This window comes from Rhodococcus ruber NBRC 15591, assembly GCF_001894945.1.
Taxonomy (GTDB): domain Bacteria; phylum Actinomycetota; class Actinomycetes; order Mycobacteriales; family Mycobacteriaceae; genus Rhodococcus; species Rhodococcus ruber.
In genome coordinates, this window is record NZ_BCXE01000025.1 from 113823 (window position 1) to 171493 (window position 57671).

Consider the following 57671-nt stretch of genomic DNA (forward strand, 5'->3'; position numbering starts at 1 on the left):
CTCGCCGCGGTGATCGGAGGGGCCTCCAACTTCTGGGTCCAGGGTTTCGTCACGACCTGGTTGCCCCAGTACCTCGGCACCGTGGTCGGCCTGTCGCTTCCTCAGGTAGGCACCGTCACCACCATTCCCTGGATCCTCGGAGCCGGCGTGCTGCTGCTGCTCGGCTTCCTCGGCCACCGGTTGATGAAGCACGGCCACAACGCGCATCGCGCGATCGCGGTCCCGTTCGGTATCGCAGCGCTGGTGGCCGGAATCTGCTTCATCCTGGTCCAGACGACGTCGGGTGTGCCGGCCGTCGCCCTGCTGTGCCTCGCCGCCGGCTGCAGCCTCGCGTACCCGATGACCGCCTCTGCGATCGCTTATGCGGTCGGCGCCAAGCAGCGACCGATTCTCATGGCCACGCTCGGCGGCGTGGCCTCGATCGGTGCCATCGTCTCCCCGACGCTCGTGGGCTGGCTGATGGCCCGCGCCGGTTATGTCTCGCCCCCTGCCGGCAGCACACTGGCTCCCGAAATGGCGACGAACATGGCGGTCGGTGTGCACCAGGCATTCACCATCACCGGCATCATCCTCCTCGTCGGCGGCGTGCTCTGCATCCTCTTCCTCCGGCCCGAGAGCCTCGGCCGGAAACTGCAGTCCGAGTACGTCAAGCATTGAACCGGCATCTCGATGCACGCCGGAGTCATCCCGTCCCCGAGATCAGGAGGACCGCAATGACGGATATCGCGACCCCGGTCGACCGAGGGCTCTTCCGGGAGGTGATGGGGCACTACCCGACCGGAGTGGCCGTCGTGACCGGCCGTGCGGACAACGGCGAACTGCTGGCGCTGGTGGTCGGGACCTTCGGGTCGGTGTCTCTCGATCCGCCCCTCGTCTCCTTCATGCCGATGAAGACGTCGAAGACGTTCGCCAAGCTGCGGGAGTGCGCGTCGCTGTGCATCAACATCGTGGGCGGTGAGCAGGAGGAACTGGTCTCCACCCTCGCCCGGCGCTGGGAGAACAAGTTCGACGGAATCGACTGGTTCCCGTCCCCGTCGGGGGATCCGGTGCTGGCGGACTCGGTGGCATGGATCGACACCCGCATCACCGACACGGTGGAGGCGGGCGATCACTGGATCGTCCTGTGCGCTGTGGCGGACATGGCCGTCACCAACCCGGTGGCCCCGCTGATCTTCTTCCAGGGCGGTTACGGGAGTTTCGTCGGGACCTCCTTGATGGCTCGGATGGAGCACCGGCTGCTGTCGGCGATTCGGGAGGCGGACTGCGCACGGACGGCCGTCGAGGACCTCGCACACGACATCGGTTGCGAGGTCACGGTCTACACCGCGGTCGGTCGGGACGAGATGGCAACGGTACTCTCGGCGTCGGCTCCCGGAGTCGATCCGGAGAACGGCCTGGCGCAGCGAGTTCCGATCGTGCCCCCGATCGGTGACTCGCTCGTGTTCGATCTCCCGCCGGAGGATCAGGAGCGGTGGCTCGCCAAGGCCCGCGGCGTCGAGGAGCCCGGGAGGCAGCTCTACCGGGACCGTCTCGACTTCGTCCGCGCACACGGGTTCCTGCTGTCGTTCCTTCCTCGGGAAGGCGGAGCCGCATACGAAGGGATGCGCGACGCCACCCATCGGTATGCGACCGGAAGACTGACTCCGGCGCAGGAGCGGAACATCCGGGAGTGCGTGACCGAATCGGCGGTCGACTATACGTTGCGCGACCTCGAGGGCGGGAAGACGTACGACATCGGTTCCGTCGTACTGCCGGTTCGCGACCGAGCGGGCAGCTACACGCGCACGCTGCGTTTGGCGCAGCTTCCCCGCCGGGTTTCCGGGACGCGAGTACGGGAGTGGATCGCCCGGGCCGAGGAGGTTGTCGACATCCTCGAACTCGGGGGCGGTTCCGACAGGTAATCCGTTCCCGCGGAATTGTCTTCACCACGGGAGTCGGTGCTCGTGGACGAGTACCGGTCAGCCCGTGACCATGATCTGCGCGGCGCTCTCCTTGAGTTTCGCGTTGGCCCAGCGCAACTGACGCAGGGTCTGCGGGTGGCAGCGTTCGGCCGTGGCGAGCAGTTCCCGGTCCTGCATGGCCTGCGCGGTCTGGGCCAGGATCTCCCAGTCCAGTGAGACCCCGGCTGCCATCCGGTGGATCTCGCGCAGGTCGTGCAGGAGCAGCAGGCCGGGCTCGTGGCGCCGGCCGAGCAGTTCGCTGCCCTTCTGCCGCAGGCGGGCCAGGATCGTGTGGTCGTCCTCCGGTTCGGCGTCGAGGTCGAGGTCGTAGTCGCGCCCGACCCGGGCGAGTTCGCGCACGTGTTCCTGGGACCAGCGTGCGAGATCCCGTCCGAGGTAGAAGATCTCGTGGTCGGCCTTCTGCCGGTCCGAGATCTGCAGCAATTCCCCCGCCAGGTCGTTCTCGGCGCGGTGCAGTTCGCGGATTGCCAGACCTACCTTGTTCACGATGCGCCTCCGCTCGTGTCGACGACGGTCTCGGTCGCGGTGCCGGAAGGACCGCCCACGGTGTCGGGAACGTCGGTGCCCACCGGTCGTGAGGCGGTGGTCGTCGGCGCGGCGGACGGTGTGCCGTCCCCGGCCAGGAGACGCTCGGCCCGGGCGGCGCCGGTCTTGAACAGTGGCTGTTTCGACGCCGGATCCCAGTCGGTGACGGTCAGTTCGTTGGCGGCGCGGCCCTCGGAGTCGCCCGGCTCGTGCCCGCCGGGGGTGTCCCAGTAGCCGTAGTGGAACGGCAGGAACAGCACGCCGGGGCGGATGCCGCTGATCCGCAGCCGTGCCTCCACCCGGCCACGCGGGGTGGTGATGAGCAGCAGGTCGCCCTCCCCCCAGCCGTGCCGCTGGGCGTCGGAGGCGGACATCTCCACCCACACCTCGGGGGCGGCGTTCTGCAGCTGCGGTGCCCGCCCGGTCTTGGTGCGGGTGTGGAAGTGATAGAGGGTCCGCCCGGTGGTCAGCAGGTAGGGGAACTCCTCGGAGACCACCTCGTGCGGGGGCAGGTACTCCCCTGCCTTGATCACGGCCTTGCCGAGGGGGTTCATCGCCTTGTACTCGGTCGGTTCGAGCGGGGCGCCGGTGACCATGTCGCGACCGTAGCTCTCGCAGTAGTCCGGTGCGCTCCAGAACTTCCCGTCGGCGTAGAGGCGCTCGGTGCCGTCGGGGTGCTCGTCGTTGCAGGGCCATTGGATGCCGCTGCCGCCGCGGAGCCTGTCGTACGAGAGGCCGGTGTAGTCGCACGGCCGTCCCGCGGTGCACTGCTTCCAGGCCTCGAACGCCTCTTCCGGCGTGGACCACTTGACCAGGGGCTGCCCGTCCTTGTCCTGCAGTCCCAGCCGGCGGGCGTAGTCGAGGAAGATGTCCAGATCGGGCCGGGCCTGCCCGGGCGGGTCGACGGCCTTCTCCGACAGGTGCACGGTGCGGTCGACATTGGTGAACGTGCCGGTCTTCTCCCCCCACGTGGCGGCCGGCAGCACGACGTCCGCGAGTTGCGCGGTCTCGGACAGGAAGATGTCCTGCACGACGAGGAAAAGCCTTTTCTGGGACAGGATTTCGCGGATGCGGCCGAGTTCCGGCAACGACACCGCCGGGTTGGTGCCGTTGACGTACAGGAACCGGATCGAACCGTCCTCGACGTACCGCATCATCTGCATCAGGTGGGTGGGCGCGGTGTAGTGCGGGATCCGCATCGGGTCGATGTTCCACACCCGCCCCAGCTCCTGGATGTGTTCGTCGTTGGCCCAGTTCCGGAACGCCGGCAGGTCGCCGTCGGCCCCGCACTCGCGGGTGTTCTGCGCCGTGGGCTGGCCGTTCATCTGCAGCACCCCGCACCCCGGCTTGCCGAGCATGCCGCGGATCAGGTGCACGTTGTTCACCTGGACGGCAGCGGCGGTGGCCTGATGGGACTGGTAGAAACCCTGCAGCACGGTGGACAGCAACCGTTCGGCGGTGCCCAGGAGCCGGGCGGCCGCCCGCAGGTCGGCGAGCGGGACGTCGCACACCTGCGCGACCTTCTCCGCCGGGTAGCCCTCGAGTTGCTTCTCCAGCTCGTCGAAGCCGACGGTGTGGGCGTCGACGTAGTCGCGGTCGATCCAGCCGTGCCGCACGATCTCGTGCAGCAGCCCGTTCATCAGCATCACATTGGTGCCGGGCCGGGGTGCGAGGTGCACGGTGGCCGCGCGCGCCACCGGCGTCTCCCGCGGGTCGACGCAGACGATCGCCGGGGGGTTCGGGCCGGCGAGCCGGTCGAGCACCCGGGTCCACAGCACACTCTGGGTCTCGGCCATGTTGTGCCCGTACAGGGCGATCACGTCGGCGTGGTCGATGTCGGTGTACGACCCCGGTTGACCGTCGCACGCGAAGGACTCCTTCAGCGCCGCGGCCGCCGTCGCCGTGCACAGCCGGGTGTTGCCGTCCATGTGGTTGGTGCCGATGCCGCCGTGTCCGATCAGCGCCAGCGTGTAGTACTCCTCGAGGAAGAGCTGACCGGTGGTGTAGAAGCCGATCGAACTCGGACCGCGTTCGGCCAGCAACTCCTTCGTGCGCCCGGCGACGGCGTCCATCGCCGTGTCCCAGTCCGTCTCCACGAGCGCACCGTCGCGCCGGATCAGCGGTGTGGTCAACCGATCCGGCGAATGGTTCGCCTGCCAGCCGAACAGGTCCTTCGGACCGAGCCGGCCGTGATTGACCCGGTCGACCGCCCGGCCCCGCACGCCCACGATGCGCCCGTTCTCGACGGCGATGTCCAGCCCGTCCCCGTTCGAGTGCAGGATCGTCGCCGACTGCACCCAGGTGTCGACGTCGTCCTCGTCCACCCCCTCGGCGAGATACATGTCCACCCTGGTCGGCCACGTCTCACCGGGACCGTAGGGAGTGCGAGCACCCCACGGGTCCCGGATCCGGTCCGTACGCGTCATACCGGAGGCGCTACCCCCTGCGCAACGAACCAAACCTGCCGCCGACGGAACTCAGTGGGAACGAGGAAGGCGCACGATGTGGAGGAAGAAGTTGTCGATCCGCCGGATCACCTCCGCGAACTGCGGGAAGTCGACCGGCTTGGTGATGTAGGCGTTGGCGTGCAGCCGGTAGCTGCGCAGCAGGTCCTCCTCGGCGGCGGACGCGGTGAGCACCACCACCGGGATGTGCCGCAGTTCCGGGTCGGCCTTGATCTGTGCGAGGACCTCCCGGCCGTCGTAGCGGGGCAGGTTCAGGTCGAGGAGGATCAGATCGGGCCGCGGCGCGTCGGCGTAGGGGTCGCGCCGGAAGAGGAAGCTCAACGCCTGCTCACCGTCGCGTACGACGTGCAGTGCGTTGGTCAGTTTGTGGTCCTCCAGGGCCTCGCGGGTCATCAATTCGTCGCCGGCGTCGTCCTCGACCAGCAGAACGACGATGGGTTCGGCGGGCTCGGTCATGTGGTGGGCTCCTGAACCAGGGGTGCACGGAACGTTCTCCGACCGTACGCGGTACGGCAGCGACTGCGGTTCGGCCCCCACGACCGGCCGCCGCGCCGGCAGTCGGAGAGCACGGCGTGTCCGATGTTGTGCCAGACTCCGGAACATGGCTGTCGATCCACGTGGTGCCGACCTGAAGCGCTTTCTCGCCGAGGACCCGGGCGGGCCGGTGGTGATGCTGAACCTGCTGCGGTTCGGCACCGGTGGTCGCGAGATCTACGCCCGCTACGCCGACGCCCTCCACGAGACGTTCCTGCCGCGCTACGGCGGCGAGGTGCTCTACGCGGGCGACGGGTCGACCGCGCTCGTGGCGGAGACCGGGCAGGACTGGGACGCGGTCCTGCTCGTGCGCTACCCGACGCGGCGTGCCTTCTCCGAGATGGTCGCCGACCCCGAGTACCAGCGGGTCACGGCGTGGCGCACCGACGCGCTGCAGGAGGCTGTCCTGCAGGCGACGGTGCCGTGGCCGGTGCAGTCCTGACACCGGCCGTCAGTAGCGCAGCAGGGCGCCGATGCCGTCCGCCGGCGTGAGGCGCTCGTCCATGCGGAGCACGGCGGCGCCGGTGGCCACGGCCGCGAACGGCAGGGCTTCGTCGGCGCGGCAGACGCGCTCGCTGCCCGAACCCATCTCGGACAGCGCTCCTGCGTCGGCGGCCACGAGCGACGGGTCGTCGCCCACGAGCACCGTGGTGTCGTCGAGGTCCCCCAGGATCAGCGTGTCGACCCGCCGTTCGCGCAGCGCCGCCGTCACCTCGGTCACCCCTTCGACGGCCAGGCCGGTTCCGGCGCCGGCCCGATAGCGCTCGGCCACGTCGTCCATCTCGGCGAGGCGACGCTGCGCCAGTTCCTCCTGGATGACATCCCGGATCCGCTCGCGGTCGGAGCCGTCGGCGCGAGAACCGGTCTGCACCTGCACCAGGACGTCGCCGGTGCGCTGGGGCAGGGCCTCCGCCAGGTCCGTGCGGGAGCGGACCTCGCCGATCACGAACACCGGCTCGGCGTGGTGCTCGTCGGCCAGTTCGGTGATGCGGTCGGCGGCGGCGGCGATGTTGCGGCGCCGCTGCTCCTCGACGTTGGGTTCGGGATCCCCGTAACCGGGCGACTGGGCGCCGGCCGCCTTGTGGATCGGGTAGCCCTCCCCGGCGACCGTCTCCTCGTGGAGCACGCCGCCGTGCCGGTCGTAGACGGTCAGGTCGCCGCCCGCGTGGTCGACGGCGGCCACGAGGTAGGGCCGGCCGCTCGTGCCGTGTTCCACCAGCGGGAGCAGGTAAGGCATGTCGGACAGTCGCACCTCGGTGCGCAGCGGCGGGCGCACGAGCCGCTCGTGCACGAGTACCCCGTCCGGGTTCGCGACGATCGCGCGGCCACCGCTGCCGACCGCCGCCGGCGCCTCGGTCACCGCGCGCTCGACGTGGCCGAGCACGGCCCGCGGAGTCCCGAGTTGTTCCAGTTGCTCCGCGATGGAACGCCAGGTCAGTTCCGCAACCTTTGCCGCATCCTCGGTCGCGTGCGAATCCTCGTAGTACACCGAGGCGAACGGGCCGGTCGCGGTGGTGAAGTCTGCGAATCGATCGGCGTGCACAGCTACTCCTTCGTCGGTGCCTCACGGTCTCTCGATTCGTGTGCCCCCGACCCGCGCGAGTAAACGTGCCCGCACCGATCCGGCGGCAATTTCCGTCCGCGCGGTTTACCTGCCGCAGAATCGGCAACCCTGCACCCATGGCGTCCTCGGTGAACGTGCCGTCGTGGCACGTCCACGGCTCGTCGATGCCCCCGCACGTGATGCCCCCGCACGTTCGGAGTCCGGACCTGCACCACGACCGGCGGTGGGTCCGCGGGTCGTACGCGCGGTCGGGCGGCGCGACGAGGCTGTCAGGCGAGGCGCTGTCAGGCGAGGCGACGGGCACGACGATCCGCAGAAGGGAAGGGCCATGAAGATCGCGATGGTGTCCGAGCACGCAAGCCCCTTCACGGTCCCCGGCGACGTCGATGCGGACGGCCGGAAGGTGCACGTCGCCGAGCTGTCGGCGGCGCTGGTGCGCGCAGGACACGACGTGACCGTCTACACCCGTCGCGACGACCCCGACATACCCGAGCGAGTCCCGACCGACGACGGGTACGAGGTGGTCCACGTCCCCGCCGGTCCGCCGGCTCCGCTGCCGGCGGACGAGCTGCTCCCACGGATGGGTGAGCTCGGTACCTTCCTCGAACGGGAATGGACGAGGGATCGGCCCGACGTCGCCCACGCCCACTGCTGGATGCCGGGGATCGCGACGCAGCTCGCCGCCCGCACCGTCACGGTGCCCACGGTGCAGACCTTCCACACCCTGGGTGTGGTGGAGAGCCGGCACCGGGGCGGGGCGCAGACCGGGTCGCCGAACCGGATCCGTATCGAGCGGCTCCTGGCGCGCGGCGCGAGCCGGGTCGCCGCCACCTGCACGGACGAGGTGTTCGAGCTCGCCGCGCTGGGCCTGCCCCGCACCCGCACGTCCGTCGTGCCCTGCGGGGTGAACCTCGCGCAGTTCGCGCCCACCGGCCCCGAGGCTCCGGCGCGCGGGCCGGGGCGCCGCATCGTCGCTGTCGGGCCGCTCGTGCCGCGGATGGGCTTCGACGTGGCGATCCGGGCGCTGGCCCTGCTCCCCGGCACGGAACTGGTGATCGCCGGCGGACCGGCGGACGACGGCGCCCCCGACGAGGCCGCACGTCTGCGCGCCGTCGCCGGGGACCACGGCGTGCTCGACCGGGTGCACATGACCGGGCACGTGTCCCGGACGGACATGCCGGCGCTGTTGCGGTCGGCGGACGTCGTCGTATGCACGCCCTGGTACGAACCGCTCGGCCTGGTGCCGCTCGCAGCCATGGCGTGCGGGCGGCCGGTGGTGGCCACCGCGGTCGGCGGCCTGCTCGACACGGTCGTCGACGGGGTCACGGGCACGCTGGTGCCCCCGCACGCGGCCGACGCGGTCGCGGCGGCGGTACACACCCTGCTCACCGACGACGTCCAGCGCACCGCCTTCGGTCTCGCCGGCCACGACCGGGCGAGCACCCGCTATTCGTGGGACCGTTCCGCGGCCGACGCCGTGCGCACCTACGAGAGGTGCGTCCCGGCGGATCCGCGGTCGGTGCGGTCCGTACGCTCCGGAGCCCGCTGAGATGCTCGGGCCACGGCCGCGACGGGACTTCCGGGATCTTCACGGAATCTTCACGGATTCGGCCTACGGGCACGCCGCGGAGACGTTACTCTTGCAAACAAGGTTGAGAAGCAGCCGGTTTCGTCTCGTAGAGGCGACTGCTGCGCTCCCTGCCCGGACGGGCGTTGCTCCAGCAGTCGGAAGTGTCGACGGAGGAACAGCCATGGTCCATCTGCTCGCCATCCTGACCACACCCCGCGGGTGCGGTCTCCGAAGCGCGGCACGGCAGGTGCAGCCGTGACCGCCAATGTCGTCCTGCTGCTGTTCGTGCTGGCAGCAGGTATCGGCGGCACCGCAGCGTTGCAGGGGGCGCTGCGGCGTCGCCGCTGATTCCACAGCGGCATCACCGCCGATACGACAGCGGCGTCGCCGCCGATGTCACAGCGGCGTCGCCGCTGATTCCACAGCGGCGTCGCCGCCGAGTGCTCGGCGCGTTGGTAGTGTCTGCGTCAGCTGCCCCGGTCGCCCAGACCCCCGGGAACGGAGAAGCGCGATGCACGACGAACACGTCGACGTCCTGATCGTCGGCGCCGGACTCTCCGGTATCGGCGCGGCCTGTCACCTGCAGGACGAATGCCCGGACAAGACCTTCACCGTCCTCGAGGCACGCGACGTCATCGGCGGCACCTGGGACCTCTTCCGCTACCCGGGCATCCGGTCCGACTCGGACATGTTCACCCTGGGGTACTCGTTCGAGCCGTGGGCCGAGCCCGAGACCTTCGCCGACGGCCCGTCCATCCGCGACTACGTCCGCCGCACCGCACGGGATCGCGGCATCGACGAGAAGGTCCGGTTCCGGCATCGCGTGGTCCGCGCCGAATGGTCCACGCCGGCCGCCCGCTGGACCGTGACGGCCGAGCGCACCGACACCGGGGAACGAGTTCGCTTCACGTGCGGCTTCCTGTTCGTCAATTCGGGCTACTACCGCTACGACGAGGGCTACACCCCCGAGTTTCCCGGCGTGGAACGGTTCACCGGCACCCTCGTACACCCACAGCACTGGCCCGAGGACCTGGACTGCACCGGCAAGCGCGTCGTCGTCGTCGGCAGCGGCGCCACCGCCGTGACTCTCGTCCCGGCACTGGCGAGGACGGCCGCACACGTGACGATGCTGCAGCGCTCTCCGAGCTACGTCATGTCGCGTCCCTCGATCGATCCGGTCGCCGGCGCGTTGCTCGGCCGGATACCGCTGAAGCTGGCCTACCCTGTCGTCCGCTGGGCGAACGTGCTGGGCAGTATGGCCTTCTTCCAGTTGAGCCGGCGCCGGCCCGATCTGGTCAAGCGGCTGCTACGCAAGGGCGTGCAGAGCCACCTGCCCGCGGACTACGAGGTGGACGTGCACTTCCGGCCGCAATACGACCCGTGGGACCAGCGCGTCTGTTTCGTGCCCGACGGCGACCTGTTCCGGGCGCTGCGGGAGGGCCGGGCGACGGTCGTCACCGACACGATCGACACCTTCACCGAACACGGGATCCGCCTGGAATCCGGGCAGGAACTCGCCGCCGACGTGATCGTCACCGCGACGGGACTGAACCTGCTTCTGCTCGGCGGGATGGCCGTGAGCGTCGACGGCCGCGACGTCGAGATGGGAAAGACGCTGGCGTACAAGGGGATGATGCTCTCCGGGGTGCCCAATCTCGCATTCACCGTCGGATACACCAATGCGTCGTGGACGTTGAAGGCCGATCTCGTCGCCGGATACGTGTGCCGCCTGCTGCGCCACATGGACGCCCGCGGATACGCCTACTGCACCCCGACGGCCCCCGCGACCACGACCGCGACATCCCCGTTGGTCGATCTCGCGTCCGGGTACGTCCTGCGCAGCATCGATTCGATGCCCAGGCAGGGCCCCGCGGCGCCGTGGCGGCTGTTCCAGAACTACGTCCGGGACCTGGTGATGATGCGCCGCGGACGACTCGAGGACGGCGCCGTGCGCTTCTCCCGGGCAGCGCTTCCGGCAACGACGCAGCCGGTGGTCTGAGGTCGCGGGCGAAAGAACCAGCGTAGGAGCGGGGTTCGAGGCCGAGCGCGACACTTTGCACGTCCGCCGCATAGACTTCCGGTGGAGGAGGCGGTCGATCCTTCCGGTGCACGGATCCGCAGCCACAGCTACTTCCAGGGGCGGAGAGTGACAGATGCAAGTTGGTGCCCTGTTCGGCAGGTATCGCCTGGACCGTCCACTGTCGGTGGACGCGACGGGCGAGGTATGGGCCGCGTTCGACACCACCACCGGCCGGAACGTCGCGGTGCGGGCGCTGCCACCCGAGGTGACCGAGGACGACGAGTACCGCGCTCGTTTCGAACGCGAAGCCGAGATCGCCGCCCGGATCCGGAACCCTCGTGTGCTCCCGATCCACGACTTCGGGCAGATCGGCACCCGGCTCTTCCTCGCAACGCCCGTCGTCGAGGGCACCGATCTGCAGACGATGCTCCGGTCCACCGGCGCGATGGACGTCCCGCGGGCAGTCGGTGTCGTCGAGCAATTGGCGTCGGCGCTCGAGGCCGTGCACGCGGCCGGGCTGGTCGAACAGGAAGTGACGTCGGCGAACGTCCTGGTGCAGGGCGACGGAAATGTTCTCCTCACCGACGTCGGGTTCCCCCCGCATCCCGGCGCGGCGACGGGCGTCTACGGCCTGGCGACGGTGCTGTACGAATGCCTCACCGGCAGACTCTTCCAGTCCTCGGGTGGACGAGCGGGGGCCCCGCAGTCGTCGTCGGCGGTCTCGGATCTTCCGGCCGGCATGGTCGAGGTCGTCGCACGCGGAACGGCACCCGAACCCGCGCGGCGCTACGGATCGGTGAGCGAGCTGGCCGCGGCGGCACGCGCCGCGGCCGCGCCGTCACATCCCACCGGCAGGTCCGTTCCCGCGGTCGCTCCGCTCACCCGGAACCGGCGCGTCATGATCCCGGTTCTCGCGGCGATCGTCGCCGTCCTCGTCGTCGGCGGCGTGGCCCTCGGGGCCGTGTCGTCCGACGACGCCGACCCGACGCCCGTCCCCATCGCGGTGCAGCCGGCCTCTCCGACGTCCACGCCCTCGGCCGCACCGACCACCTCGACAGCCGCGGAACAGGAGCCGACGCCACCTCGGACGGAGTCCCAGGCTGCCGAGGTTCCAGCCCAGGACGGCGAAGTTCCACCCCAGGACGCCGCCCCCGCGAGGCCGGCGCCTCGATCGGCACCGCCTGCTCCTGCCCCCGTCCCGGCTCCGGCACCGGCACCTGCGCCCGCAGGACCACAGGTTCTGCCGTGCTACCCCGGCTACGAGCACACCCCGCCGCCCGACGGACCGTGCCTTCCCGCCGGGTCGGCTCCCGCGCCCGCCCCGGCACCTGCACCCGCACCTGCAGAACCACAGGTACTGCCGTGCTACCCCGGCTACGAGCACACCCCGCCGCCCGACGGACCGTGCCTTCCCGCCGGGTCGGCTCCCGCGCCCGCCCCGGCACCTGCACCGGCACCCGCAGCACCACAGGTACTGCCCTGCTACCCCGGCTACGAACACACCCCGCCGCCCGACGGACCGTGCCTTCCCGCCGGGTAGGCGCCGGCCGCCGCGGAGCGGTAGCGCTCGACCGTCCGCTCCATCCGGACGGCGCGGTCACCGTGCGTTCCGGCTCGTGCTCGTCACTACGCGTGCGCGCCGGCGAGTCGCACCTGGACCGACTTGGCCATCGGACACCGTTCGACGGCCCGCAACGCGAGGGTTTCCCGGGCATCGCGATCCTCGACACGAGGCAGCCGCACGTCGACCTCGGCGGAGAGATCGAACTCCTGGTTGCCCCGTGAAGTGAGTTCGACGCGGGCGTCCACGGCGCACTCCCCCAGGTCGTGATCGCCGGCCGACGCCGTCGCGATGAGGGTCTGGTACACGCACGCCGCCAATGCCGCCGCATACAGTTGCTCGGGCGTCACCGCGTCGAACCCGGCGGCGTTGTCCGGCGTCGTCACGCGCAGGTCCGGTGAATGCCCGTCGATGCGCACCGAGGTGTCCTCGGCCGTTGCGGTGTATCGATACGAATTCGGCTCTGTCATCAGGTGTTCCTCCGGTCCGCACTTCGCTCTGAGCGCCGGCGCCGCTCGCTACGGCACCGATGCGATCACCCGGGTGCCCGAACCGAGCCCGGGGAAACCCGCGGCCGGGGATTGACACCCACCGGACCGGGTAACCGCACCCATGACCACCCTTCGTGCCCTCGCCCTGAACTGCACACTCAAACCGTCCCCGGCGGAGTCCAGCACCGACCTGATGGTGTCGCATGTCCTGTCCGCGCTCGCCGGGCACGGCGTGACCACCGAATCGGTGCGCGTCGTCGACCACGACGTCCGTCCCGGTGTGGAGGCGGACATGGGTGACGGCGACGAGTGGCCGGGCCTGCTCGAACGCGTCGCCGCCGCCGACATCCTGATCGTCGCCACGCCGACCTGGGTGGGCCACATGTCCAGCGTCGCCCAGCGCGTGCTCGAACGCCTCGACGCGGAACTGTCGAGCACCGACGACGAGAACCGGCCACGCATGGTCGGGAAGGTCGCCGTCGCCGCGGTCGTGGGCAACGAGGACGGTGCGCACAAGATCGTCGCCGACCTGTTCCAGGGTCTCAACGACATCGGGTTCAGCATCCCGGCCCAGGGCTGCACCTACTGGAACGGGGAAGCGATGTCCGGCACGGATTTCAAGGACCTGTCCGAGGTTCCGGAACAGGTATCCACGACCACGCAGGCACTGGCACGGAACGCCGTCCATCTGAGCACCGTGCTGCGCGAACGGCAGTACCCGCCGTATCCGGGCTGAGCCCGCCCGCCGCATGCCGCCGGTTCGCCCGCATGCCGCCGGTTCGACCGAATGTCACACGCGTTCGATCGAATCGAACGTATGTGACATTCGGTCGCCGACACCGAGGCGAGCACCGGTCGTCGCGGAGAAGAAGTAGACCTCCCCCGGCTGCGGGAGCAGGTGCACCTGCTCCCCCGGACCGATCGCAACTCGTCGATCCACCCGTACGACGACCTTGCCCGTCGCGCTCGACCAGTCGGCCGGCCCGGTCGCCGTCGCATGGACGAAGGCCTCCGCGCCGAGCTGCTCGACCAGGTCCACCGTCAGGGACAGCGTCCCGGACCGCCACGCGCCCACGGGGGTCCATGCCTCGGGCCGCACCCCGACGACGATCCGGTCGGCGCCGACGTCGGCCGGAACCGGCACTCGTAGGGCGCCGAGCACGGCCGCGCCGTCGCGGACGGGTGCGTCGAGCAGGTTCATGCCGGGCGAACCGACGAACCCGGCGACGAAGGTGTTGACGGGGTTGTCGTACAGGACGCGGGGTGCGGCGACCTGCTGCAGGCGACCGCCGTCGAGGACGGCCACCCGGTCCCCCATCGTCATGGCCTCCACCTGGTCGTGGGTGACGTACACGGTCGTCGTGCCGAGTCGCCGCTGCAGTCCGGCGATCTGCGAACGCGTGCTGACGCGCAGCTTCGCGTCGAGGTTGCTCAGCGGTTCGTCCATGCAGAACACCGCGGGCCGTCGCACGATCGCGCGGCCCATGGCCACGCGCTGTCGCTGCCCGCCCGAGAGCTTGCCCGGTTTGCGGTCGAGCAGCGGCTCGAGTTCGAGCATCCGCGCGACGTCGAGCACCCGCGTCGTCCGTTCCACCCTGCCGACGCCGGCGTTGCGCAACGCGAAACCCATGTTCTCGGCCACGGTCATGTTCGGGTACAGCGCGTAGTTCTGGAACACCATCGCCACGTCGCGGGCCTTGGGCGGCAGTCCCGTCACGTCGGCGCCGCCGATGTCGATGCGACCGTCGTCGACCGCCTCGAGGCCCGCGAGCATGCGCAGGCTCGTGGTCTTCCCGCAGCCCGACGGACCGACCAGGACCAGGAACTCCCCGTCCGCGACATCGAGGTCGAGGCGGTCCACCGACGGCCGATCGGCACCGGGGTAGCGGTGGGTGACGGACCGGAAACGTATGCTTGCCAAGGCTTTCCCTACAGATTCGGGGTGATCTGACGGTCGATGATCTGCTGCAGCTGCCGCGCGACGTCGCCGAACGCCGTCGGCACGTCGGCCCCCTGCAGCGCGATCTGTTCGAGGCCGGTGCCGATGATCTGGTCGCCGCCGGGCACGAAGACGCGCGCGTAGTCCTGCGACCGGGTGCGCGCGAGCTGATCGACAGCGGTGCGGGCGTTGGGGTTCTGCTCGAGGAATGCTCTCATCCCGGGATCCTCGGTGGCGGACTTGCGCACCGGCATGTAGCCGATCTTCTGCGAGAAGTAGGCGGTGTTCTCCCCGTTGGTGACGAAGTCGACGAACTTCAGCGCGTTGCGCTTCCGCTCGTCGGAGATGTTCGCCGGAATCGCCAGTCCCGCACCGCCGGTGGGGCATCCCGGCGTCCCGTCGGGGGCGGGCAGGAACGCGGTGCCGAAATCGAACGCGGCGTTCGCGGTGATGCCGGACAGATCGCCGGTCGAGGCGATGGTGGACGCGATGATCCCGGCGGAGAAGTCGTTGGCGATGTCCGTGGACACGCCCGCGTACCTCCCGGTGTGGATCATGTCCTTCAGGAACTGACCCGCGGCGATCGTCTCCGCGTCGCCGAAACGCAGCCGCCAGCCGTCGGAGTAGGCTCCGCCGAACGTCCAGATCGGTCCTTCGAACGTCCAGCCGAGGTAGTCCTTGGCGTTACCCCAGCCGTGTGCCAGCTTGCCGGACCCGACCACCCGCTGCAGTTCGGGACCCCACTCGGCGAACTCCTGCCAGGTGGCGGGTCCGCGGTCGGGAAGACCGGCCTGCCGCCAGACGTCCCGATTGTAGTAGAACAGCGGCGTCGAGCGGGCGTAGGGCAGCGCGAAGTGACGGCCCTCGAAGAGGTAGTCGGCCAGTAGGGAATCGACGTAGTCCCCGGTGTCCACGCCGACCTCGGCGAAGAGGTCGTCGAGCGGGGTGATCGCGCCGGTCAGCGCGTAGTTGAACCACCACACGTCCGACAGGACGACGACGTCGGGCAGGTCGCCTCCGGACAGGGCCGCGTTGAACTTCTGCGACACCTCTTCGTAGTTCTTGCCGCCGTCGATCAGGTCGACCGTCAGGTCCGGGTACTTCGCCTCGAACCGGGCGATGAGCTCGCGCTCCACGTCCTGGGACTTGCCCGGGTGGTTGGACCAGAACTTGATGGTGTTCGCCGCGGATGCGGATTCCGAGGACCCGGACGACCCGGTGCCGGCGCACGCCGCCAGCGCGGCGCTCGCGGCGACGAGCCCGGTCAGTCCCAGAAATCCACGCCTGTCGATGTTCACGAAGTTGCTCCTGGAGAGTTCAGCCCTTGACCGCACCGGAGGTGAGGCCCTTGATCATGTGACGTTGCAGCGCGAGGAAGATCACGAGGATCGGCAGCATGGCCAGCACCGTGCCGGCCATCACCGGCCCCCAGTTGGTGACGCCGTCGTTGTTCTGCAGCTGGGTCAGCCCGATCGGCAGCGGCGCCACGGACGCGTCGTCGGCCATGAGAAACGGCCACAGGTATTCGTTCCACTCGTTGACCACGGTGATGAGCGCGAACGCGACCAGGGTCGGTCCGGACACGGGTAGCACGACCCGCCACAGCAGGCGGACGTGCCCGGCCCCGTCCATCCGCGCCGCCTCGATGATCTCGGCGGGAATGGACAGAAAATGGTTGCGCAGCAGAAACGTTCCGAATGCCACACCTGCCAGCGGCACGATGATCCCCTGGAAGGTGTTGCGCCACCCCCATTCCGCCACCAACGCGTAGTTGGAGATGACAGTGATCTGGTTCGGCACCATCAGCGCGGCGACGATACCGAGGAACACGAGGTTCTTGCCGGGGAAGCGCAGGAACACCAGACCGTAGGCGCTCAGGATGCCGAGGACGAACTTCACGCTCGACAGCACCGTGGTGATGATCAACGAGTTCCGCAGGAACGTGCCGAACGGCACCGAGGTGACTGCCTCCGTGTAGTTCCGGGGATGGAACACGGAGGGCCACCAGGTGACCGGCAGCGTGTAGATGTCGGGTCGCTGCTTGAACGAGGTCACCACGATCCAGTACAGCGGCAGCGCCACGACGAGCAGTGCCACGACCATCGCGGCGTAGGCGAGTACCCGGATCGTGCGCTCGCGACGCCGATACGGCTGCGCCGCTGCCGGTTCCGTGGTCGTGACCGGGCGCTCCAGGAGCGTCGTCATTCCGCACCCCCCGTCCGCTGGACCGACCGAATGTCACATGGCTTCGATGTGATCGAACGCGTGTCACATTCGGTCGCACGCCCACGCCCACGCCTACCCCCACGCGCGCGCCGGGGACGGCGGGCGGGGCGCGCAGTGTCGTCGCGGTCCATCAGGCGCACCTGGTAGACCGTGACGGCCAGCAGCACGAGGAACATGATCGTCGCGACGGTGGCACCGTAGCCGGCCCGGAAGTTCCGGAAGGACTCGTTGTAGACCTGGTAGACCATCGTGGTGGTGCCGGTACCGAGCGGCCCGCCCCGGGTCATCACGTTGATGATGTCGAAGACCTGGAAGGAGTTGAGCAGCACGGTGATCGACAGGAAGTACGTGGTGGGACGGAGCTGCGGCAGCAGGACGCGCCGAAAGGCCGTCCACGACGAGGCGCCGTCGATCGCGGCGGCCTCGGACAGTTCGGGACGCAGGCCCTGCAGGGCCGCCAGATAGATGACGAACGTGTAGCCGAGGTTCTTCCACAGGTAGGTGAGGGTGACCATCACCAGCGCCCAGGCCGGATCCTGGTAGAAGTCCGGGGTGTTGAGCCCCAGCCTGCCCAGCAGATCCTGGACGAGGCCGAAGTTGGGATCGAACACGAACTGGAACGCCACCCCCACCGCGGCACCGGAGATGACGAACGGCGCGAAGAGTGCGGACCGGACGAGGTTGCGGCCCAGCAGTTTCCGATCCAGCAGCAGCGCCAGCGCCAGTCCGAGCAGCATGGAGCCCGCGACGGTCGCGACGGTGAAGACGACGGTGTTGCCGACGATCTGCCACGTGTCGGCACGGCCGAACCACTCGCGGTAGTTGCCCAGTCCGACGAACGTCGCGGTGGGGCTCGAGATGTTCCACTCGAAGAACGACAGTCGGATGTTGTCGACGAGCGGCCGGTACGTGAACAGGACCAGCAGCGCGAGATTCGGTCCGATCAGCGCGGCGAACAGCGCGTAGTCGCCCCACGGGCGTCCCCACGGACCCCGGTCGGTTCGGGGCAGTACTCTTTCCGGACTCGAGCGCACTGCGGCAGTGTGTCTGCCGCGGACGAACCGGAGGTTACGCCGGTCTGGCGCCGACGAGTACTCTCGTCACCGTCGAGGTACGAAGTGCTCGCCGGCGCCGGCCGTTGTCCGGCTAGAGGTTCCAGTCACCGAGGCCGTCCCAGCCGTTGAGGATGCCGCCCCCGGTGTTCTGCACGATCACCGGGTCACCCTTCCGGGCGTTCTCGAAGAACCAGCGGCCGTCCTCGGTGCTCACGTTCAGGCAACCGTGGCTGACGTTCGTGTTGCCCTGCGCCCACTCGGACCACGGCGCCGCGTGCACGAAGATGCCGCTGTTGGAGATGCGGGTCGCGTACTCGACGTAGGTGCGGTACCCCTCGGGCGAGTCCACCGGCACGCCGTACGTGGACGAGTCCATGTACATGTCACGGAACTTCTCGCCGACGATGTAGGTGCCGTTGGGCGTCTCGTAGCCCGGCTTGCCGAACGACGTCGGCATGGTCTTGACGACCTCACCGTTGCGGGTGACGGTGATGGTCTTGGTGGCGTCGTCCGCGACGGTGATCAGCGCGTCGCCGACGGTGTACGACGACTGCGTGCCCCCGGCGTTCACGGTGACCTGGGTGTGGGCGGGCCAGAACTCGTAGGGCCGCCAGCGCACCTGCCGGTCCGACGCCCAGTAGAAGTGCCCGTCGACGGGCGGGTCGGCCTGGACCTCGATGTGCCGCTCGGCGGCGGCGCGGTCGGTGATCGGCTCGTCGAAGCGGATGATGATCGGCTGCGCGACGCCCACCGTCTCACCGTTCGACGGGTTGATCGACGGTGCGGAGAACGGGGCGGGTTCCGGCGCCTGGCCGGGCAGCCGTTCGACGAGTTCCTGCACGCTCGGCAGTTCGGGTCCGCCGGGCCACAGGGGTACCGCGGCGGCGGGTCCGGTCATGGTGAGCGTGGCGGCGCCGACGCCCACCAGCGCGGTGACGACACGGCCGGACCAGCGTCCGGCGCGGCCGCGACTGTTCGGCCGACCCTTCTTCTCGAACATTCGACAACCCATCGTTCGTTCGTGCCGTCGCACCCACGTCCGCCCCGACAGCGACGACTTGGCGCACCCATTAGACACAGCACACCTGCGGGCGGGCAATTCGACCGCGCCCGTCCGGGTGGCCCGTCGGGAGCTCGACGCCAGGTCAGGACTCGATTCGGGAGGCAGCGAGGAGATCGTCGACAGCGACGAACTTCACGCGGGAGCGGCCCACAGCACCGCCCCGGGCGCGTTCCTGCTTGTCGATCTGCTGCCAGCCCCGGTAGTCCACGTAGTCCGGCCGGCGCTCGGAGATCAGCGCCGCGAGCTTCTCCCGGTCGGCGACGGGGGCGACGAGGCGGCCGGCCACGAAGTCCTGGACCAGATGCTCGACGGTCTGCGCGGAGCACTGCTTGTTGGTGCCGATGACGCCGGTGGGCCCGCGCTTGATCCAGCCTGCGGTGTACACCCCGGGCAGGGGCTCGTTCGTTTCCGGGTCCACGACCCGGCCTTCCTCGTTGGGGAGGATGCCGCGCGTCTCGTCGAACGGCAGATCGGCGACGGGACGCCCCCGGTAGCCGACCGACCGCAGGACCAGGCCCGTGGGCAGGGTCTCGGTCTGCCCGGTGCGGTGCGCCTCGAGGCGGCCGTTGGTCTCGGCCAGTTCGGTGCGTTCGAGGGTGATCGAGTCGACCCGGCCGTCCCCGTTCAGCGCGACGGGTGCGGCGAGGAAGCGCAGCACGATCCGCTTGTTGTCCTCGGTCGGGGTCCGGCGGGCGAAGCCCTGGACCTGTTCGACCTTCAGTGCGATCCGTGGTTCGACGGCGGGGTCGTCGACGAGGGCCCGGCTGGCCGGGTCGAGTTCGGCGTCGGCCGGGTCGACGACGATGTCGACGCCCCGGAGCTGACCGAGGGCCAGCAGTTCCGGATTGGTGTAGGCGGCCTGGGCGGGTCCGCGCCGTCCCACGACGACGACCTCGCGGATGTTCGACGCGCGCAGGGCGGCGACGGCGTGATCGGCCATGTCGGTCTTCGCCAGCTCGTCCGGGTCGGCGACCAGTGCCCGCGCGACGTCGAGGGCGACGTTGCCGTTGCCGATGATCACCGCGCGTTCGCCGGACAGGTCGAAGGTGCGGTCGGCGTAGTCGGGGTGCCCGTTGTACCAGGCGACGAACTCGGTGGCGGCGTGCGAGCCGGGCAGGTCCTCGCCGGGCACGTCCAGGTGCCGGTCGGCGGCGGCACCGACGGCGTAGATCACGGCGTGGTGGTGCGCGAGCAGTTCCTCGTGGCTGATGTGGGTGCCCACCTCGACGTTGAACCAGCACTGGCTCTTCTTGTGGCCGAGGGCGCTGCGGAACAGCTCACCGACGGACTTGGTGCTCTGGTGGTCCGGGGCGACACCGGCGCGGACGAGTCCGTACGGGGTGGGCAGACGGTCGAAGATGTCGACCTCGACGCGGGACCGGCTGGTCAGCTCCAGCGCGGCGTAGCAGGCGGCCGGGCCCGAACCGACGATCGCGACCCGCAGGGAGCCGAGTTCGGCGGGGATCTTGGTGCGGTCGCGTTCCTCGGGCCAGTCCGGTCCGATCGGGTAGCGCCGGTAGTAGTCCTCGGCGATCTTCAGGTACGGCTCGTGCTCGGCGGGAAGCTCGTTGTCGGCGTAGATCGCGTCCACCGGGCATTCGTCCACGCACGCGCCGCAGTCGATGCAGGTGTCCGGGTCGATGTAGAGCATCTCGGTGGTCGCGAACGGCGCCTCGTCGGGCGTGGGGTGGATGCAGTTGACGGGGCAGACCTCGACGCACGAGGCATCGTTGCAACACGCCTGGGTGATCACGTAAACCACGGTGGATACCTGCCTGAAGTGCCGGGGGTTCGACGACCCCCTCAGACTATAACTTGTTCCAATTCCGGTCGAGATCCGGTTCGCTGCACCTGCTCTCCCGGCGTGTCCCCCGCGCCGGGGGTCAGCCGTCGCTCGGCTCGATACGGAAGCCGATCTTCACGGTCACCTGGAGGTGCGCGACGGCCCCGTCGTCGATGTGACCCCTGACGTTCATCACCTCGAACCACTCGAGATGGCGCGTGGTCTCCGCCGCCCGCGCGACGGCCTGCTTGATCGCGTCGTCGACGCTGTCCGTCGACGACCCCACCACCTCGATCACCCGGTACACGTGGCTCACAGCTTCGCTCCCTCCGTATCGAACTGCTTCGAACACTCGTGGCCGTCCTCTCACGCGCGACGGGCGAGTTCACGCGCCACCGCACCCAGTCGCGCGAGCCGCAGATCGCCCAGCGCGATCGGGCCGCTGCCCAGTCGGTTCGTCGTGAACGCGAGCGACAGGCCGGTGTCGAGGTCGGCGAAGGCGCCCGAACCGCCGACCCCGTAGTGGCCGAGCGCCCCGCGCGGCCGTTCCCGGCTGACGAACACCGGCTGGTGGTAGCCGAGGCGCCACGCCATCGGGACGCCGAGCACGTAGTCGCGCCCGCGTACCCGGACCTCGTTCATGGCCTCGACGGTCTCCGGCTTCAGGAACTGCACTCCGTCGATCGTGCCGCCCGCGGCGATCGCCCCGTACATCCGTGCCAGCGCCCGCGCCGAGAACACCCCGTTCCACCCGGGCATCACCGCGTCGTGCACCGACGGATCACGCACCAGCTCGTCGAACTCCTCCGGCATCGCAGCCTCCGCGAGACCGCGGGTGAGGCTCACCCGCGACAGCACCGAAGCGGTCATCCCCCAGTGCAGTCCGGCGGGATTGATCCGCGGGAACAGCTTGGCGATGCGGTGCCGCTGGTCCTCCGGAACCCGGAACCAGAATTCGGGGGTGCCCAGGGGTTCGGCGATCTCCTGCCGGACGACGTCGACGAACGGCAGCCCGGTCACCCGCTGCACGATCTCCGCGACGAGCCAGCCGTAGGTCACCGCGTGGTACCCCGGTCCGCTCAGCCGCCGGGAGTCGGGCGGCGCCGCCGCCAGCGCACGAACCGTCGCGTCGTAGTCGACGATGCCCATCCGGCCGGGCCGCAGGTTGCGCACCCGGTGCAGTCCGGCCCGGTGGGTGAGGACGTCCGCGACGGTGACGTGCTCCTTACCGGCCGCCGCGAAGTCCGGCCAGTACCGGGCGACCGGCGCGAAGTAGTCGATCAGGCCGCGGTCTGCGAGGCGGTGCACCACGGTCGACGCCACGCCCTTGCCGGTGGAGAAGGACAGCGACACCGTGTCGCGGTTCCACCGCCGGTCGCGGGTGGCCCAGCCCGCCCAGATGTCGAGTACCTTCTCGCCGTCCAGGTAGGCGGCGAGGGCACCGCCGCCGTGCCGGGGCAGCCGGTACAGGTCGAAGAAGCGATCCGCGAGCGGCAGGAATCGCCGGTCGACGTGCATCTCGGTCGGCGGCGGATCCTGGACTGCCGTCGCGCCCCGCACCGGTCGGGCTGTCATCCGTGATACCTCCCAGTCGACTTCGTGCCGCCAGGCTACGTCGCAGCGTCCGTTCCCGAACGGGTTTTGCCGAAGGGTCCCGTCAGGGGGCGACGTACCGGAACGTCCCCAGCACGACACAGCCCCGTCCCGTGGTGAGGTTGACCGCGGTCGCGGCGGACCCTTCGCACAGCACCGGATCGCTCAGGTCACCGATGAACGCCTGGGACTGCGGGCCGGCCACGACGAGCGCGGCCGCGGGCTCCTCGACGATCCCCAGTGCCAGGGCGTTCTCGCCGTAGCCGACGGCGGCGAGAGGACCTCCCGCGGCTTCGCCCGCCCCGACACCCCCAGCCAGTCCGGCCGCGAGCACGCGCGCCCCGGTGCGGGCGTCGGCGAAGCCGACTCCGCGGTCGCCGTAGCCCCACGCGCCGCTCGGCGCGTCCGCGACCGCACCGCACGCGGTCCGCCCGTCGAGCTGGGTGACCGAGGTCGCCGAACCCGGGGGCGCCACGCACGTCACCGCCTGGGCGGGCGGTGCCGCGACGAGTGCGGCCGCGACACCCGCGACCACCACCGCACCACCGCCGAGCACCCGAACCGACTTCCGTGCATCCGCTACCACCGACACGGTGACTGCCTCCTCCGGCCTCGTCCCCCGCAAACCGAATCCCCTCAGGGGAGTCTACGGAGACGCGCACCGGTTCACCGGGTGGGCGGGCATCGATGCGGTCACGGGACGTCACCGCTCCGGTGACTACGCCCAGCGGAATGCCTAACCGGGCCGCTTGCGATCCGTGTCGCGCGACGGCTGCACCCGTTTCGGCTCGCCCGGCATCTTCGGGTGGGTGGGCGGGTAGGGCAGGTCGCCGAGGCCTGCGGCGGCGTCCCGCTCGGCCATCTCGAGCAGCACGTCGAGCGTCTGCGCGGTCTCGTCCATCGCGGCCATCGGGTCACCGCGGCGTTCGAGCAGCCCCGGCACGGTCGCGATCGTGAAATCGTCCGGGTCGGCGTCGGCGAGTTCGTCCCACGTCAGGGGTGTCGACACCGTCGCGATCGGGGTGCGCCGCACCGAGTAGGCCGATGCGATCGTCTTGTCCCGGGCGTTCTGGTTGAAGTCGAGGAAGATGCGCTGCCCACGCTCCTCCTTCCACCACGCGGTGGTGGCCCGTCCGCCGCTGCGACGTTCCACCTCCCGCATCAGGGCGATCCCGGCGCGGCGCACACCGACGAAGTCCCATTCCGGGACGATGCGCACGTACACGTGCAGGCCGCGGCCCCCCGACGTCTTCGGGAACCCGACCAGACCCAGTTCGTCGAGCAGCGGCCGCAGCACCTCGAGGGCGACCGCCCGGGCGTCGTCGAAGGCGGTCCCCGGCTGCGGGTCCAGATCGATGCGCAACTCGTCGGGGCGGTCGACGTCCCCGCAGCGCACCGCCCACGGATGGAACGTCACGGTGCCCAGGTTCGCCGCCCACACGACGTCCGCGGCGGCGCGCACCCGCAGCACGTCGGCGGTGCGGCCGGACGGGAACGTGACCTCGCATGTCGCGATGTGGTCGGGCCGGCGGGCAGGCACCCGCTTCTGGTAGATCTCCTCGCCCTCGATCCCGTCCGGGAACCGCTGCAGGTGCGTGGGCCGCTCCCGCAGCGCCTGCAGCAGCGGCGCCGAGCCGGCCGTCGCGACGGTCCGGTAGTACTCGACGAGGCGGCGCTTGCTGCCGGCCTCACCGAGGCGGGGAAAGTAGACCTTGTCGGGGTTGGACAGGCGGACGGGCACACCGCCGACGTCCAGTTCCATCGCGGGAGAGCGCTTCGCGTCGGGCACCGCAGGTCACACTCCTGTCCGGTCGAGGACGTCGGCGAGGTCGTACCGCACCGGCACGTCCAACTGCTCGAAGGTGCAGCTGCGCGGATCGCGGTCGGGCCGCCACCGCAGGAACCGGGCCGCGTGCCGGAACCGCAGGCCGGCCTCCGCGTTGCCCTCCATCTGGTCGTAGGCCACCTCCAGGACCCGCTCGGGCCGCAGCGGTATCCAACGGCGGTCCGCGGCCGTCCGCCACCGGCTCGGCTCGCCCTCGGCGACGACGTCGGCACCGACCCGCAGCGGCGCGAGGTCGGCGAGCAACTCCTGGCGCTGCTCGACGGTGAACGCCGACGCGCCCCCGACCATCACCGGTTCGTCCCCGCCGTCGTACAGCCCCAGCAGCAGGGACCCGACCCCGTCGATGCTCTTGTGCGGGCGGTAGCCGATGAGCACACAGTCGGCGGTGCGGGCATGCTTGACCTTGCGCATCTCCCGCTTGTCCGGCACGTAGGGTCCGTCGAGACGCTTGGCGACGACCCCGTCGAGGCCGGCGCCCTCGAACTCGGCGAACCATCGGCCGGCGATCTGCGCGTCGAGGGTCGCGGCGGTGACATGGCAGCTCGGGCCGCCCCCGACCGCCGCCCGCAGCCGCTCCCGGCGCCGCGCGAACGGCGTCTCCATCAGGTTCTCGTCGCCGAGGGCGAGCAGATCGAAGCCGACGAACTGCGCGGGGGTCTGTTCGGCGAGCAGCGCGATGCGGCTCGCCGCCGGGTGGATACGCTCCGACAGGGCCTGCCAGTCGAGCCGGCTGCGGCCGTCGTGCGGGCGCGGCACCACGATCTCCCCGTCGACCACGCACCGGGCGGGCAGCTCCGCCCGCACCGCGGCGGTCAGTTCCGGGAAGTAGCGCACCAGGTCCTTCCCGCCCCGCGAGCTCAGCACCACCTCGTCGCCGTCGCGGAACACGACAGCCCGGAAGCCGTCCCACTTCGGCTCGTACGACCACTCGGGGTCGCCGTCGGCAGGCTGGGCCGGAACCTCGGGCACGGCCTTGGCGAGCATCGGTGCGATCGGCGGTTCGACTGGCAGCTGCACCGGCTCATGGTCGCACCCGGGGCCGACACGTGCCCGCCGGATCTGTGAGAAATCGCCCTACGGTTCCCGCCCGAGGCGGACATTCCGTACTCTCCCCCCATGAACTTCATTCGACGGGTGAGCGGCACCGTCGTCGCGGTGGCTGCGGCGGCTCTGGTGCTCGGCGCGTGCGGATCGGACGTCGAGCCCCGGGCGGTGCCCGAGCCCGGGTCCGAGACCACGTCGGCGAGCGCATCGGATACCCGGACGACCACCGGCCGTCCGACCACCACCACGGCACCGACGTCCCCCGGCTCCTCCGGTCTGGACATCGACGTCGAGATCGGTGACTGCGTGCGCCTCGGTGGCACCGTCGACGACGCGACCATCGAGAATGCGACCTGCGGCAGCATGGACTCGAACTACAAGGTGATCGACATCGTCGAGACGAGCGATCAGTGCGTCTCGGACGCCGACCAGACCTACTACGAGTCCTCCGCCGGGGTCGAGGTGGGTGCCCTGTGCCTCGACGTCGACTGGGTGGTCGACAGCTGCATGGACATCTCCGGCGAGGACCCGCAGCGCATCGACTGCGCCGCACCCGGCCCCGAAACGGAGAAGGTCACCGAGATCCTGCAGAACACCGACAACGTGAACGACTGCTCCGTCTCCGAGGGTGGATTCGTCTACAGCGAGCGTCGTTTCGTGGTCTGCACCGACACGCTCTGAGGCCGCCGTCCGCCGCGGCCGGCTACAGCCAGCCGCGGCGGCGGAAGATCGCGTAGAGACCCGCGCACGTCATGACCATCATCAACAGGGCCATGGGATAGCCTGCGGCCCAATGCAATTCCGGCATGGTGTCGAAGTTCATCCCGTAGACCGTGCCGATCAGCGTGGGCGCGAACAGAATTGCCGCCCACGCCGAGATACGCTTGATCTCCTCGTTCTGCTCGATGCTCGCCCGGCTGAGATTGCGCATCTCCTCGTTCTGCATCTGCGACACCATCGTCGCGTTGACCGTGAGGATGTTGCCGAGCAACTGCCGGAAGCTGTCGACCTGCTCGACGACCGTCGTCGCGTGGTCGGTGACGTCCCGCAGGTAGCGTTGCAGTTCGTCGTCGGTGCGGTACTTGGCGAAGCCCGACGACAGACCCGACAGCACGGTGAGCAGCGGTTTGGCCGCGCGCTGGAACTGGATGACCTCGCGGGAGAGTTCGTAGATGCGGCGCGAGACCCCGGGATCCCCGCTGAAGACCTCCGTCTCGATCTCGTCGATGTCGTTCTGCAGGCCCGCGACCACCGGAGCGTACCCGTCGACGACGGCGTCGAGGATCGCGTAGAGAACCGCCTCGGGACCGAGCCGCAGCAGATCGGGCTCGCTCTCCATCCGGTCCCGCACCGCCGACAGGTCGGGCGATTCGCTGTGCCGGACCGTCAGCACGAACGTCGGTCCGACGAAGACGTGCACCTCACCGAAGTCGACCCGCTCGGATTCGTCGACGTAGCGGGCAGCGCGCAGCACGACGAACAGGGTGTCGCCGTAGCGCTCGAGCTTCGGGCGCTGGTGGGCGGCGATGGCATCCTCGACGGCCAGTTCGTGCAGTCCGAATTGCTCTGCGGCGGCATGGAGTTGCGCGTCGGTGGGCCGGTACATCCCGATCCAGGCCATCGAACCGGGCTCGGGCAGGCAATCGAGGGCCTGCGCGAGTGTCGCCGGCGACGCGACGCGGCGGCCGTCCCGGTAGACCGCGCTGTCGACGATGCTGTTCTCCGCCCGCGCCGCACCGTCCCGGCCGGGGCTCTGCGCGGCGGCAGGATTCAGGGACGCGCCGAAACCGGCGGACGGGTCGGCGGTCGCCGGGGCGGAGCGACGCGGCAGCAGGGCACGGACGGAACGGTTGGGCAGCATGTCGGCACGGCCTTTCGGAGGCACGGAGGGCGACGGCGAGGGTGGTCGCCGTGGGACGCACACGCGACGGCAACCGTCGCGCACCGACAGGGCGCGTACGGGCTGCCGTCAGCTGGTACTCGGAGGTCGACTGCGCATCGCGAGTCCCACCTCCTCCACATCACCCGGAACCGTGCCGGGGGCCTGACGAACCCCCAGCAGCGTACGCCTTCGTGCCGTGCGGAGCCAGCCGGTCCGGCGCACGGCGTCGCGCCGCGCGCGGTGTCGGTGGCTGCGGCCACAATCGCCGTGACCGACCCGACCGACCGACGACAGGACCCCCGATGACGCACTGGCCCGATCGACCGATCTGCGCGTTCGACCTCGAGACCACCGACCGCGATCCGCGGGTCGCGCGCATCGTGACTGCGTCCGTCGTCGTCCTCGACGGCGACACCGTCTCGTCGCGGACGTGGCTGCTCGATCCGGGCATCGAGATCTCGGAGGAGACGGCGGCGATCCACGGCGTGACCACGGAGCGGGCGCGCGCCGAGGGCCTCGAGTACACGGCCGGCTACACCCAGATCCGCGAGGCGCTGTGCGAGGCGTGGGTCCGCGATCACATCGTCGTGGCGTTCAACGCCAGTTACGACCTCACGGTGGTCGACGCCGAGGGCCGCCGGCTGGGCCTGCCGGGACTCGAGACGGGCCTGGTGTTCGACCCGTACGTCGTCGACCGCGAGATGGACCGCGACCGCGAGGGCAGCCGCACCCTGCAGTCGGTCTGCGATGCGTACGGCATCGCGCTGACCGCCGCGCATCAGGCCGAGGCGGACGCCCTCGCGGCGGGGCAACTGGCGCGGGCGCTGTGCATCCGCTTCCCGCAGCTCGCCGACCTGGACATCATGACGGACCAGGCGGCCTGGCACGCGGAGCGGCAACGCACGTTCGCCGAGTATCTCGCGGGTCTCGGGCGCGACGTGTCGGATGTGGACCCGCAGTGGCCCATTCGCGGTATCGCTTGAGAGCTGTTGCCGCGCCCGGGTTTCGACGTCGACCCTCACGACACCGCCCGGCGGGGCGACCGAATGTCACATCGCATCGATGTAGTCGACCGAATGTGACATTCGGCCCAGGGCGGGGGTGCTTACCCCTTGACGACGCCGAGCGGCACGAGCCGTGCGACCCGACGGGCCAGACCGGCCCGCTCGCTCACCTCCGTGACCGCGTCGATGTCCTTGTACGCCTGCGGCTTCTCCTCGGCCAGTCCCCGCCACGAACTCCCCCGCACGAGCACGCCGTGGGACTCGAGCGCGTCGCGTACCGCCCGGCCGTCGGTGTGTCGAGCGGCGCGGTGCCGGCTCTGCACCCGGCCGGCCCCGTGCGCGGTGGAGAAGAACGCCGGGTTCCCGGCGACACCGGCGAGCACGTACGAGGCGGTGCCCATCGTGCCGGGAATGAGCACGGGCTGACCGACGTCCGCCAGGTCCTCGGGGACGTCGGGATGGCGGGGCGGCAGTGATCGCGTCGCGCCTTTGCGGTGCACGCACAGGGTGCGGACCTGCCCGTCCACCTCGTGCCGCTCGATCTTCGCCAGGTTGTGCGAGACGTCGTAGAGGAGGTCGAGAGTGGTACCGGCCGTGTCCTCGAAGACCCGGCGGGTCGCCTCGGTGAGCAACTGCCGGTTGGCCCGGCCGTAGTTGGCCGCCGCCACCATCGCCCCGAGATACGCCTCCCCCTCCGGTGACCGGACCGGCACGCACGCCAGCTGTCGGTCGGGAACGTGAATCTCGTAGCGGCCCATCGCCTTCTCCATCTCACGTACGTGGTCGGTGCAGATCTGGTGGCCGAGACCGCGGGACCCGCAGTGGATCATCACGCACACCGTGCCCACGTCGAGACCCATCGGCCGGGCAACGGCCGGGTCGAAGACCTGCTCGACGGCCTGCACCTCGAGGAAGTGGTTGCCCGACCCCAGGCTGCCGAGCTGACCGAGGCCCCGCTCGACGGCCCGGTCGCTCACCGCGGCCGAGTCGGCGCCGGCCAACACGCCCCGGTCCTCACACCGCTCGAGATCGCGGACGACACCGTGCCCCTGGTCCACCGCGAACCGGGCGCCGCCCTCGAGCACCCTATGCAGCACGCTGCGGTTCGGCAGCTCCCACACGCCCCGGGTCTGCATGCCACGGGGCACGACGTGACCGAGCCGGTCCATCAGCAGCCCGAGGCGCGGCGCGAGCGCGGACCGGTCGGCGTCACGCGCGATCAGCAGCCGCACGCCGCACGAGATGTCGAAGCCCACCCCACCGGGAGAGACGACGCCGCCGTCGTCGATGTCCGTCGCCGCAACTCCACCGATGGGAAAGCCGTAACCCCAGTGCACGTCCGGCATGGCGAACGACGCGGTGACGATTCCCGGCAGGGTCGCGACGTTCGCGACCTGGGTCAGCGCCTCGTCTCCTTCCGCGGCGGGAAGCAGGGACCGGGCCGCGAAGACGATCCCGGGTACGCGCATCGCGCCGGTCCGGTCGATCCGGAACCGGTACTGGGTCTCCTCGACGATCCTCATCACTGTCCGATCCGGGGCGGAGAACGCGGCGTCGGCGGCTTCGTTCCACCATAGAATCTGCAATGCCCGCTGCACAGGAGCGCGTCATGAACGAAAGCGGATACCGGTCGGTGCCGCACACGGCGGACCTGCGCATCGAGGCGTGGGCACCCACCCGTGACGAGTGCATCGCGCAGGCGGTGCACGGCGCCGTCGCGAGCTTCGCGGAAACCTCCTCCGCCGGGCCGGTCCGGGTGCGCACCCGCCGGCTGACAGCCGACGGCGACGAGGACCTGCTCGTCGCGGTACTCGACGAGATCGTCTACCTGCTCGACGCGGCCGGGGAGGTCCCGGTCGATGTGGCCGTCGACTCCGGTGCCGGCACGGCGGAAGTGCGGTTCTCGATGGCCGACGTCGCCTCGGTCACACAGGTGGGTGCGGTCCCGAAGGCCGTGTCGCTGCACGGGCTGCGCCTCGAGCGCGGACCGGGAGGATGGTCGTGTTCGGTGACGCTGGATGTGTGAACCGGCGCCGCACACGCGGTCCCTGTTGCGGCGCGCCGCGCAGGCGACCGTGGGGGTGTTCCCGCCTGGGATCTTCCACTGTAGACGGCCGGAACTGCCGGCTGGGGCGGGCCCCGGACAGTCGGCGAGATGCGACGAGCGGTGGCGCTACATCGGCATGTTCATCATGGGCATCCCACCCATCTCGTGGAGCCACATCATCAGCTGGTGCAGCAGGGTGTGCGCTTGGTCCATCATGCCCATCATGTTCACGGCCGTGACCTTTCCTGGAGCCGAGTAGTCCTCGGGGAGGGATCGTCCCACTATCGCCCGCCGACGATCCCGATGTGCCGCCTCGAGTGCGAGATCCGGGATCTTCAACAGATCTTCACGGGATCTCGACCATCGGGGTCCCGGCACGGCAGGAGGAGGTGCGGTTGCCCGCTCGGAGGTCAGTCCGCAGCGATGAGGGGGGTGCCGCGGTCGGCCAGCCACTGCGCCGGGTCGGTCTTGGCGCCGGAGGGGTCTTCGACCTCGAAGTGCAAGTGGGGTCCGGTGGAGTTGCCGCGATCTCCGATGGTGGCGATCTTCTGCCCGGCTTCGACTCGTTGCCCGACCTTCACCAGGTTGGCGTTGTTGTGGCCGTAAGTGGTCACCGTGCCGTCGTCGTGCCGGATGCGTACCCACAACCCGTAACCCTGTGCCGGTCCGGCGCTGACGACCTCTCCGTCGGCGACGGCGACGATCGGTGCGACCATGGTGTTGGCGATGTCGATGCCTCCGTGTCCGCGCCCGTCACCGAAGGTGGAGGTGATCACCCCGGCGGTCGGGGCGACGGGCCGGCCGGTCCCACCCCAACGCCCGCCCTCGGCCGGGCGCGGCGGGGTAGGGCTTGCCGGTGCGGCGCCGGGGTCTTCCAGCCGGGTGGCGCCCTCGTTCCCGGGGGCCGTATCGGGTGCGCCCGCAGCCGGCGCATCGTCTTCCTCGGGTGGCGTCCCGGGCTCCGGTGCCGGGGGGCCGTGACGACCCGGTGCCGTAGGTGTACCGGGGTCGGCGGCCAACGCTGCCAGCAGACGCGGAGCGTTGCTGTAATCCAGTCCGGCCAGTTCGGTGCGGCACACCGACAACAGGCTTGCCCCGGTGCCCTGGGCGCTCCATCGGGCCGCGCAGCCGGCCAGGGACTGCAGGGTGGCGACCGTGTCGTCGAGTGCGCCGTTGTCCCGGGCGGCGCGCACGCCGGCGGCGGCGATGTTCGCCACCGTCTGCCATCGAGCGGGATCGACCACCTGCCCGGCCGGGTCGGCTCCGGTGATGGTCAGCGCATCGGCCACGGACGCCGCCACCGGCTCCGGTGACAGATGCGTCGCTCCGGCCGTCGGGGCCGTGAGCAACGGGACCGTCAGTCCCGCCGTCGACGCTCCCAGGATCAACGCGGCCCACCGGCCGCTGTGCGTGCGGTGCATGGCACTTCCTCCCGCCGCCTCACGAGAAATGTCCGATTGGAGAGGTATATGGGGGTTTGTCAAGGCGACACACCGTAACGCTAGTGCACTTTCATCACTTGTGTCTCTGTAATCGCATCCTCACCCACTGACCCAGCAGTGTCGGAGCGGGTGCCGAAACGGGGCGACGGGATGTACGGTCGGCCGGGTCGCCGGTGCTGCACTGCTACAGTCGGGAAGTTGTGACGGCCCGATCGACTTCTCCGCCCCTGCGGACCGCGGTCGCATTGGTCGTCCTCTACCTTCTCGGCTACACCCTGGTGCAGTGCGGTCTCACCGTGGCGGACGGCCATCATCACGACGATGTGCACGTGAGTGCGACCGCGCAACCCGGTGCGGAAACGGCGCCCGGGCATGCCCATGTCGATCACGACTCGTCCGGCCTCGATCCTCACCACGATCAACTGTTCCTCGGCCCTCGTGCGGACAACGCCGGGCGTCCGATCGCGGTGGTCACGGTGGTCGCGGTGGTGGTTACGGCCGCGATCGCCCGGCGGCACGCCCCGACCCTGTCGCGGGCCCCGCCACCGGCGCCCGCCCCGGCCCGCAGCGGCCGGGCGATCCTCGACGAACTCTGTATCAGCAGGTGCTGATCGGCAGCGGACCGGCCGCAGGGACCCCCTGTCGGCCCGTCTCGTGCTGCCCATCGCATCGTGCGCTCATTGCGCGCCACCACAGAGATGACTCGTCATGAACAGTGCTGTCTTCCCCGTTTCCACTCCGCCGCAATCGTCGGCTCGGCTGTTGACCTCTGCCCCGTGCTGCCCGGAGCCGACCACCATGGTCGGCAACACGCCGGTGCTGTGGATCGGTGAACCCTTCGCCGATGCCGGCGCCGGGTTCTGGGCCAAGCTCGAAGGGAACAACCCGGGCGGCATGAAGGACCGCCCCGCCCTGCACATGGTCGAACGCGCCCGCAGCCGGGGCGAGCTGGCCCCCGGGGCCCGCATCATCGAGTCGAGCAGCGGCACTCTCGGACTCGGCCTGGCGCTGGCCGGCATCGTCCACGGTCACCCGGTGACCGTGGTCACCGACCCCGGTCTCGAACCGATCATCCGTCGCATGCTCGCCGCCTATGGTGCCGACGTGGAGCTCGTCACCGAACCGCACCCGACCGGCGGATGGCAACAAGCCCGGCGGGACCGGGTGCGTCAGCTGCTCGAGGCCCACCCCGGCTCCTGGTGCCCGGATCAGTACAACAACCCCGACAACGTCGAGGCCTACCAGTCACTGGCCCTGGAACTGCTCGGCCAGCTCGGTCGCGTGGACATACTCGTCTGCTCGGTCGGTACCGGTGGGCATTCGGCCGGCATCGCCCGGGTGCTGCGCCAGTTCTGCCCCCAGTTGAAACTGGTGGGCGTCGACACCGTCGGCTCGGCCCTGTTCGGCCAGCCGGTCACCTCCCGCCTGATGCGCGGGTTGGGCTCGAGCATCCATCCGGGCAATATCGACTACGGCGCGTTCGACGAGGTGCACTGGGTCGCTCCGCGGGAAGCGGTGTGGTCGTGCCGCACCCTGGCCGCCACTCACCACGCCAGCGGGGGCTGGAGTGTGGGGGCGGTCGCCCTGGCCGCCGGCTGGCTCGCCCGCACCCACGCCCCCGACCTTCGGATCGCCGCGATCTTCCCCGACGGCCCCCAGCGGTACTTCGACACCGTCTACAACGACGACTTCTGCGCCGAGCACGGCCTGCTGGACGGACCGGCGCCGACCGAACCGATGACCATCGACCATCCCACCGACCGCGTCGTACGCTCGTGGACGCGGTGCGCCACCGTCGTCGACCCCGCGGAGTTGCGGTCGTGAAGGCGCTGATCACCCGATTCCGCAGTTTCGACCGCCCCAGCCAGGTGCTGATGGTCAACCAGTTCTCCATCAACGTCGGCTTCTACATGCTCATGCCGTACCTGGCGAGCTACCTGGCCGGACCGCTCGGATTGGCAGCCTGGGCCGTCGGGTTGGTGCTGGGGGTGCGCAACTTCTCCCAGCAGGGCATGTTCCTGGTGGGCGGCACCCTGGCCGACCGGCTGGGTTACAAGCCGCTCATCGTCGCCGGTTGCCTGCTACGGACCGCAGGGTTCGTGCTGCTCGCCGCCGTCGACTCGCTGCCGGCGGTGCTGGTGGCCGCAGCAGCCACCGGATTCGCCGGCGCGTTGTTCAACCCCGCGGTGCGGGCATACCTGGCCGCAGACGCCGGGCCCCGCCGCGTCGAGGCCTTCGCGGTGTTCAACGTCTTCTACCAGGCCGGGATCCTGCTCGGTCCGCTGGTCGGTCTGGCGTTGACCGCGGTGGACTTCCGGATCACCGCGCTGGTGGCAGCGGCGGTATTCGCGGCGCTGACGCTGACGCAGATCCGAGCGCTGCCGGCGCAGACCGTCGAGGCCACTACCCCTGCCGGACCCCGCCCCTCGATACTCGACGACTGGCGCACGGTGGTGACCAACAGGTCGTTCGTGCTGTTCGCGGCGGCGATGATCGGCTCGTACGTTCTCTCGTTCCAGGTGTATCTGGCCCTGCCGCTGCAGGCCGAGGTCGTCGCCCCGGACCAGGTATCGGCCACGGTGCTCGTGACCTCGCTGTTCGCGGTCTCCGGGCTGGTGGCGATCGCCGGGCAGCTACGTATCACTTCTTGGTGCGGCAACCGGTGGGGACCCGGACGCAGCCTGGCCGTCGGGATGGTGGTCATGGCGACCGCGTTCGTACCCGTAGCGGTGTTCTCTTCCCCCACTGGGACCGGCTGGGCGATGGCCGCGGGGGCGTTGGTGCTGTCGGCGGTGATCCTCTCCGTCGGTACGGCGGCGGTGTTCCCGTTCGAGATGGACACCGTCGTCGCACTCTCCGGGAACCGGCTTGTGGCCACCCACTACGGGTTCTACAACACCGTCGTCGGGGTCGGCATCCTGCTGGGCAACCTCGGCACCGGGGCGGTGTTCGGGTGGGCCGCCGACGCCGGCCTGGAATGGCTGATCTGGGTGCTGCTCACCGCGATCGGGATCGGGTGCGCGGCAGCGCTGTTTCTGCTCCACCGCACCGGCCGGCTCACCGCGCCACCCCCGACGCCGACCGACGAGCAGGTCTCGGCCTCGGCATGATGCCCCCGCCGGCACCCTTTCGTCCGGCCCGAAGAGAGGAATCCCCGTATGTCTGTGTCCCGCCTGCCGGGCGCCTTGTCGGCAATTGCCGCAGCCGCCTTGCTCGTGGCAGGGTGCTCGTCCCCCGACACCCGGAGCGCGGCGACCGCACCTCCCGGCGCTGTCGTCGCACCGCACGTTGCGTTGTCCCCGACGCTCGATCACGTGCACGGGCTGACCGTCGATTCCGCCGGCACTATCCTGGCCGGCACCCACAGCGGACTGGTCGCTCTCGCGCCGTCCGGCACCACCACCGAGGTCGGCACCTCCGACGACGACTTGATGGGGCTGGCCGGGGTGCCCGGCAGCGACGTCCTGGTCGCCTCGGGCCACCCGGGGCCGTCGAACCCCGGTCCGAACCCGCTGGGACTGCGCCGTAGCGACGACGGCGGGCGCACCTGGACCGATCGGTCCCTGGTCGGAGAGGTGGACTTTCATGCTCTGGCCACGGACGGCACGGTGGTGGTCGGTTTCGACGGCACCCGCGGGATCCGGGTATCCACCGACGCCGGCACCACCTGGAGCGCCGGTGCTCCCGTGGCGGCTGCGGCCCTGGCGCTGACCCCGGCCACGGTGTGGGCGATCACGCCGGCCGGGCTCGAGCGCAGCACCGACCTGGCACACACCTTCACCCCGGTCGAGGACACACCCGCCCTCGTGCTGCTCACCGGCACCGGCGACGGACTGTGGGGCATCGACACCGACGGCTACGCCTGGCGCAGCCGGGACGGAGCCGCCTGGGAGCAGCGGGTCTTCGTCGGGGCGGTGGAGGCGCTGACCGCCACAGGGTTCGACACCGCCTACGCCGCTACCGCCGAGGCCTTGTACACCCTGACCTGACGCGACCGGCCGCGCTGCGGCCCAGCAAACCGGTAAGGCCCGGCACACGTGTGTGCCGGGCCTTGCCGTGTCGGTCCCGCGAGCTCACCGACTCTCTCGTGATCACAACGAGGACAGGATGTTCTCCATCGTCGCGATCTCCTGCTGCTGGGTCTCGGCGATGGTGCGGGCCATGGCCACCGCCTCGGGATTCTGCCCGGTATCGATCTCGGTCTGCGCCATTTCGATCGCGCCGCGGTGATGTTCGATCATCTGGGTCAGGAACAGGCGGGAGGCGTCGACGCCTTCCGCGTTCTGCAGCGCGGCCATGTCTTCGGCCGACATCATTCCGCTCATGCCGCCGCCCATCTGTCCGCCGCCGGGCATGGGGGTGGACTGCATGGGCATGTCGTGACCGGGCATCTCCATGCCGGGTGACGACATGGGCATGTTCGGTGTGGTCATCGGCATGCTGGTCGTGCCCATGGGCATGGTGGGCTGCCCCCAGTCGGCGAGCCAGCTCTGCAGCTGTTCGATCTCCGGACCCTGGGCGGCCTTGATCTGCTGGGCGAGTTCGGTGACCCGTGGGTCGATGCCCTCCTTGGCCAGGATGACATCGCTCATCTCGATGGCTTGGCTGTGGTGCGGAATCATCTGTTGGGCGAAGGTCACGTCGGCTTGGTTGTGGTCGGCGGCAGCCTCGGCGGAGGCACTCGCGGTCGCCGTCGCCGACGGGCTCGCCTGCGAGGCCTGATCGTTGCCGGAGTCGCTGCAGGCGGCCAGGGTGAGCGCCGCGGCAACTGCCACCGCGCCGGTGGCCAGGGACTTCTTCCTCACAAGCACATTCCTTTCCGTTGTGTACGCGCACCGGCAGGCCCCGCGGTGGCGATATCGCAAGCATCCCCTCACAGGGGAGGCGGCAAACCCGGTCCCGTTACGGGCCCCTCGTCGGGACGCGGACCACTGCGGGCGCCGGCGCTGCAGACCGGCCGGTGAGCCGGTGCACCTTGTTCGGATCCGAGCCTGGCAGCTGCACCCGGTGGCAGCCCGGACCATTCTGTGAAGATTTCCTGAAGAACTCCACCCGGGCGTCCGAGCGGCCGTCACCGGAGTTCTTGAGCAGATCTTCACGAAAACGACGGAGAAGAACGCACCCGGGCCGGGCACCGTGGACAGCGCAGAACCGGGATCGCGCCGCTGAGCACGGGACCGGCACTGTGGGCCCTGTGCGGGGGCCGGACAGTCGGTGCACGGGCACCGACCGAGGAAGGGTGGTTGACGATGATGTTCTGGTACGGCGACGGCATGAGCGGTTGGGGTTATGTGCTCATGACAGTCGGGATGGTGGCGTTCTGGGCCCTGGTGATCGTCGGAATCGTGATGCTGGTGCGCGCCGCGGCTCCCCGGTCGACACCGCCCCCGTCGGGCTATGCCCCGACGCCGGAAGAGGTCGTAGCCATGCGCTTCGCCCGGGGCGAGATCGACGAGGACGAATACCGGCGCCGTCTCGACGCCTTGCACACCCATCGTCCGGACCCGAAAGCGTGACCCCTGCAATCGGATTCGATCGCTCCGCCCACGTCCGCTGCGCAGGGACCGGAAGCGGCGGTGTCAGCGACGGTAGTGGCGACCGGTGGAGTCGTCGGTGACCAGGCGGTACAGCACATAGACCGAGAACCAGACGATCAGCACGGCCACCAGCACGAGCGCGATCTCGTATACGAGGACCACACCACCGATTCTACCGCCACGCCGGCCCACCCGACTTCTCGTCGGTGCCCACTGATGCACCGGCACCCCGAAAAGGATCAGCGGCCCGAAAAGGATCAGCGGCGCGGACTGGTGGGAATCGGCTCCGGCGCCGGGCGCGGGGCCGGCTGCTCCTGCGGTGGGGACGGCAGTTGCAGCCGCTTGAGCATCAGCGCGTTGACCGCGACGATCAGACTCGAGCCGGACATCGACAGCGCCGCGATCTCCGGGCGGAGCACCAGTCCGAAGGCGGGTTCGAACACGCCGGCGGCGATCGGCAGCGCAATGGTGTTGTAACCGATCGCCCAACCGAGATTCTGCCGCATCTTGCGCAAGGTGCCGCGGCCGATGCGCAGCGCGATCGGCACATCCAGCGGGTCCGAACGCATCAGCACCAGGTCGGCGGTTTCGATCGCGACATCGGTGCCGGCACCGATGGCAATGCCCAGATCCGCCTGCGCAAGGGCCGGGGCATCGTTGACACCGTCGCCGACCATCGCGACCTTCTTCCCGCCGCGTTGCAGTTCGGCGATCTTGTCGGCCTTGTCACCGGGCAGCACCTCGGCGATGACGGTGTCGATGCCCAACTGCCCGGCGATACGCCGGGCCGTGGCCTCGTTGTCGCCGGAGAGCATGACCACCTCGATGCCGAGATCGTGCAGCGACGCCACCGCCTCGGCCGAGGTCTCCCGGGCGGCGTCGGCCAGGGCGACCACCCCGACGCCGCGGCCGTCGACCGCCACGAGCACCGCGGTACGCCCGGTCGAGGCCAGCTGGTCGCGCCGGTCCGTCAACGCGCCGAAGTCGACGTTCTCGGCCACCATCAGCTTGCGGTTGCCCACGGCCACCCGCCGGCCCGCCACCTCGGCGACCGCGCCGTGACCGGGCACGTTGCGGAAGTGCCCCAACGACACCTCTGGAATGTCACGGGCGGTCGCGTAGCGCACGATCGCCCCCGCCAGGGGATGCTCCGATTCGCGTTCGACCGCGGTCACCAAGGCCAGCATCTCGTCCTCCGGCAGCCCGTCGGCCACGACGTCGGTGACCTCCGGCTCGCCCTTGGTCAAGGTGCCGGTCTTGTCCATCACGACCGTGTCGATCCGCGCCGAGGTCTCGAGGGCGGTGGCGTTCTTGAACAGCACGCCGCGCTTGGCGCCCAGGCCGGTGCCGACCATGATCGCCGTCGGGGTGGCCAGCCCCAGCGCGTCGGGGCAGGTGATCACCACGACGGTGATCGCGAACAGCAGCGCCCTCTGCACGTCACCGTCGACGAGCCACCACACCAGGAAGGTGCTCACCCCGCCGATCAGGGCGACCAAGACCAGCCAGAACGCGGCCCGATCGGCCAGGCGCTGACCGGGCGCCTTCGAGTTCTGCGCCTCCTGCACCAGGGCGACGATCTGGGCGAGGGCCGTGTCGGAGCCGACCTTGGTCGCCCGGACCCGCAGGGTGCCGGTGGTGTTGATCGACGCACCGATCACCTCCGCGCCTTCGGCCTTGGTCACCGGCAGGGACTCACCGGTGACCATCGACTCGTCGACCTCGGAGCTGCCCTCGACGACGACACCGTCGACCGGGATCTTCGCCCCCGGCCGGATCAGCAGCAGATCCCCGACCACGACCTCGGCGGTGGGGACCTCCACCGGCTCACCGCCGCGCAGCACCACCGCCTTCGGGGGCGCGAGTTCGAGCAGGGTGCGGATGGCATCGTTGGCGCCGCCGCGAGCACGCATCTCGAACCAGTGCCCGAGCAACACGAAACTCGCCAGCACGGAAGCGGCCTCGTAGAACACCTCGCCGCCGCCGGTCAGGGTCACGCCCACGCTGTAGAGCCAGCCGGCGCCGATGGCGACGGCGACGAGCACCATCATGTCCAGGGTCCGGGCCTTCAGAGCCCGGTAGGCGCCGTCGAAGAAGATCCAGGACGAATAGAAGATCACCGGCAGGCTCAGCACCAGGGCGAACACGTCGTCGCGCAACCCGAAAGGCGCCGGCGTCGTGAAACCGAACATGTCGCGGCCCATCGGCGACCACAACATGATCGGAATCGACAGCGCCAGCGCCACCAGGAACCGGTTGCGCATGTCCCGAACCATCGCATCCATCGACATCCCCGCATGCCCGCCGTGACCCATCATCTCCTGGGCGGAGCGGGTGCCGTGCTCGGCGTGGGGGCGGTGCTCCTTCCCGGCAGGTCCCTGTTGTTCGACGTGGCTGTGCGCCGCCGGGTGCGGGGGATGTGCGGGTGCGCCGGGGCCGGGAGCCGGTTCGCTCATCGGGTCGCACACGTGCTCGGGCACCGACCGTCCGGCGCAGTGATAGCCGCAGTCCCGCACCCACCCCGACAGCTCCACCACCGACGTGCGGTCGGAGTCGTAGGTGACAGTGGCGGTCTGATTCACCGCATTCGCCTCCACCGCGGACACCCCCGGTCGGCGCAGCAAGGTGGATTCGATGGCCGACGTCGACGTCGCCCAGTGCAGGCCGCCTACTTCCAGAACGGTGGTTCGGTTCATACGATCCGGTCCCTCCCTCTCATGGCCGGGCACGCAATGCCCGCCCTCTGCGCGGTGCGATGCTCCGATACCGCTACCGATGGTCGGCACCGATACACGCTCGTCGCCGACCGTGTCCGAGTCTGCTCGGCCCCGCCGTGGCATCTTCTGGCGGTTGGATGAAGATTCGTTGAAGAACTCCGGGTCTCGGGTCAGGGTCCGTGTTCGTCCGAATGCTCTCGCTCGGCCCCCTCGTCGGTGCCGTGACCGGGGGTGGTCGACGTGGGAAGCGGTAACTGGGTGCGGCTGCCGGCCACCGCAGGCGAGCGGGGAGAGAAACTGACCCCGTTGGGCCGCTCGCCCACCGGCACGGTCGCCACCACGGACAGGCTGGGCAGATCGACCACGGACACCGTGTCGTCGTAAGTGTTCGTCACCCACGCCCGCGTACCCGAGGGATCGATCACCACCCCGTGCGGACCGGCGCCGGTGCCGACCGCCCCGCGGATCGTCATCTCGGCTGTATCGATCACCGAGAGGGTGCTCCCGGGCTGCTGCCGGGTGCCCTGGTCTGCGGAGACCACGGTCTTCTCGTCCGGGGACAGGTACAGCTGCACGGGCGCGGCCGGCACCGGAGCGGCACCCACGACCAGGCGGGCAGCGAGATCCACCTTGACCACCGCGGCCGGCTCGGTGGTCCCGGCGTAGGCGAACCGTCCGTCGCCGGTGACCGCGACCTGAGCCGGGGCGGCGCCGACGGGTACCGCCCCGATGGCCCGATCGGCGGCCGGGTCGATCACGTGCACCACGCCGGCTGCGGTGTCGGCGACCACGATCACCGAGCCGCCGGCCGCGGGCCGCAGACCGTGCGGCATCCCGCCGAGCTCGATTCGCCCTGCCGGCTGCAGTCCGGGGGTCGCGAACACCGAGACCGTGCCGTTCCCCGCATCGGTGACGTACACCTTGCCGTTGGGTGCGTCGATCACGTGTGCCGGCGCTGCACCGGTGGGCGCGACGGCGCGCACCGCATAGGTGGCGGGATCGATCTCGATCACCCGGTCGTCACCGCTGACGGTGTACACGGTCGCACCGTCGCGCCCGACCTGAACATTGTGCGGGGAGTCCACCCCGGTCACGGTCGTCACCACCTCGTCGGTGGCCGCGTCCAGGACCGTGAGGCTGTTGCCGTCCTCGTCGGCGACCCACACCGACCCGGTCACAGGCCCGGGCGGGCCGGAGGTGGCCGCCGTCGAGGCCGGACCCGGGGTGGGACCGCTTTCCTCGGAACACCCTGCCAGCGCCACCGCCGTGAGAAAGACCGTGGCGGTCACCGCACTCCGGCGCCGACGTCGGGACCGAAGAGACGGTCGGGACGCAACCGGCTCACCGATGACGTTCACCTTGCACCTCCGGCAGCAGTTCGGGGACGGTCAATGGCGGTGACTGCCGGCTGAGGCCATCATCATCGCCATCATCGCCACGCAGACGACCGCGAACACGAGCCCGCCGACGCTCACATTTCCGGTCACTACCAGCACCCCGGCAATGATCAACATCGGTACGCAGCAGACGAGCATCATCCAGCGGTGACGGATCCGTCCCCCGGTGCCCGCCGGTTCCGTCGGGGGGTCGGAGGCCACCGATTCCCTGGGACGCCAGTCGTGTGCGTTCGTCTCGTTCATCGCGATTCCGTCCTCGACGACGTCGGCACGCAGCTGAACTCGTGGTACAGCGGCCAGTGTCCGATCGCTGCGGTGACCGGCAGGTCCACCCCGGCCGCCGGCGGCAGCACCGCCGGCACGACGGTCCATCCGGTGGCGCCGCCGAGGAACATCCGCCCCACGCGTTCGACTCCGGTGATGTTCACTCCCGGCGCGTCGACCATCTCGCCTCCTCGGATCGGCGATGTGCGGGTGGAAGTACCACGCCCACCGATGACTCTTCCGGTCCCGGTACGTGTTTCGGCTGGCGGTTCCGTGAAGATCGGTTGAAGATTCGGAGGTGGGCATCGCAGGTGGCCCGGACCCGTACCGGCCGATCCTGCGGTGCCAGTTGCTCAACCGCCGTGGTGTTCGCCGTGGTCGGCCGGAACGGTGGAGGTCGGCACCGGACTCGGTCCCGGCGCCGGATCGGGATCCGAGCGGCCGGTCAGGGCCGGTCCGATCACGAACGCCGACAACGCGAACATCACCGCGAACACCACCAGGGCGATCGTTGGGGCCTTCCAGGTGGCGAACCGCCGATACAGTCGGCGCAGCAACGGAATCGAGAGCACCACCCCGAGGGCGAAGAACAACAGGTTGCCCCCGGCTCCGGTGACCAGCGCGGCGCCGGCGATCAGGCCCACGTGATGCAGCACGTGCGGCACGAGCCCCATCACCGCGCCGAGGGTCGCGGACACGGCGTTCCAGGCTGCGGCCAGCGGACGCTTGTGTGACGGCAGGGCCGCCGAGGGGATACTCGTGGCTTCGGCGGTGCCGGGACGGTCACCGGGAGGAGTTGTCATACGCAGGCTCCGTTGTCTCCAGGCGCTTCTTCAGGCGCGGTAGGACAGGGTCGTCATCATCCCGGCTTCCTGGTGGTAGGCGTTGTGGCAGTGCAGGGCCCACTGGCCGGGGTTGTCGGCGTCGAACTCGATCTCCACGGTCTGCATCGGGCGCACCGTCACGGTGTCCTTGCGGGCTCCGCCGTCGACCAGGGCGAAGGTGTGGCCGTGCAGGTGCATCGGATGGAACATGTCGGACATGTTCCGCAGCCGCATCCGCACCCGTTGTCCCTCGGCGACGGTCAGCGGCGCGGCGTCGGGGAAGGTGGCGCCGTTGAGCATCCACCGGTACGGCATCATCGTGCCGCCCATGTCGACGCTCAGGTAGTTGTCGTGGGAGCGTCGGGGCAGGCGAACCTGCTCGGCCGGGGACAGGTCGGTACCGAGCAGCACCAGTCGATCCAGCTCGTCGGGCCGGGTATCGGTGGTGGCTGTCCCGGCGGCGGTGCGCACAACGGCCACCGCATGACCGGGTTTGCCTTCGGCGTCGGCGAAGAGCGGGAACACCCCGTCGGCGAGGGTGACCAGCACATCCAACCGTTCGCCCATGCCGAGCAACACCGCGTCGGTGTCGACCGGTGTCACAGGAAAGGCGTCGCTGTGGGTGACGGTCATCGCATGTCCGCCGAGCCCGACGCGAAAGGCGGTGTCCGAGGCGGCATTGACCAGCCGGATCCGCACCCGCTGTCCCGGCGCGGCGGTCAAGGTCACCGGGTCGACAGGGGTGCGGCCGTTGAGCAGGTAGTACGGGTAGTTCACATCGCCGGCGCCGCCGAGCAGGTCCGAGCGCATGCTCTCTGCACCCATCATCGAGCCCATGTCGCCCATCGCGCCGTGGTCCATCATCGAGCCCATCCCACCCGTGCGGGGGGCGGGCCGGCCGGGGGCCGGCATGCCGAGCTCGCGGGCGACATCCTCGGGGGTTCGACCGGTGCCGTCGACCCAGTCGTCGAGCACGACGACCCATTCGTCGTCGTAACCGCCTGGCTCGGCCGGATCGTCGATCACCACCACTCCGTACAGTCCGCGGTCGAGTTGCAGCCCGCTGTGCGAGTGGTAGAAGTAGGTGCCTGGGTGCGGGGCGGTGAATTCGTACGTGAACGACTCCCCGGCCGTGATGGGCTGCTGCGTGAGTCCCGGGACCCCGTCCATGTCGTTGCTCATCGCGATGCCGTGGAAGTGGATGCTGGTGTCGACGTCGAGCCGATTGTCGACCTGCACTCGCAGCAGATCTCCGGCTCCGGCTCGCAGCAGCGGACCGGGCAACGAGTCACCGTATCCCCAGGTCGACACCACCGCACCGCCGAGTTCGACCTGCACCGGCCGCGCTGTCACCTGCGCGGCGACCACCGTCTGCCCTGCGGTACGGCGCTGGGCCTCGAGCCGGCGCACCACCTCGGCACTCGGCCCGACCGGATCTCCCGCCACACCGGGGCGGGCGCAGCCGGTCAGCCCACCGAGGGCCATCGCCCCGGCGGCTGCGGACGCACCGAGCAGAAACGAACGGCGGGACATCTGCATCACACGATCTCCTGGATCGACTGGCGACGACAACGCACGACACGGGGTCGGCGCCACTCACGGTTGGGGACGCAGGGCCCGACGCCGGGCCCGGTACTCCTCGGCGTCGATCTCGCCCCGGGCGAACCGGTCGTCGAGGACGCGCAGTGGATCCCCCGATGTCGGGCGCGGTGGCTTACCGGTGCGGAACACTGCGGCGATGCCGAAGACCACCAGGGCCCAGAAACCGATCATCACCAGCCCCATGACCATCCAGCCGGCCCAGCCCATCGCACCCGTACCCCACATCACGGCTGCTCCCTTCTCGAAAGTCTCGCATCCGAGTCTGGGTGCGTTACCCGACGCCGGGGGTGGGGGTTCGATGAAGGTTCGCTGAAGAACGTCGCCACCAGCCTGCTGCGACGGCCACGATAGGACCATGGCCTCCGGTTCCGATCAGCTCGTCCCTGTACCCGCCGCGACCGCACCGGGCCCCCCGACCGGTCTGCGGGCGCTGGTCGTCGAAGACGAAATGGCGCTGGCCACGGTGGTAGGCACCTACCTCGAACGCGCCGGCTTCGAGATCACGCTCGTACACGACGGGCTCGCTGCCGTCGAGCGTGCCCGCCAGGTCGATCCGGATGTCGTGGTGCTCGATCTGGGGTTGCCGCGTCTGGACGGGATCGAGGTGTGCCGGCAGCTGCGCACGTTCTCCGATGCCTATGTCGTGATGCTCACCGCCCGCGCCGACGAGATCGACACCCTCGTGGGGCTCTCGGTCGGCGCCGACGACTACATGACCAAACCCTTCAGCCCCCGCGAACTCATCGCCCGCATCCAGGCAATGCTGCGTCGCCCCCGGCCCTCGACCGGCGACAGCATTGCGTCTGCGTCGTCCGGCGCCGACACCGGCCGCCGTACCTTCGGATCATTGACCCTCGATGCCGCCGGACGCGAGGTGTGGGTCGACGGCGTCCCGATCGCATTGACCCGCACCGAATTCGACATCCTCGCTGCGCTGTCGGCGCACCCCCACGTCGTGTTCACCCGGGCGCAGCTCATCACCGCGGTGTGGGGGCCGAGCTGGGTCGGTGACGAACACCTGGTCGACGTGCACATCGGGCATCTGCGTCGCAAGCTCGGTGACGACGCCACCCGCGGGGTGTTCGTCCGCACCGTGCGTGGGGTCGGATACCGCATGGGAGCCGGGCAATGACGACCCCACCCGCGGCCGCAGGACGGAGGTCCGGGCGTCGCAGTGCAGGCTTCGGCAGCCGACTACTGGCCGCGCAAGCGATCGTCGTCGTCGGCGGCGCAATCAGCGCCTGGCTGGTGGCCGCCGCCGTCGCCCCGGGACTGTTCCACAATCACCTCCAGCAGGCCGGTATCGAGCACGTCTCGACCGAGGCGGCGCACGTCGAGGAGGCGTTCACTTCGGCGATGATCATCTCGTTGGCCATCGCGCTGGTGGTCTCGGCGCTGATGGCGCTGGCGGTGAGCTGGTATTTCACCCGCAGGGTGCAGCGCTCGGTCACCGGCGTGGCCACCTCGGCCACCGAGATCGCCGGCGGCCACTACGACGTGCGTCTGCCCGGCCCCGGTCTCGGCCACGAGTTCGACCAGCTCGCCGAAACATTCAACAAGCTCGCCGATCGGCTGGACTCGGTGGAAACCACCCGGCGGCGCATGCTCTCGGATCTCGCGCACGAGATGCGCACCCCGCTGGCCACACTCGATGCCCACATCGAGGCCCTCGAAGACGGCATCCGGGTTCCCGACGCCGAGACCCTCGCGGTCCTACGGTCGAGCACTGCCCGGCTCGGACGGCTTGCCGAGGACATGGGCGCCGTCTCCCGTGCCGAAGAAGGCCGGCTGTCCGTCACGCCCGCGCGCACCGACACCCGCTCCCTCGTCGACGCCGCCGTCCGCGTCGCCGCCGACCGCTACGCCGCCAAGGGCGTTGCGCTTGTCGAAGACGTCGAGCACCCCGACGCGGTCACGGCCGACCCGGATCGGATCGGGCAGGTGCTGGGCAATCTGCTCGACAACGCCCTGCGGCACACGCCGACCGGGGGCACGGTCACCCTCGCCGCCACCACCGTCGACAGCGACGTCGAGATCACCGTTACAGACACCGGCGACGGCATCGCCCCCGAACACCTGAGACACCTGTTCGACCGGTTCTACCGTGCCGACCCCTCCCGTCGCCGGCAAGAAGGGGGCAGCGGCATCGGGTTGACCATCGCCCGCGCCCTGGTCGAGGCCCACGGCGGTACGCTGACCGCCTCCAGCGGCGGACCCGGAACCGGCGCCCGATTCACCGTGCGCCTGCCCGCCACCGCCGCCGCAGGTGCCCGCAGCACCGCGCGCACCATCCCTGCCCGCGGTACCGCGCAGGCCGGCACCAGCGGACGGGGGCGGCGATGAGGAAGCTCTCGCTCGACGCGCTCGCCCGGCACCTGGCCGCGCATGCCGCCACCGCATCCAGCGGTCGAAGTGCCGAAACCGTTTACGGTGGGCACGACCATGTGCTGCGGCAGACTCTGATGGTGTTGCAGGCCGGGCAGTCCACGGCCGAGCACGTCGGTCCCGGTGAGGCAACGGTGTACATCCTGCGCGGGCGGTTGCGGGTCGTCGCCGACCAGGCGAGCTGGGACGGGCGCGGCGGGGACCTGATCGCCCTGCCCCGCACCCGGCACCGGATCGACGCCGTCGCCGACACGGTCGCGCTGCTCACCGTTGCCAGCTACTGACCTGCCGGGTGGTTCAGAGCCCGGCGCCGGGCCGCGGTGTGCTTGCCGGGGCCCGGCGGAACAACCAGGCCGCCACCGCGGTGAGCCCGACCAGCCACCCCAACGCGGCCAGCAGCGGGCCGGCGGTGTCGAAGCTGTCGGTCAGCCCGCCGTCGAGGATCATCCGGGTCGCGCCGTAGCCGGGCAGCAGCTGCGCCCACTGCGGCGGCTGCGGACGAAGCATCGGACTCTGCCCGATCCCCAGATCCAGGAAGGGCACCAAGAACGCGATGAACACGCCGCCGACCCGCCCGAACAGCGGCCCGAGGCACACGCCCACCAGCCCGTAGGTCCATGCCAGCAGTAGATTCCCGGCCGCGTACAGGCCCCACTGACGGGCATCGAACACCGCGGCGGTGACCAGCAACGACGAGGCGGTCACCACCATCGCCGCCACCGCGATCACCGTCAACCGGACCGCCAGCAGCACCCCGGCGCCGAAGCCGGCCAGCGACAGTCGCCGATCACCGCTGCGCGCATCGAGCACCACGAACAACCCGGCCAGCGCCGACAGCGACGCAATCGCGATCGGAGTCATGGTCCCGGCATGCACGTCCGGCAGCCAGAACACCTCCGTCACCGCCTGTCCGTCCTCGACCAGGGAGAACATTCCGAACTCGGGGACGGTCATCGCCTTCGACAAGGCGATGAACACGATCGGCACCACCACCAGCAGCACCCACAGCACCGGATTGCGGCGCCAGTCCCGCAATCCCATGGTCAGACCGACCGAGAACCGGTCCGCCCGCCCACCCCGGCCGGTGCGCTTGCGGTGCCCGTGCAATCCCCCGACGGTGGCGGTGACCACCATCGCCCCGAGCAGCAGCGCCCCGGCCATCCACACCAGTGCCCATCCCAGGTCCCCGACCTTCCCGCCGTGTCGGGAAGGCACATCCACCATCCACAGCGTCACGAAGTGGGTGGGAAATCCGCGGGTGGCCACCCGCTGCGCCGAGCCGATCGCCGGCCCGAAGAACACGTCGACGATCCAAACGAACAGGATCAGCACGGTGCCGTTGACCGGGTTGCGCACCAGTGCCCCGACCATCGCCCCGATGGCCAGATAGATCACCGCGAACATCATCGTGCCCACCGTCACCCGCACCGGAGCATCGATTCCGACCCGCACCGCCAGCGCCAGCAACGCCACCGCCGAGACCAGCACCGCCAACACCACTCCGGTACCGAGCCGGGCCAGCACCAGCCGCCGTGCCGTCAGGCCCGCCGACACCAGTCGACGGTCCGCCGCGCGGGCGGCATTGATCTGGAAGTACATCGCGATCCCGGCCAGGAAACCCGCCGCCCACCCGGCCGTCGCCGTTTCCACCGCCGGGCCGCTCGCACCCCCGAGCAGCCGGGCCGCATCGGCCATCGCGCCGGCCGCAACGATCACGAACACCACCGGCACAACCACCAGCACCAGCAGATTCACCGGGTTGCGGGCGTAGTCGGCCAGGAACCGGCCGCTCAGCGCCCGGACATCGTCGACCGCGGACCGCGCGGTGGGGGTGAGGATCATCGCGGCACCGTCCGCCCCTCCCGCAGATCGACGATGCGATCGAACCGTTGCTCGTCCGCCACGAAATGACTGATGATCAGCACCGAGCGACCCGCCTGCTGACGCTGCGCCACGATCTCCCAGAACCGCAGATAGGTGTCCCAGTCGAACCCGGCATACGGCTCGTCCAGCAACAACACCTCCGGATCGGCCAGCAGCGCCAGCCCCAGGTTCAGTTTCGCCAGCGTCCCGCCGGACAACCGGTCGGCACGGGTACCGGCGTAGCGGTCGAACCCCAACGCGGTGTACAGGCGGCCGCGGGAGAGGTGCGCGGCCTCCGGACTCATCCGGTACGCCCGTCCGAACAACTCGAAGTGCTCGTCGCAGGTGAGCCGGTCGTAGACCACCGGCTGCTGCGGGCAATAGCCCAGTCGCCGCGGACGACGCACACTGCCGGCATCGGCCCGCAGATCCCCGACGAGAATCTTCATCAGCGTCGATTTGCCCGAGCCGTTCTCCCCCACCAACCCCACCACCTCGCCGGGGTGCAACTCCAGTTCCGCCCCGCGCAGCACCGCGGTGCGGTGCCGCCGCGGCCACCAGCCACGACCGAAACTCTTCTCGACCCCCTCTGCCGTCAGCAGCGGGGCCTGGGTCGAACCACCCGATCCACCTACGGATTCCGCAGAACCAGCTTCGGGTGCAGACATCTCTCACCTCGGAGGCATGCGCGCGCCACCGGCGCCTTCTCCGACCGCGGTTGCGGCGGGTTCACCCACCGTAGGTGTCCACTTCTGTAGTCGGGCACGAAATCCCGTGAAGATCTGTTGAAGAAGCTCATCCGATACCGGTGCTGCCCACCGCTACCGGCTGGCGCCGAGCCGGGAATCCGACTCGGTCCGCTACGCAGGTGGGCTGCGACAAAGCTTCGCTAGGGCAGCAGGCCCTGCCGACGGGCCTCGACGACCGCCTCGTGCCGGCTGCCCACCTCGAGCTTGCCCATCAGGTTGCGCATGTAGCTCTTGACGGTCTCCACACTCAGCGCCAGCCGCTCGGCGATCTCGGCGTTGCGGCACCCGAGCGCCACGTACGCCAGCACATCCCGCTCCCGCGCCGACAGCCGCACCGCCGGTGCCGCATTGCCGCCGGTCAGTGTCCGCAGCTTCTCCTCGACCTCACGCAGGCGCGCTTCGATCGCCGGGTCGGACGTCTGTGCCGCGATCTCCCGCAGGGCCAGGTAGCTCTCGGTGATGCCCTCCGACACCGCCGCGGACACGGCCGGCGGGGCGGCGGCACGGGCGTTGTCGATGAGAGCGACCCGCCGGTCCACCTCGTCGCGGATCTCGATCTCGCGGGCGAGGGTGCGGGCCGAGCGCAGCACCTGCTCGACGACGACGTCGCCGATGGGCAGGTTGGTGCGCAGGCCGCCGTACAGGGCGGCGCGGGTGCGGCGGCGCACCACCACCGGCACGGCGAGCAGCGACTCGATGCCCTCCCCCGCGACCTCGCGGTCGTACTCGTGGGAGATCTGGCGGGAGTTGAAGTAGTCCGACACCGCGCCGGGCCGCTGCTCGGCGACCACCTTGCCGCCGAGCCCGCACTCGGAGCTGATCACCAGGTCGCGGAGGATGCCGCTGCGCGTGCCGACGAACCCGGACAGCAACATGTCCCCGCCGTGCACGGTGCCGCCGAACAGCACGGGCATCCCCGTGGAGGTCTGGAGGCGGCGCAGCTCGGCGCGCAGCGCGTCCTCGTCGCTCGGCCGCAGCTGCGCGTGCCGACCCGTCGGCGCAGCAGTCGACGCCCCGAGCCTCTCCGACACAGAACTCACCGGAACCACCTCCGAGACCACGAATACCCACTTCGGAGGGTAGCGGGGGATCTCCCGTGACCCATAGCCTCCACCCGTTCCGGTGTTGCAGCGATCACAATGGCGTACACCGACCGAGTGCCGAAGTTCCGGAGGTATCCGTGTCCACCCCGTCGTCCACCCTCACGTCCAGCACCGCCGCCCGAACGGCGAACCACACCCCGCTCAGCCCGCTGCGGTTCCTCGAGCGATCGTCGTCCGTGTTCCCGGATCGCACCGCGATCATCCACGGGGACCGCCGCTACACGTACGCGCAGTTCGCCGACGAGGCACAGCGCTTCGCACGGGTTCTGCGCAGCCGCATCCAGCCCGGCGACCGGGTGGCGTTCCTGGCGCCGAACGTGCCGGAACTGCTCATCGCGCACTTCGCGGTGCCCCTCGCCGGCGGGGTGCTCATCGCGCTGAACTCACGGCTCGCCGGACCCGAGCTCGAGTACATCCTCGGTCACGCCGAGGCGTCGCTGCTGTTCGTCGACTCGGAGTTCGTCGGATCGGTCGCGGGTCTCGCGGACAGCGTGCCGTCGCTGACCGAAGTCGTGGAGGTGCCGGATTCGACGGTTCCGTACCCGGACGTTCCGGCCGGGATCGTCACCGCCCGGTACGACGAGTTCCTCGCTGCCGCCGACGGGCTCGACGACACCCCGTTGCACTGGGGCGTCGACGACGAGGAACAGGTCATCACCCTGAACTACACCTCGGGCACCACCGGCAAGCCGAAGGGCGTGATGTACACGCACCGCGGCGCGTATCTCAATTCCTTCGGCGAGACGTTCCACAACGGGTTCGACGGGAAGACGCAGTACCTGTGGACCCTGCCGATGTTCCACTGCAACGGGTGGTGCACGCCGTGGGCCGTCACCGCGGCCGGCGGTACGCACATCTGCCTGCGGGCCGTGCGGGCCGACGCGATCTGGGACGCCGTCGACAACCTCGGGGTCACCAACCTGTGCGGCGCTCCGGCGGTGTGCTCGACCATCGCCGAAGCCCCGCAGGCCCACCGGCTGGACCGGCCGCTGCGGATCACCACGGCGGGTGCGCCGCCGTCGCCGACGGTGATCGCCCAGCTCGAGAAGATCGGCGTCACCGTGGTGCACGTGTACGGCCTGACCGAGGTCTACGGGCCGTACACGATCTGCGAGTACCAGGACTCGTGGGACGACAAGCCCGCCGAGGAACGCGCGGCGCTGCTGTCGCGTCAGGGCGTGGGCATGCTGCAGGCGGAGAACGCGCGCGTCGTCGACGCGAACATGAACGACGTGCCCGCCGACGGGCAGACGATGGGCGAGATCGTGCTGCGCGGCAACAACGTCATGGCGGGCTACTTCAAGGATCCGGAAGCCACGGCGAAGGCGTTCGAGGGCGGCTGGTTCCACACCGGCGACCTGGGCGTGATGTACCCGGACGGCTACATCCAGCTCAAGGACCGCGCGAAGGACATCATCATCTCCGGGGGCGAGAACATCTCCACCGTGGAGGTCGAGCAGGCCATCGTGAGCCACCCGGCCGTGCTGGACGTCGCGGTGGTGGGCGTGCCCGACGAGAAGTGGGGCGAGCGGCCCAAGGCGTTCGTGATCCTGAAGAAGGACGAGACCGTCACGGCCGAGGAACTCATCTCCTACACCCGCACGTTGCTCGCCGGGTACAAGGTGCCGCGGGAGATCGTGTTCCCGCTGGACCTGCCGCGCACGCCGACCGGCAAGATCCTCAAGTTCGAGCTGCGTGCCGCGCACTCGCCACAGGCCTGAGGCCGGCCGCGGCGCAAGGATCGGCGGCGCGGCCGTTTCGACTTCGATGCGGCGGATTGGATACTGACAACCATGGCACTCGGTCCCGACTCCACCCGCCGCATCGACGCGACCGGCCCCGATCCCGCCCAGTTCCGGGTGCACGTGGTGACGCAGGCGATCCGCCTGTTCTCCGAGTACGGCTACGAGTCGACCACCGTCGAGCAGATCGCGTCGGCCGCGGGGGTCTCGCGCCGGACCTTCTTCCGGCAGTTCCGCTCGAAGGAGGACGTGATCTTCGCCGATCACGAGTCGCTGCTCGAGCAGGTCGCGCGGTACCTGTCGGGGCATTTCGCGGATCCGTGGGCGGCCACCGCCGAGGCCGCGGAGCTGGTGTTCGGGCACTTCCGGGACAAGCGGGAGCTTGCGGTGTGGCGGTACCGGGTGGTGCAGCGGGTGCCCGCGCTGCGTGAGCGGGAGCTGGTCACGACGTACCGCTACGAGCGGCTGTTCACCGACTACCTGCGTTCCGCCGTGCCGTCGGAGTCGGGGGTGCGGATCGTCAGCTTCGCGGCCGCGATGACCGCGACGCACAACTTCCTGCTGCGCGCGATGATCCGCGGCGACGAGTCCGCGACGGCGGAGGAACTGCGCCGCGCGCTGCTCGAGGTGCGACGGTCGTTCGGTGTCGCACCGGGACAGGGCGGGGCCCCCGATGCCGCGCACGCCACCGGCGAGCGGGCGATCACGGTCGTGACCTATCCGCCGGGTACCCCGCCTGCGGAGGTCGCCCGTCGGGTGCAGGCGCAGCTCGAGGGGACACCGGACTGACGTCGCGGGGGACAACCGACCAGCACAGCCATTGACTTGGCACTGAGTGCCGTGCTTCACTTGATGCAATTTCATGACGTCGCGCGCCCTACGTCCGCTAGGGTGAAGGCGACACCAACTCAGATACTGGCACTGCGTGCCGATAGGAGTCCGCCGTCATGGCCTTCAACCCGGAGTTCGGTCTGTTCAAGCTGAACGAGGAGCACGACGAGCTTCGCGCCGCGATCCGCGCGCTGGCCGAGAAGGAGATCGCGCCCTTCGCCAAGGACGTCGACGAGAACTCCCGCTTCCCGCAGGAGGCGCTCGACGCCCTCAACAAGTCCGGCCTGAACGCGATCCACGTCCCCACGGAGTACGGCGGCGACGGCGCCGACTCCGTCGCCACCTGCATCGTCATCGAGGAGGTCGCGCGCGTCTGCGGTTCGTCCTCGCTGATCCCGGCCGTGAACAAGCTCGGCACCATGGGCCTGATCCTGTCCGGCTCCGAGGAACTCAAGCAGAAGGTCCTGCCCGACCTGGTCAAGGGCGAGATGGCGTCGTACGCGCTGTCCGAGCGGGAGGCCGGCTCGGACGCCGCGGGTATGCGTACCCGCGCCAAGGCCGACGGCGACGACTGGATCCTCAACGGCTCGAAGTGCTGGATCACCAACGGCGGCAAGTCCAGCTGGTACACCGTCATGGCCGTGACCGACCCCGACAAGGGCGCCAACGGCATCTCCGCCTTCATGGTCCACAAGGACGACGAGGGCTTCGTGGTCGGTCCCAAGGAGAAGAAGCTCGGCATCAAGGGCTCCCCGACCGCCGAGCTGTACTTCGAGAACTGCCGCATCCCCGGCGACCGCATCATCGGCGAGCCCGGCACCGGCTTCAAGACCGCCCTCGCCACGCTGGACCACACCCGGCCCACCATCGGTGCGCAGGCCGTGGGCCTGGCCCAGGGCGCGCTCGACGCCGCGATCGCCTACACCAAGGACCGCAAGCAGTTCGGCAAGCCGATCTCCGACTTCCAGGGCGTGCAGTTCATGCTCGCCGACATGGCCATGAAGGTCGAGGCCGCACGCCTGATGGTGTACACCTCGGCGGCACGCGCCGAGCGCGGCGAGCCGAACCTCGGTTTCATCTCCTCCGCCGCCAAGTGCTTCGCGTCCGACGTCGCGATGGAGGTCACCACCGACGCCGTGCAGTTGTTCGGCGGCGCCGGATACACCACCGACTTCCCGGTCGAGCGCATGATGCGCGACGCCAAGATCACCCAGATCTACGAGGGCACCAACCAGATCCAGCGGGTCGTCATGTCCCGCGCGCTGCTGCGCTGACCCCGCGGCAGTAAGTTCACCCTGGTCCAACCTTCGTAACGAGGAGAATCCCCCGTGGCAGTGGAATTGATCGGCGTGGTCGGTGGCGGCACGATGGGTGCCGGCATCGCCGAGGTGTGCGCCAAGGCCGGCAGCGACGTCATCGTGCTCGAGACCAGCGAGGAATTCGCCGAGGCGGCACGCAAGCGTGTCGCCGGCTCGATCGGCAAGGGCGTCGCCCGCGGCAAGATCACGCAGGAGGAGGCCGACGCCGCCGTCGCGCGGGTCCGCGTCACCACCGACGTCACCGATCTCGCCGACCGTGATCTCGTCATCGAGGCGGCGCCCGAGATCGAGTCGCTCAAGGTCGACATCTTCACCAAGCTCGACGCGGTCGTGAAGCCGTCCGGCATCCTGGCGACCAACACCTCGTCGCTGCCGGTGATCAAGATGGCCCAGGCGACGTCGCGTCCGGGTCAGGTCGTGGGTGTGCACTTCTTCAACCCGGTGCCGGTGATGCCGCTGGTGGAGATCATCTCGGCGCTGACCACCGAGGAGGAGACGGCGAACGCCGTCTTCGACTACGTCAAGAACACCCTCGGCAAGACGACGGTCCGCGCCGGCGACCGCGCGGGCTTCATCGTCAACGCGCTGCTGATCCCGTACCTGACCTCCGCCGTGCGGATGCTCGAGTCGGGCTATGCGACGAAGGAAGACATCGACGCCGCGATGAAGGGCGGCTGCGGCTACCCGATGGGTCCGCTCACCCTCATCGACACCGTCGGCCTCGACGTCACGCTCAACGCCGCCCAGTCGCTGTACGACGAGTTCGCCGAGCCGCACTACGCGCCGCCGGCGCTGCTGCGCCGCATGGTCGACGCCGGCCGTCTCGGCCGCAAGACCGGCCAGGGCTTCTACAGCTACAACTGAGCCTCACACCGCGGACCCCCGTCGAGTTCTCGGCGGGGGTCCGTGCCGTCGTCGTCCCCGCGCGGGGTGGTGCTGTATGCGCCCGTAAATGCCCGCGCGACAAGGTTTTGCGCGCGCAAGTGCACGGCCGGGCCTAGGCCGGCGGCGCCTCCTGCTGCGACCCGGCGATGCGGTCCTCCATGCGCCGGTGCAGGGCGCCGATCCGCGAGTCGAGGTCGCGGGCACGCTCGGCTGCCGCGCCCAGCTCGTCGAGCATCTCCGGCGGCAGGTGATCGGCGAATCCGGTGCGCAGCCGGGTCGCCACGAACTCCCACGATTCCATGATCCCGGTGCGGATCTGCACCTCGACGCGCACCGCGCGCACGCCGTCCGACCGTGCCACCGGAACCTCCACGACGAGGCACAGACCCCGGTATCCGTCGGGACCCGCGCGTCTGATGTAGTCCCGCGCCTCCACCACCCGCACGTCCCGCCGGACGGCGAGCAGATCCCGCAGCCGGTACACGTCGGCGTTCACTCCGCACGTGATGCGGATTCCGGCGAGCCCGGACGACGGCGCGGCAGCGGCTGTCCACGACTCGACGTGTTCGACGGGGTCGTAGCCGTGACGATCGACGAACTCGTCCCGCACGATTCCGACCTTGGTCCGCAAGTCCTCCAGGGCGAATCCGCCGGACCTGCCGACACCGGCCGGATCCCGTCGGGGGCTGTCAGTCCGCTCGGGTCCGATCCCCGTCATCGCCAGCCTCCTCGACGCGCGTCTGCGGATTCGCCGGCCCTGCGCGACGACCGTCGCGCAGCACCTGCCGCAACGTCCGCGGCGATACGCCCGCCTCGCGGCGAGCCTTGCCGCGGGTGACGAGCACCCCGACGATCGCCACGATCCACACGGGATACTGCGCCAGCCAGGCGACCCGGAACGCCTCGAAGGTGTAGCCACCGAGACGCTGCAGGATCACCCCCATCGCCTGGATCACCAGCAGGGACGCCAGGAATCCGCCGATGTTGACCATGCCCTGGGCGGTGCCGAGCGCGGTGCTCGGGTTGAATGTCCGCGCATAGTCGAATCCGATCATAGACCCGGGCCCGCCGACCGAGATGATCACGATCAGCAGGACGAGCAGCCACATCGGGGCCGGCGCCGGCAGCAGCAGCACGATCGTCCACATCACCGCGTTGCTCACCATGATCGACAGCACCAGCCACGAGCGGTGCAGCGGGAAGCGGCCGCTGAGGATCCCGAGCACCGGGCCGGCCGCGATCGCCGACACCACGGAGAGGGTGAGCAGCGAACCGGCGGCGGCCGCGGACAGTCCCTGCGCCGACTGGAGATACGGCATGCCCCACAACAACGCGAACGTGGTGATGGAGAACTGGGTCCCCATGTGGGTGAAGAACCCGAGCCGCGTCCCCGGCCGGCGCCACACCACCCCGAGCTGCCCGAGCACCTGCCGCATCCCCGCAGCCTGGGTCCGCACGACCACGCCGGGCGGTGCATCGCGCACCACGGCCACGGCGAGCACGCACGCGAGCACCCCCAGAGCGGCAGCGCTCGCGAAGGCCGCGCTCCACCCCGATCCGTTCAGGATCAGCACGAAGGGCAGCGCCGAGAGCACCTGCCCCAGTTGCCCGAGGATGCCCGTGAGCTGGGAGACCAGCGGCACCCGTCGCACGTCGAACCACACCGGCACCAGTCGGAGCACCGAGATGAACGTGAGCGCGTCGCCCGCGCCGACGAAGACTCGGGCCGCATAGGCGGCGGGCAGGGATTCGGTGAACGCCAGCACCAGCTGCGCCGACGCCATGATCGCCGCACCCGAGGCGATCATCACCCGCGAACCGAACCGGTCGAGCAACACCCCGGCCGGGATCTGCATGCTCGCATACACCACGATCTGCAGGACCACGAATCCGGAGAGCACGGCCGGAGTGATGTCGAAACGTTCGGTGGCGGCGAGACCGGACACGCCGAACGACGTGCGATGCATGACGGCCACGACATAGGCGAAGACACCCACGCCCCACACCCACCACACCCGTTTCATGATGAAACGACCCTACGCGGCGAGGCGTCTACCCGCCGGTAGTCACTCCCGGCCCCACGACACCCAGGTCGGGTCCGCGGCCCGCCCGCCCACGACGGTGTCGGCGAGGGCGTCGAGCCGGACGAGCTGCTCGTCGGTGAGCCGCACGTCGAGTGCCCCGGCGTTCTCGGTGACGCGCGCGGCGTAGCGGCTGCCCGGGATCGCGATCGACGGCAACCCGAACTGCCGCGCCCTGGCGTCGAGCCACGCCAGCGCCACCTGGGCGACGGTCGCCTCCGCCTCGTCCGCGACCGCGCGCACCGCGGCGCGCACCTGCAGGTTGGCGGGCAGCGCCTCGGCGTCGAACCGGGGGAAACGCCGGCGCAGATCCCGGTCGCCGATCTGTCCGGCGTCGAAGTCGTCGGTGAGCAGACCCCGGCTGACCGGCGAGTACGGCACGAATCCGATGCCCAGCTCGGCGGCCGTCGGCACGACGTTCTTCTCGACGTCACGGGAGACGATGCTCCATTCGGACTGGATCGCGGCGATCGGGTGCACGGCGTGCGCGCGCCGCAACTCGTCGCCGGTGGCCTCGGACAGGCCGATGTGCCGGATCTTGCCCGCCTGCACCAGCTCGGCGAGGGCGCCGACGGTGTCCTCGATCGGGACGGTCGGGTCCACGCGGTGCAGGTAGTACAGGTCGACGCTGTCCACCCCGAGCCGGCTCAGGGACTCGTCGATCGCCCGCTTCGCGTATTCGGGGCGGCCGTCGATACCGCGGTTGCCGGTACCCAGCGCGCCGACCAGGCCGAATTTGGTGGCCACCTGCACCTCG

55 protein-coding genes (2 of these 55 cut by a window edge) are annotated in these 57671 nt (G+C 69.9%); 22 read left to right on the forward strand and 33 right to left on the reverse strand.

All coding sequences use genetic code 11. The annotated features are described in order from the left end of the window. A protein-coding gene (locus RR3_RS17660) for an MFS transporter (protein WP_010593638.1) crosses the window boundary here: on the forward strand, positions 1–657 show its 3' portion. Its footprint begins 774 nt before the window's first position; only the last 657 of its 1431 coding nucleotides appear in the window; the start codon falls outside the window, past its left edge; it ends in the stop codon at positions 655–657. 56 nt (positions 658–713) lie between these two features. Beyond that, the gene (locus tag RR3_RS17665; protein ID WP_059174298.1) at positions 714–1901 is read left to right on the forward strand and encodes a flavin reductase family protein; all 1188 of its coding nucleotides are present in this window, start codon (positions 714–716) and stop codon (positions 1899–1901) included. Between the two features lie 57 nt (positions 1902–1958). Here RR3_RS17665 and RR3_RS17670 read toward each other — a convergent pair whose 3' ends face one another. From RR3_RS17670 to RR3_RS17680, 3 genes are read right to left on the reverse strand one after another with little or no spacing between them, the layout of a single operon-like run. Continuing rightward, positions 1959–2447, reverse strand: a complete 489-nt coding sequence (locus tag RR3_RS17670; RefSeq protein ID WP_010593640.1) for a hypothetical protein — start codon at positions 2445–2447, stop codon at positions 1959–1961. Next, positions 2444–4912, reverse strand: a complete 2469-nt coding sequence (locus tag RR3_RS17675; protein WP_040274801.1) for a molybdopterin oxidoreductase family protein — start codon at positions 4910–4912, stop codon at positions 2444–2446. The genes RR3_RS17670 and RR3_RS17675 overlap by 4 nt, the downstream gene beginning before the upstream one ends. Before the next feature lie 51 nt (positions 4913–4963). Further along, a complete protein-coding gene (locus tag RR3_RS17680) occupies positions 4964–5407 on the reverse strand; it encodes a response regulator (RefSeq protein ID WP_017680784.1) in 444 nt (147 codons plus the stop codon). 145 nt (positions 5408–5552) lie between these two features. Between RR3_RS17680 and RR3_RS17685 the strand changes: the two genes are divergently transcribed. Further along, on the forward strand, positions 5553–5927 hold the full coding sequence (locus tag RR3_RS17685; RefSeq protein WP_010593643.1) for a DUF1330 domain-containing protein: 375 nt from the start codon (positions 5553–5555) through the stop codon (positions 5925–5927). Between the two features lie 9 nt (positions 5928–5936). On the opposite strand, the gene RR3_RS17690 is transcribed toward RR3_RS17685, so the two are convergent. Further along, a complete protein-coding gene (locus RR3_RS17690; protein ID WP_017680786.1) occupies positions 5937–7028 on the reverse strand; it encodes an Rv2629 family ribosome hibernation factor in 1092 nt (363 codons plus the stop codon). 349 nt (positions 7029–7377) lie between these two features. Between RR3_RS17690 and RR3_RS17695 the strand changes: the two genes are divergently transcribed. From RR3_RS17695 to RR3_RS17705, 3 genes are all read left to right on the forward strand, one after another. Further along, entirely contained in the window at positions 7378–8598 is a 1221-nt protein-coding gene (locus tag RR3_RS17695) for a glycosyltransferase (RefSeq protein ID WP_064066021.1), read from the forward strand. 532 nt (positions 8599–9130) lie between these two features. After that, positions 9131–10618, forward strand: a complete 1488-nt coding sequence (locus RR3_RS17700; protein WP_064066022.1) for a flavin-containing monooxygenase — start codon at positions 9131–9133, stop codon at positions 10616–10618. A gap of 154 nt (positions 10619–10772) precedes the next feature. Continuing rightward, complete coding sequence (locus RR3_RS17705; RefSeq protein WP_064066023.1) at positions 10773–12179, forward strand: serine/threonine-protein kinase; 1407 nt, start codon at positions 10773–10775, stop codon at positions 12177–12179. Between the two features lie 86 nt (positions 12180–12265). Here RR3_RS17705 and RR3_RS17710 read toward each other — a convergent pair whose 3' ends face one another. Beyond that, positions 12266–12670 carry an OsmC family protein gene (locus RR3_RS17710; RefSeq protein ID WP_017680791.1) on the reverse strand — a complete coding sequence of 135 codons (405 nt, stop codon included), beginning with the start codon at positions 12668–12670 and terminating at the stop codon, positions 12266–12268. Between the two features lie 142 nt (positions 12671–12812). Here RR3_RS17710 and RR3_RS17715 point away from each other — a divergent pair, with 142 nt between their 5' ends. After that, positions 12813–13427, forward strand: coding sequence for a flavodoxin family protein (locus RR3_RS17715; protein WP_010593650.1), 615 nt, complete (start codon positions 12813–12815; stop codon positions 13425–13427). A gap of 54 nt (positions 13428–13481) precedes the next feature. Here the strand turns inward: RR3_RS17715 and RR3_RS17720 are convergent, their stop codons facing one another. From RR3_RS17720 to RR3_RS17770, 11 genes are all read right to left on the reverse strand, one after another. After that, on the reverse strand, positions 13482–14612 hold the full coding sequence (locus RR3_RS17720) for an ABC transporter ATP-binding protein (RefSeq protein ID WP_010593651.1): 1131 nt from the start codon (positions 14610–14612) through the stop codon (positions 13482–13484). Positions 14613–14620: 8 nt separating this feature from the next. Beyond that, positions 14621–15928: an ABC transporter substrate-binding protein gene (locus RR3_RS17725; protein WP_010593652.1), complete on the reverse strand. Its 1308-nt coding sequence runs from the start codon at positions 15926–15928 to the stop codon at positions 14621–14623. A gap of 19 nt (positions 15929–15947) precedes the next feature. Next, complete coding sequence (locus RR3_RS17730; RefSeq protein WP_040274788.1) at positions 15948–16835, reverse strand: carbohydrate ABC transporter permease; 888 nt, start codon at positions 16833–16835, stop codon at positions 15948–15950. Beyond that, positions 16832–17890 (reverse strand): carbohydrate ABC transporter permease, encoded by a 1059-nt coding sequence (locus RR3_RS17735; protein ID WP_040274786.1) that lies wholly within the window; start codon positions 17888–17890, stop codon positions 16832–16834. Before RR3_RS17735 ends, RR3_RS17730 begins: the two co-directional genes overlap by 4 nt. Before the next feature lie 112 nt (positions 17891–18002). Then, entirely contained in the window at positions 18003–18911 is a 909-nt protein-coding gene (locus RR3_RS17740; RefSeq protein WP_010593655.1) for a L,D-transpeptidase, read from the reverse strand. Positions 18912–19056: 145 nt separating this feature from the next. Beyond that, the gene (locus RR3_RS17745) at positions 19057–20736 is read right to left on the reverse strand and encodes an FAD-dependent oxidoreductase (RefSeq protein WP_064066024.1); all 1680 of its coding nucleotides are present in this window, start codon (positions 20734–20736) and stop codon (positions 19057–19059) included. Between the two features lie 121 nt (positions 20737–20857). Continuing rightward, on the reverse strand, positions 20858–21073 hold the full coding sequence (locus tag RR3_RS17750; RefSeq protein WP_010593657.1) for a dodecin: 216 nt from the start codon (positions 21071–21073) through the stop codon (positions 20858–20860). A 50-nt stretch (positions 21074–21123) separates the two neighbouring features. After that, positions 21124–22332 carry a serine hydrolase domain-containing protein gene (locus RR3_RS17755; protein WP_064066025.1) on the reverse strand — a complete coding sequence of 403 codons (1209 nt, stop codon included), beginning with the start codon at positions 22330–22332 and terminating at the stop codon, positions 21124–21126. Between the two features lie 82 nt (positions 22333–22414). Next, on the reverse strand, positions 22415–22942 hold the full coding sequence (locus RR3_RS17760; RefSeq protein ID WP_072786496.1) for a DUF6764 family protein: 528 nt from the start codon (positions 22940–22942) through the stop codon (positions 22415–22417). 144 nt (positions 22943–23086) lie between these two features. Further along, positions 23087–24112 carry a DNA polymerase domain-containing protein gene (locus tag RR3_RS17765; RefSeq protein ID WP_040274821.1) on the reverse strand — a complete coding sequence of 342 codons (1026 nt, stop codon included), beginning with the start codon at positions 24110–24112 and terminating at the stop codon, positions 23087–23089. Between the two features lie 33 nt (positions 24113–24145). Continuing rightward, positions 24146–25213 carry an ATP-dependent DNA ligase gene (locus RR3_RS17770; protein WP_017680797.1) on the reverse strand — a complete coding sequence of 356 codons (1068 nt, stop codon included), beginning with the start codon at positions 25211–25213 and terminating at the stop codon, positions 24146–24148. A gap of 99 nt (positions 25214–25312) precedes the next feature. On the opposite strand from RR3_RS17770, the gene lppU reads away from it, so the two are divergent. Beyond that, positions 25313–25921: an LppU family putative lipoprotein gene (lppU, locus tag RR3_RS17775; RefSeq protein WP_010593663.1), complete on the forward strand. Its 609-nt coding sequence runs from the start codon at positions 25313–25315 to the stop codon at positions 25919–25921. 22 nt (positions 25922–25943) lie between these two features. On the opposite strand, the gene corA is transcribed toward lppU, so the two are convergent. Further along, entirely contained in the window at positions 25944–27101 is a 1158-nt protein-coding gene (corA, locus tag RR3_RS17780; protein ID WP_017680798.1) for a magnesium/cobalt transporter CorA, read from the reverse strand. Between the two features lie 323 nt (positions 27102–27424). On the opposite strand from corA, the gene RR3_RS17785 reads away from it, so the two are divergent. Next, entirely contained in the window at positions 27425–28105 is a 681-nt protein-coding gene (locus RR3_RS17785; protein ID WP_017680799.1) for a 3'-5' exonuclease, read from the forward strand. 122 nt (positions 28106–28227) lie between these two features. Here RR3_RS17785 and RR3_RS17790 read toward each other — a convergent pair whose 3' ends face one another. Then, complete coding sequence (locus RR3_RS17790; protein ID WP_010593666.1) at positions 28228–29649, reverse strand: RtcB family protein; 1422 nt, start codon at positions 29647–29649, stop codon at positions 28228–28230. An 86-nt stretch (positions 29650–29735) separates the two neighbouring features. Here RR3_RS17790 and RR3_RS17795 point away from each other — a divergent pair, with 86 nt between their 5' ends. Then, positions 29736–30152, forward strand: coding sequence for an archease (locus tag RR3_RS17795; RefSeq protein WP_010593667.1), 417 nt, complete (start codon positions 29736–29738; stop codon positions 30150–30152). 431 nt (positions 30153–30583) lie between these two features. On the opposite strand, the gene RR3_RS17800 is transcribed toward RR3_RS17795, so the two are convergent. Next, positions 30584–31594: a M23 family metallopeptidase gene (locus RR3_RS17800; RefSeq protein WP_064066596.1), complete on the reverse strand. Its 1011-nt coding sequence runs from the start codon at positions 31592–31594 to the stop codon at positions 30584–30586. Between the two features lie 221 nt (positions 31595–31815). Between RR3_RS17800 and lpqS the strand changes: the two genes are divergently transcribed. From lpqS to RR3_RS17820, 4 genes are all read left to right on the forward strand, one after another. Beyond that, entirely contained in the window at positions 31816–32226 is a 411-nt protein-coding gene (gene lpqS, locus RR3_RS17805) for a putative copper homeostasis (lipo)protein LpqS (protein ID WP_228287122.1), read from the forward strand. Positions 32227–32323: 97 nt separating this feature from the next. Then, positions 32324–33439 (forward strand): PLP-dependent cysteine synthase family protein, encoded by a 1116-nt coding sequence (locus RR3_RS17810; protein WP_026137770.1) that lies wholly within the window; start codon positions 32324–32326, stop codon positions 33437–33439. Between the two features lie 8 nt (positions 33440–33447). Continuing rightward, positions 33448–34725, forward strand: coding sequence for an MFS transporter (locus tag RR3_RS17815; RefSeq protein WP_228287229.1), 1278 nt, complete (start codon positions 33448–33450; stop codon positions 34723–34725). 48 nt (positions 34726–34773) lie between these two features. Next, a complete protein-coding gene (locus RR3_RS17820) occupies positions 34774–35604 on the forward strand; it encodes a F510_1955 family glycosylhydrolase (protein ID WP_026137771.1) in 831 nt (276 codons plus the stop codon). A gap of 102 nt (positions 35605–35706) precedes the next feature. Here RR3_RS17820 and RR3_RS17825 read toward each other — a convergent pair whose 3' ends face one another. Continuing rightward, entirely contained in the window at positions 35707–36420 is a 714-nt protein-coding gene (locus RR3_RS17825; RefSeq protein WP_017680803.1) for a DUF305 domain-containing protein, read from the reverse strand. A gap of 444 nt (positions 36421–36864) precedes the next feature. On the opposite strand from RR3_RS17825, the gene RR3_RS17830 reads away from it, so the two are divergent. Beyond that, entirely contained in the window at positions 36865–37131 is a 267-nt protein-coding gene (locus tag RR3_RS17830; RefSeq protein ID WP_010593674.1) for an SHOCT domain-containing protein, read from the forward strand. Between the two features lie 278 nt (positions 37132–37409). Here the strand turns inward: RR3_RS17830 and RR3_RS17835 are convergent, their stop codons facing one another. From RR3_RS17835 to RR3_RS17860, 7 genes are all read right to left on the reverse strand, one after another. After that, positions 37410–39848 (reverse strand): heavy metal translocating P-type ATPase, encoded by a 2439-nt coding sequence (locus tag RR3_RS17835; RefSeq protein ID WP_010593676.1) that lies wholly within the window; start codon positions 39846–39848, stop codon positions 37410–37412. 191 nt (positions 39849–40039) lie between these two features. Continuing rightward, complete coding sequence (locus tag RR3_RS17840; RefSeq protein WP_010593677.1) at positions 40040–41158, reverse strand: YVTN family beta-propeller repeat protein; 1119 nt, start codon at positions 41156–41158, stop codon at positions 40040–40042. Between the two features lie 99 nt (positions 41159–41257). Further along, entirely contained in the window at positions 41258–41509 is a 252-nt protein-coding gene (locus RR3_RS24690; RefSeq protein ID WP_010593678.1) for a hypothetical protein, read from the reverse strand. Further along, positions 41506–41712, reverse strand: a complete 207-nt coding sequence (locus tag RR3_RS17845; protein WP_010593679.1) for a YgaP family membrane protein — start codon at positions 41710–41712, stop codon at positions 41506–41508. Before RR3_RS17845 ends, RR3_RS24690 begins: the two co-directional genes overlap by 4 nt. Before the next feature lie 171 nt (positions 41713–41883). After that, the gene (locus RR3_RS17850) at positions 41884–42333 is read right to left on the reverse strand and encodes a hypothetical protein (RefSeq protein WP_010593680.1); all 450 of its coding nucleotides are present in this window, start codon (positions 42331–42333) and stop codon (positions 41884–41886) included. 30 nt (positions 42334–42363) lie between these two features. Continuing rightward, positions 42364–43893 carry a multicopper oxidase family protein gene (locus tag RR3_RS17855; RefSeq protein WP_010593681.1) on the reverse strand — a complete coding sequence of 510 codons (1530 nt, stop codon included), beginning with the start codon at positions 43891–43893 and terminating at the stop codon, positions 42364–42366. Between the two features lie 57 nt (positions 43894–43950). Beyond that, a complete protein-coding gene (locus RR3_RS17860; protein ID WP_010593682.1) occupies positions 43951–44181 on the reverse strand; it encodes an SHOCT domain-containing protein in 231 nt (76 codons plus the stop codon). 205 nt (positions 44182–44386) lie between these two features. Between RR3_RS17860 and RR3_RS17865 the strand changes: the two genes are divergently transcribed. From RR3_RS17865 to RR3_RS17875, 3 genes are read left to right on the forward strand one after another with little or no spacing between them, the layout of a single operon-like run. After that, positions 44387–45088: a response regulator gene (locus tag RR3_RS17865; protein ID WP_026137774.1), complete on the forward strand. Its 702-nt coding sequence runs from the start codon at positions 44387–44389 to the stop codon at positions 45086–45088. Continuing rightward, positions 45085–46299 carry a sensor histidine kinase gene (locus tag RR3_RS17870; protein WP_010593684.1) on the forward strand — a complete coding sequence of 405 codons (1215 nt, stop codon included), beginning with the start codon at positions 45085–45087 and terminating at the stop codon, positions 46297–46299. The genes RR3_RS17865 and RR3_RS17870 overlap by 4 nt, the downstream gene beginning before the upstream one ends. Beyond that, the gene (locus RR3_RS17875) at positions 46296–46625 is read left to right on the forward strand and encodes a cupin domain-containing protein (protein ID WP_010593685.1); all 330 of its coding nucleotides are present in this window, start codon (positions 46296–46298) and stop codon (positions 46623–46625) included. The genes RR3_RS17870 and RR3_RS17875 overlap by 4 nt, the downstream gene beginning before the upstream one ends. Before the next feature lie 13 nt (positions 46626–46638). On the opposite strand, the gene RR3_RS17880 is transcribed toward RR3_RS17875, so the two are convergent. The 3 genes from RR3_RS17880 to RR3_RS17890 form a co-directional block, all read right to left on the reverse strand. Then, the gene (locus tag RR3_RS17880; RefSeq protein ID WP_010593686.1) at positions 46639–48183 is read right to left on the reverse strand and encodes an ABC transporter permease; all 1545 of its coding nucleotides are present in this window, start codon (positions 48181–48183) and stop codon (positions 46639–46641) included. Next, positions 48180–48872 carry an ATP-binding cassette domain-containing protein gene (locus RR3_RS17885; protein WP_228287123.1) on the reverse strand — a complete coding sequence of 231 codons (693 nt, stop codon included), beginning with the start codon at positions 48870–48872 and terminating at the stop codon, positions 48180–48182. The genes RR3_RS17880 and RR3_RS17885 overlap by 4 nt, the downstream gene beginning before the upstream one ends. A gap of 221 nt (positions 48873–49093) precedes the next feature. Then, on the reverse strand, positions 49094–49984 hold the full coding sequence (locus RR3_RS17890; protein WP_082061355.1) for a helix-turn-helix transcriptional regulator: 891 nt from the start codon (positions 49982–49984) through the stop codon (positions 49094–49096). A gap of 149 nt (positions 49985–50133) precedes the next feature. Between RR3_RS17890 and RR3_RS17895 the strand changes: the two genes are divergently transcribed. The 4 genes from RR3_RS17895 to RR3_RS17910 all read left to right on the forward strand — a co-directional run bounded on the left by RR3_RS17895 (position 50134) and on the right by RR3_RS17910 (position 54812). Further along, entirely contained in the window at positions 50134–51777 is a 1644-nt protein-coding gene (locus RR3_RS17895) for an acyl--CoA ligase family protein (protein WP_017680811.1), read from the forward strand. Between the two features lie 72 nt (positions 51778–51849). Next, positions 51850–52587, forward strand: a complete 738-nt coding sequence (locus tag RR3_RS17900; RefSeq protein WP_010593690.1) for a TetR family transcriptional regulator — start codon at positions 51850–51852, stop codon at positions 52585–52587. 158 nt (positions 52588–52745) lie between these two features. Beyond that, positions 52746–53903: an acyl-CoA dehydrogenase gene (locus RR3_RS17905; RefSeq protein ID WP_010593691.1), complete on the forward strand. Its 1158-nt coding sequence runs from the start codon at positions 52746–52748 to the stop codon at positions 53901–53903. Between the two features lie 60 nt (positions 53904–53963). Continuing rightward, entirely contained in the window at positions 53964–54812 is an 849-nt protein-coding gene (locus RR3_RS17910; RefSeq protein WP_010593692.1) for a 3-hydroxybutyryl-CoA dehydrogenase, read from the forward strand. A gap of 133 nt (positions 54813–54945) precedes the next feature. Here RR3_RS17910 and RR3_RS17915 read toward each other — a convergent pair whose 3' ends face one another. The 3 genes in view from RR3_RS17915 to RR3_RS17925 are tightly spaced (at most 42 nt apart) and all read right to left on the reverse strand, a layout consistent with a single transcriptional unit that may run on beyond the window. Then, the gene (locus tag RR3_RS17915) at positions 54946–55551 is read right to left on the reverse strand and encodes a GTP pyrophosphokinase (RefSeq protein WP_017680813.1); all 606 of its coding nucleotides are present in this window, start codon (positions 55549–55551) and stop codon (positions 54946–54948) included. Beyond that, the gene (locus tag RR3_RS17920) at positions 55523–56857 is read right to left on the reverse strand and encodes an MFS transporter (RefSeq protein ID WP_017680814.1); all 1335 of its coding nucleotides are present in this window, start codon (positions 56855–56857) and stop codon (positions 55523–55525) included. Before RR3_RS17920 ends, RR3_RS17915 begins: the two co-directional genes overlap by 29 nt. Before the next feature lie 42 nt (positions 56858–56899). Beyond that, positions 56900–57671: the 3' portion of an aldo/keto reductase gene (locus tag RR3_RS17925; RefSeq protein WP_017680815.1), read on the reverse strand. 224 nt of this gene lie beyond the right edge of the window; 772 of the gene's 996 nt are visible here — the last part of the coding sequence; the start codon falls outside the window, past its right edge; its stop codon occupies positions 56900–56902.

Bases quoted from the DNA above. Each gene is read 5' to 3' on its own strand.
- RR3_RS24690 (WP_010593678.1), bottom strand. From the start codon at position 41,509: ATGAACGAGACGAACGCACACGACTGGCGTCCCAGGGAATCGGTGGCC.
- RR3_RS17855 (WP_010593681.1), bottom strand. From the start codon at position 43,893: ATGCAGATGTCCCGCCGTTCGTTTCTGCTCGGTGCGTCCGCAGCCGCC.
- lppU (WP_010593663.1), top strand. From the start codon at position 25,313: ATGAACTTCATTCGACGGGTGAGCGGCACCGTCGTCGCGGTGGCTGCG.
- RR3_RS17900 (WP_010593690.1), top strand. From the start codon at position 51,850: ATGGCACTCGGTCCCGACTCCACCCGCCGCATCGACGCGACCGGCCCC.
- RR3_RS17790 (WP_010593666.1), bottom strand. From the start codon at position 29,649: ATGAGGATCGTCGAGGAGACCCAGTACCGGTTCCGGATCGACCGGACC.
- RR3_RS17795 (WP_010593667.1), top strand. From the start codon at position 29,736: ATGAACGAAAGCGGATACCGGTCGGTGCCGCACACGGCGGACCTGCGC.
- RR3_RS17785 (WP_017680799.1), top strand. From the start codon at position 27,425: ATGACGCACTGGCCCGATCGACCGATCTGCGCGTTCGACCTCGAGACC.
- RR3_RS17905 (WP_010593691.1), top strand. From the start codon at position 52,746: ATGGCCTTCAACCCGGAGTTCGGTCTGTTCAAGCTGAACGAGGAGCAC.
- RR3_RS17875 (WP_010593685.1), top strand. From the start codon at position 46,296: ATGAGGAAGCTCTCGCTCGACGCGCTCGCCCGGCACCTGGCCGCGCAT.
- RR3_RS17710 (WP_017680791.1), bottom strand. From the start codon at position 12,670: ATGACAGAGCCGAATTCGTATCGATACACCGCAACGGCCGAGGACACC.
- RR3_RS17830 (WP_010593674.1), top strand. From the start codon at position 36,865: ATGATGTTCTGGTACGGCGACGGCATGAGCGGTTGGGGTTATGTGCTC.
- RR3_RS17870 (WP_010593684.1), top strand. From the start codon at position 45,085: ATGACGACCCCACCCGCGGCCGCAGGACGGAGGTCCGGGCGTCGCAGT.
- corA (WP_017680798.1), bottom strand. From the start codon at position 27,101: ATGCTGCCCAACCGTTCCGTCCGTGCCCTGCTGCCGCGTCGCTCCGCC.
- RR3_RS17835 (WP_010593676.1), bottom strand. From the start codon at position 39,848: ATGAACCGAACCACCGTTCTGGAAGTAGGCGGCCTGCACTGGGCGACG.
- RR3_RS17715 (WP_010593650.1), top strand. From the start codon at position 12,813: ATGACCACCCTTCGTGCCCTCGCCCTGAACTGCACACTCAAACCGTCC.
- RR3_RS17730 (WP_040274788.1), bottom strand. From the start codon at position 16,835: ATGACGACGCTCCTGGAGCGCCCGGTCACGACCACGGAACCGGCAGCG.
- RR3_RS17860 (WP_010593682.1), bottom strand. From the start codon at position 44,181: ATGTGGGGTACGGGTGCGATGGGCTGGGCCGGCTGGATGGTCATGGGG.
- RR3_RS17680 (WP_017680784.1), bottom strand. From the start codon at position 5,407: ATGACCGAGCCCGCCGAACCCATCGTCGTTCTGCTGGTCGAGGACGAC.
- RR3_RS17705 (WP_064066023.1), top strand. From the start codon at position 10,773: ATGCAAGTTGGTGCCCTGTTCGGCAGGTATCGCCTGGACCGTCCACTG.
- RR3_RS17685 (WP_010593643.1), top strand. From the start codon at position 5,553: ATGGCTGTCGATCCACGTGGTGCCGACCTGAAGCGCTTTCTCGCCGAG.
- RR3_RS17675 (WP_040274801.1), bottom strand. From the start codon at position 4,912: ATGACGCGTACGGACCGGATCCGGGACCCGTGGGGTGCTCGCACTCCC.
- RR3_RS17920 (WP_017680814.1), bottom strand. From the start codon at position 56,857: ATGAAACGGGTGTGGTGGGTGTGGGGCGTGGGTGTCTTCGCCTATGTC.
- RR3_RS17665 (WP_059174298.1), top strand. From the start codon at position 714: ATGACGGATATCGCGACCCCGGTCGACCGAGGGCTCTTCCGGGAGGTG.
- RR3_RS17850 (WP_010593680.1), bottom strand. From the start codon at position 42,333: ATGACAACTCCTCCCGGTGACCGTCCCGGCACCGCCGAAGCCACGAGT.
- RR3_RS17810 (WP_026137770.1), top strand. From the start codon at position 32,324: ATGAACAGTGCTGTCTTCCCCGTTTCCACTCCGCCGCAATCGTCGGCT.
- RR3_RS17820 (WP_026137771.1), top strand. From the start codon at position 34,774: ATGTCTGTGTCCCGCCTGCCGGGCGCCTTGTCGGCAATTGCCGCAGCC.
- RR3_RS17880 (WP_010593686.1), bottom strand. From the start codon at position 48,183: ATGATCCTCACCCCCACCGCGCGGTCCGCGGTCGACGATGTCCGGGCG.
- RR3_RS17740 (WP_010593655.1), bottom strand. From the start codon at position 18,911: ATGTTCGAGAAGAAGGGTCGGCCGAACAGTCGCGGCCGCGCCGGACGC.
- RR3_RS17695 (WP_064066021.1), top strand. From the start codon at position 7,378: ATGAAGATCGCGATGGTGTCCGAGCACGCAAGCCCCTTCACGGTCCCC.
- RR3_RS17765 (WP_040274821.1), bottom strand. From the start codon at position 24,112: ATGGAACTGGACGTCGGCGGTGTGCCCGTCCGCCTGTCCAACCCCGAC.
- RR3_RS17700 (WP_064066022.1), top strand. From the start codon at position 9,131: ATGCACGACGAACACGTCGACGTCCTGATCGTCGGCGCCGGACTCTCC.
- RR3_RS17845 (WP_010593679.1), bottom strand. From the start codon at position 41,712: ATGGTCGACGCGCCGGGAGTGAACATCACCGGAGTCGAACGCGTGGGG.
- RR3_RS17885 (WP_228287123.1), bottom strand. From the start codon at position 48,872: ATGTCTGCACCCGAAGCTGGTTCTGCGGAATCCGTAGGTGGATCGGGT.
- RR3_RS17915 (WP_017680813.1), bottom strand. From the start codon at position 55,551: ATGACGGGGATCGGACCCGAGCGGACTGACAGCCCCCGACGGGATCCG.
- RR3_RS17755 (WP_064066025.1), bottom strand. From the start codon at position 22,332: ATGACAGCCCGACCGGTGCGGGGCGCGACGGCAGTCCAGGATCCGCCG.
- RR3_RS17800 (WP_064066596.1), bottom strand. From the start codon at position 31,594: ATGCACCGCACGCACAGCGGCCGGTGGGCCGCGTTGATCCTGGGAGCG.